General features: G+C 73.5%; 47 protein-coding genes and 1 pseudogene. 28 read left to right on the top strand and 20 right to left on the bottom strand.

Annotated elements, in window-relative coordinates; all coding sequences use genetic code 11:
• Window positions 1-109, top strand: a pseudogene (locus F8279_RS12780) (IS5/IS1182 family transposase); the annotation flags it as partial.
• On the opposite strand, the gene F8279_RS12785 reads toward F8279_RS12780, so the two are convergent.
• Entirely contained in the window at window positions 93-668 is a 576-nt protein-coding gene (locus F8279_RS12785; RefSeq protein WP_151500044.1) for a DNA-binding transcriptional regulator, read from the bottom strand. The pseudogene F8279_RS12780 and the gene F8279_RS12785 overlap by 17 nt on opposite strands.
• Window positions 669-910: 242 nt before the next feature.
• On the opposite strand from F8279_RS12785, the gene F8279_RS12790 reads away from it, so the two are divergent.
• The 4 genes from F8279_RS12790 (at window position 911) to F8279_RS12805 (ending at window position 2,606) form a co-directional block, all read left to right on the top strand.
• Entirely contained in the window at window positions 911-1,141 is a 231-nt protein-coding gene (locus F8279_RS12790; RefSeq protein ID WP_151500045.1) for a hypothetical protein, read from the top strand.
• Window positions 1,138-1,380: a DivIVA domain-containing protein gene (locus F8279_RS12795; RefSeq protein WP_151500046.1), complete on the top strand. Its 243-nt coding sequence runs from the start codon at window positions 1,138-1,140 to the stop codon at window positions 1,378-1,380. Before F8279_RS12790 ends, F8279_RS12795 begins: the two co-directional genes overlap by 4 nt.
• Entirely contained in the window at window positions 1,373-1,627 is a 255-nt protein-coding gene (locus F8279_RS12800) for a hypothetical protein (protein ID WP_151500047.1), read from the top strand. Before F8279_RS12795 ends, F8279_RS12800 begins: the two co-directional genes overlap by 8 nt.
• A gap of 151 nt (window positions 1,628-1,778) precedes the next feature.
• Window positions 1,779-2,606 carry an SAM-dependent methyltransferase gene (locus F8279_RS12805; RefSeq protein ID WP_151500048.1) on the top strand — a complete coding sequence of 276 codons (828 nt, stop codon included), beginning with the start codon at window positions 1,779-1,781 and terminating at the stop codon, window positions 2,604-2,606.
• A gap of 66 nt (window positions 2,607-2,672) precedes the next feature.
• Here the strand turns inward: F8279_RS12805 and F8279_RS12810 are convergent, their stop codons facing one another.
• The gene (locus F8279_RS12810; protein ID WP_151500049.1) at window positions 2,673-3,440 is read right to left on the bottom strand and encodes a hypothetical protein; all 768 of its coding nucleotides are present in this window, start codon (window positions 3,438-3,440) and stop codon (window positions 2,673-2,675) included.
• A 159-nt stretch (window positions 3,441-3,599) separates the two neighbouring features.
• On the opposite strand from F8279_RS12810, the gene F8279_RS12815 reads away from it, so the two are divergent.
• The 5 genes from F8279_RS12815 (at window position 3,600) to F8279_RS12835 (ending at window position 7,919) form a co-directional block, all read left to right on the top strand.
• On the top strand, window positions 3,600-4,892 hold the full coding sequence (locus F8279_RS12815) for an AAA family ATPase (RefSeq protein WP_151500050.1): 1,293 nt from the start codon (window positions 3,600-3,602) through the stop codon (window positions 4,890-4,892).
• A 75-nt stretch (window positions 4,893-4,967) separates the two neighbouring features.
• Window positions 4,968-5,222, top strand: coding sequence for a hypothetical protein (locus F8279_RS12820; RefSeq protein WP_091418938.1), 255 nt, complete (start codon window positions 4,968-4,970; stop codon window positions 5,220-5,222).
• Between the two features lie 68 nt (window positions 5,223-5,290).
• A complete protein-coding gene (locus F8279_RS12825; RefSeq protein WP_091418941.1) occupies window positions 5,291-5,596 on the top strand; it encodes a DUF6403 family protein in 306 nt (101 codons plus the stop codon).
• Window positions 5,593-6,942 carry a hypothetical protein gene (locus F8279_RS12830; RefSeq protein WP_151500051.1) on the top strand — a complete coding sequence of 450 codons (1,350 nt, stop codon included), beginning with the start codon at window positions 5,593-5,595 and terminating at the stop codon, window positions 6,940-6,942. Before F8279_RS12825 ends, F8279_RS12830 begins: the two co-directional genes overlap by 4 nt.
• Complete coding sequence (locus F8279_RS12835) at window positions 6,939-7,919, top strand: hypothetical protein (protein WP_091418944.1); 981 nt, start codon at window positions 6,939-6,941, stop codon at window positions 7,917-7,919. The genes F8279_RS12830 and F8279_RS12835 overlap by 4 nt, the downstream gene beginning before the upstream one ends.
• Before the next feature lie 27 nt (window positions 7,920-7,946).
• Here F8279_RS12835 and F8279_RS12840 read toward each other — a convergent pair whose 3' ends face one another.
• Together F8279_RS12840 and F8279_RS12845 are read right to left on the bottom strand one after the other, a co-directional pair.
• Window positions 7,947-8,513, bottom strand: coding sequence for a snapalysin family zinc-dependent metalloprotease (locus tag F8279_RS12840; RefSeq protein ID WP_091418947.1), 567 nt, complete (start codon window positions 8,511-8,513; stop codon window positions 7,947-7,949).
• Window positions 8,514-8,580: 67 nt separating this feature from the next.
• Window positions 8,581-9,351, bottom strand: a complete 771-nt coding sequence (locus F8279_RS12845; RefSeq protein WP_091418949.1) for an SDR family oxidoreductase — start codon at window positions 9,349-9,351, stop codon at window positions 8,581-8,583.
• Window positions 9,352-9,450: 99 nt separating this feature from the next.
• Here F8279_RS12845 and F8279_RS12850 point away from each other — a divergent pair, with 99 nt between their 5' ends.
• The 5 genes from F8279_RS12850 (at window position 9,451) to F8279_RS12870 (ending at window position 15,264) form a co-directional block, all read left to right on the top strand.
• The gene (locus tag F8279_RS12850) at window positions 9,451-10,299 is read left to right on the top strand and encodes a helix-turn-helix transcriptional regulator (RefSeq protein WP_151500052.1); all 849 of its coding nucleotides are present in this window, start codon (window positions 9,451-9,453) and stop codon (window positions 10,297-10,299) included.
• A gap of 133 nt (window positions 10,300-10,432) precedes the next feature.
• Window positions 10,433-11,146 carry a hypothetical protein gene (locus F8279_RS12855; protein ID WP_091418954.1) on the top strand — a complete coding sequence of 238 codons (714 nt, stop codon included), beginning with the start codon at window positions 10,433-10,435 and terminating at the stop codon, window positions 11,144-11,146.
• A gap of 13 nt (window positions 11,147-11,159) precedes the next feature.
• The gene (locus F8279_RS12860; protein WP_091418956.1) at window positions 11,160-11,420 is read left to right on the top strand and encodes a hypothetical protein; all 261 of its coding nucleotides are present in this window, start codon (window positions 11,160-11,162) and stop codon (window positions 11,418-11,420) included.
• A complete protein-coding gene (locus F8279_RS12865) occupies window positions 11,417-11,824 on the top strand; it encodes a hypothetical protein (protein ID WP_091418959.1) in 408 nt (135 codons plus the stop codon). The genes F8279_RS12860 and F8279_RS12865 overlap by 4 nt, the downstream gene beginning before the upstream one ends.
• Before the next feature lie 44 nt (window positions 11,825-11,868).
• On the top strand, window positions 11,869-15,264 hold the full coding sequence (locus F8279_RS12870; RefSeq protein ID WP_091418961.1) for an AAA family ATPase: 3,396 nt from the start codon (window positions 11,869-11,871) through the stop codon (window positions 15,262-15,264).
• 45 nt (window positions 15,265-15,309) lie between these two features.
• Here the strand turns inward: F8279_RS12870 and F8279_RS12875 are convergent, their stop codons facing one another.
• Both F8279_RS12875 and F8279_RS12880 read right to left on the bottom strand, forming a co-directional pair.
• A complete protein-coding gene (locus F8279_RS12875) occupies window positions 15,310-16,164 on the bottom strand; it encodes an ABC transporter permease (protein ID WP_091418963.1) in 855 nt (284 codons plus the stop codon).
• Window positions 16,161-17,174 (bottom strand): ATP-binding cassette domain-containing protein, encoded by a 1,014-nt coding sequence (locus F8279_RS12880; RefSeq protein ID WP_091418966.1) that lies wholly within the window; start codon window positions 17,172-17,174, stop codon window positions 16,161-16,163. Before F8279_RS12880 ends, F8279_RS12875 begins: the two co-directional genes overlap by 4 nt.
• A 347-nt stretch (window positions 17,175-17,521) precedes the next feature.
• Between F8279_RS12880 and F8279_RS12885 the strand changes: the two genes are divergently transcribed.
• Window positions 17,522-19,066: a collagen binding domain-containing protein gene (locus F8279_RS12885; protein WP_139135448.1), complete on the top strand. Its 1,545-nt coding sequence runs from the start codon at window positions 17,522-17,524 to the stop codon at window positions 19,064-19,066.
• Window positions 19,067-19,163: 97 nt separating this feature from the next.
• Here the strand turns inward: F8279_RS12885 and F8279_RS12890 are convergent, their stop codons facing one another.
• The 4 genes from F8279_RS12890 to F8279_RS12905 all read right to left on the bottom strand — a co-directional run bounded on the left by F8279_RS12890 (window position 19,164) and on the right by F8279_RS12905 (window position 23,422).
• Window positions 19,164-20,147 (bottom strand): aldo/keto reductase, encoded by a 984-nt coding sequence (locus tag F8279_RS12890; RefSeq protein ID WP_091418970.1) that lies wholly within the window; start codon window positions 20,145-20,147, stop codon window positions 19,164-19,166.
• A 109-nt stretch (window positions 20,148-20,256) separates the two neighbouring features.
• On the bottom strand, window positions 20,257-21,111 hold the full coding sequence (locus tag F8279_RS12895) for an aldo/keto reductase (RefSeq protein WP_091418974.1): 855 nt from the start codon (window positions 21,109-21,111) through the stop codon (window positions 20,257-20,259).
• Between the two features lie 117 nt (window positions 21,112-21,228).
• Window positions 21,229-22,404, bottom strand: a complete 1,176-nt coding sequence (locus F8279_RS12900; RefSeq protein WP_091418977.1) for an endonuclease — start codon at window positions 22,402-22,404, stop codon at window positions 21,229-21,231.
• Window positions 22,405-22,444: 40 nt separating this feature from the next.
• Complete coding sequence (locus F8279_RS12905) at window positions 22,445-23,422, bottom strand: LysR substrate-binding domain-containing protein (protein ID WP_091418980.1); 978 nt, start codon at window positions 23,420-23,422, stop codon at window positions 22,445-22,447.
• Between the two features lie 38 nt (window positions 23,423-23,460).
• Between F8279_RS12905 and F8279_RS12910 the strand changes: the two genes are divergently transcribed.
• A complete protein-coding gene (locus tag F8279_RS12910; protein WP_091418982.1) occupies window positions 23,461-24,342 on the top strand; it encodes a serine hydrolase in 882 nt (293 codons plus the stop codon).
• A gap of 141 nt (window positions 24,343-24,483) precedes the next feature.
• Window positions 24,484-25,485, top strand: coding sequence for an MBL fold metallo-hydrolase (locus F8279_RS12915; protein ID WP_091418984.1), 1,002 nt, complete (start codon window positions 24,484-24,486; stop codon window positions 25,483-25,485).
• 9 nt (window positions 25,486-25,494) lie between these two features.
• Here the strand turns inward: F8279_RS12915 and F8279_RS12920 are convergent, their stop codons facing one another.
• The 3 genes from F8279_RS12920 to F8279_RS12930 are packed head-to-tail and all read right to left on the bottom strand — an operon-like array spanning window position 25,495 to window position 28,788.
• A complete protein-coding gene (locus F8279_RS12920; protein ID WP_091420195.1) occupies window positions 25,495-26,250 on the bottom strand; it encodes an FkbM family methyltransferase in 756 nt (251 codons plus the stop codon).
• Between the two features lie 13 nt (window positions 26,251-26,263).
• Window positions 26,264-27,970 carry a sulfatase gene (locus F8279_RS12925; RefSeq protein WP_091418986.1) on the bottom strand — a complete coding sequence of 569 codons (1,707 nt, stop codon included), beginning with the start codon at window positions 27,968-27,970 and terminating at the stop codon, window positions 26,264-26,266.
• A complete protein-coding gene (locus F8279_RS12930) occupies window positions 27,967-28,788 on the bottom strand; it encodes a CDP-alcohol phosphatidyltransferase family protein (protein ID WP_225853253.1) in 822 nt (273 codons plus the stop codon). The genes F8279_RS12925 and F8279_RS12930 overlap by 4 nt, the downstream gene beginning before the upstream one ends.
• A gap of 158 nt (window positions 28,789-28,946) precedes the next feature.
• Here F8279_RS12930 and F8279_RS12935 point away from each other — a divergent pair, with 158 nt between their 5' ends.
• Window positions 28,947-29,459 (top strand): helix-turn-helix transcriptional regulator, encoded by a 513-nt coding sequence (locus tag F8279_RS12935; protein ID WP_225853254.1) that lies wholly within the window; start codon window positions 28,947-28,949, stop codon window positions 29,457-29,459.
• A gap of 32 nt (window positions 29,460-29,491) precedes the next feature.
• Entirely contained in the window at window positions 29,492-30,586 is a 1,095-nt protein-coding gene (locus F8279_RS12940) for a serine hydrolase (protein WP_091418991.1), read from the top strand.
• An 11-nt stretch (window positions 30,587-30,597) separates the two neighbouring features.
• Here the strand turns inward: F8279_RS12940 and F8279_RS12945 are convergent, their stop codons facing one another.
• The 4 genes from F8279_RS12945 to F8279_RS12960 form a co-directional block, all read right to left on the bottom strand.
• The gene (locus F8279_RS12945) at window positions 30,598-32,019 is read right to left on the bottom strand and encodes an amino acid permease (protein ID WP_091418994.1); all 1,422 of its coding nucleotides are present in this window, start codon (window positions 32,017-32,019) and stop codon (window positions 30,598-30,600) included.
• Between the two features lie 121 nt (window positions 32,020-32,140).
• Window positions 32,141-32,845 (bottom strand): hypothetical protein, encoded by a 705-nt coding sequence (locus F8279_RS12950; RefSeq protein WP_091418996.1) that lies wholly within the window; start codon window positions 32,843-32,845, stop codon window positions 32,141-32,143.
• Between the two features lie 2 nt (window positions 32,846-32,847).
• Window positions 32,848-33,633 carry an ABC transporter permease gene (locus F8279_RS12955; protein WP_091418999.1) on the bottom strand — a complete coding sequence of 262 codons (786 nt, stop codon included), beginning with the start codon at window positions 33,631-33,633 and terminating at the stop codon, window positions 32,848-32,850.
• On the bottom strand, window positions 33,630-34,529 hold the full coding sequence (locus F8279_RS12960; RefSeq protein WP_091419001.1) for an ABC transporter ATP-binding protein: 900 nt from the start codon (window positions 34,527-34,529) through the stop codon (window positions 33,630-33,632). Before F8279_RS12960 ends, F8279_RS12955 begins: the two co-directional genes overlap by 4 nt.
• A gap of 132 nt (window positions 34,530-34,661) precedes the next feature.
• Between F8279_RS12960 and F8279_RS12965 the strand changes: the two genes are divergently transcribed.
• The 4 genes from F8279_RS12965 (at window position 34,662) to F8279_RS12980 (ending at window position 38,693) form a co-directional block, all read left to right on the top strand.
• Window positions 34,662-35,897 (top strand): sensor histidine kinase, encoded by a 1,236-nt coding sequence (locus F8279_RS12965; RefSeq protein ID WP_091419004.1) that lies wholly within the window; start codon window positions 34,662-34,664, stop codon window positions 35,895-35,897.
• On the top strand, window positions 35,894-36,565 hold the full coding sequence (locus tag F8279_RS12970) for a response regulator transcription factor (protein WP_091419007.1): 672 nt from the start codon (window positions 35,894-35,896) through the stop codon (window positions 36,563-36,565). The genes F8279_RS12965 and F8279_RS12970 overlap by 4 nt, the downstream gene beginning before the upstream one ends.
• A 70-nt stretch (window positions 36,566-36,635) precedes the next feature.
• The gene (locus tag F8279_RS12975) at window positions 36,636-38,060 is read left to right on the top strand and encodes a DUF234 domain-containing protein (RefSeq protein WP_175438689.1); all 1,425 of its coding nucleotides are present in this window, start codon (window positions 36,636-36,638) and stop codon (window positions 38,058-38,060) included.
• A gap of 87 nt (window positions 38,061-38,147) precedes the next feature.
• On the top strand, window positions 38,148-38,693 hold the full coding sequence (locus tag F8279_RS12980; protein WP_091419009.1) for a hypothetical protein: 546 nt from the start codon (window positions 38,148-38,150) through the stop codon (window positions 38,691-38,693).
• Between the two features lie 183 nt (window positions 38,694-38,876).
• On the opposite strand, the gene F8279_RS12985 is transcribed toward F8279_RS12980, so the two are convergent.
• On the bottom strand, window positions 38,877-39,656 hold the full coding sequence (locus F8279_RS12985; protein ID WP_091419011.1) for a D-Ala-D-Ala carboxypeptidase family metallohydrolase: 780 nt from the start codon (window positions 39,654-39,656) through the stop codon (window positions 38,877-38,879).
• Between the two features lie 257 nt (window positions 39,657-39,913).
• On the opposite strand from F8279_RS12985, the gene F8279_RS12990 reads away from it, so the two are divergent.
• Entirely contained in the window at window positions 39,914-40,555 is a 642-nt protein-coding gene (locus F8279_RS12990) for a hypothetical protein (RefSeq protein WP_091419014.1), read from the top strand.
• 32 nt (window positions 40,556-40,587) lie between these two features.
• Window positions 40,588-41,052 carry a PPOX class F420-dependent oxidoreductase gene (locus F8279_RS12995; RefSeq protein ID WP_091419017.1) on the top strand — a complete coding sequence of 155 codons (465 nt, stop codon included), beginning with the start codon at window positions 40,588-40,590 and terminating at the stop codon, window positions 41,050-41,052.
• A gap of 16 nt (window positions 41,053-41,068) precedes the next feature.
• Here F8279_RS12995 and F8279_RS13000 read toward each other — a convergent pair whose 3' ends face one another.
• A complete protein-coding gene (locus F8279_RS13000; RefSeq protein ID WP_091419019.1) occupies window positions 41,069-41,710 on the bottom strand; it encodes an NAD(P)-dependent oxidoreductase in 642 nt (213 codons plus the stop codon).
• Between the two features lie 56 nt (window positions 41,711-41,766).
• The gene (locus F8279_RS13005) at window positions 41,767-42,999 is read right to left on the bottom strand and encodes a serine hydrolase (protein WP_091419022.1); all 1,233 of its coding nucleotides are present in this window, start codon (window positions 42,997-42,999) and stop codon (window positions 41,767-41,769) included.
• Window positions 43,000-43,054: 55 nt separating this feature from the next.
• Here F8279_RS13005 and F8279_RS13010 point away from each other — a divergent pair, with 55 nt between their 5' ends.
• Together F8279_RS13010 and F8279_RS13015 are read left to right on the top strand one after the other, a co-directional pair.
• Window positions 43,055-43,648, top strand: coding sequence for a pentapeptide repeat-containing protein (locus F8279_RS13010; protein WP_091419024.1), 594 nt, complete (start codon window positions 43,055-43,057; stop codon window positions 43,646-43,648).
• A 53-nt stretch (window positions 43,649-43,701) separates the two neighbouring features.
• Window positions 43,702-44,136: pyridoxamine 5'-phosphate oxidase family protein (locus F8279_RS13015; RefSeq protein ID WP_151500053.1), on the top strand; the 435-nt coding region annotated here is incomplete at its 3' end.

Consider the following 44,136-nt stretch of genomic DNA (forward strand, 5'->3'; position numbering starts at 1 on the left):
CTTCAACCGGCTCAAGCAGTGGCGTGACCTGGCAACGCGATACGCCAAACGCGCATCCCTCTACCGAGCCGGCCTCGTCCTGATCGCTGCCGTCATCTGGCTCCCATGATCGACAGGACACGCCCTAGGAGACGGTCTGCGGGCAGGTGGGCGGTGAGCTGCGACCGGCTCGGATAGACCGCGATCAGACCAGCGAGGTTGTCGGCCGTCGGACCGACCAACACGTCAAGCGCCAGGAGGACGTCTCCCGGCGGTGTTTCCGTCGTCTCCCAGTTGACGACGCGCTCAGCCGTTGGACTCCACCCGAGGACGGTGCCGAGCAGGCGAGCGAAGGCCTCTGGCGACAGTCCGGCAGCGTTCCGGCCGTCCGCCAGGCGTCGCCGCGCCGCCGCCGCGAGATCGGAGGCGACTTCTGGCGCCACGCGTCCCGCTTGGTCCCGTTGGGTCGAGGTAAAGCGGCTGCGAACGTCCTCCGCTGCCGTACCGAGCGCAGTGTCGAGGGCGGCCTGCATCTCCGGCCGGGGGCAAGCCGCGTCCATCGCGGCCTCCCATTTGGAGACGGTTCGCTCGGCGACGCCGAGGTGTGCGGAGAAGTCGCGAATGCTCATCCGCAGGGCCTGCCGCAACGCCCGCGTTTCCCGGCCCGTCCACTTCTGCACGGTCGTCATTCGCGCCGTCCTCGATCACGGATAGTTCAGACCTGAGGCAGCGTAGCCCGCATCGGTGCAGTGCAGTTACCGCTGCGGTGCAGTGCGTAGTCGTGTTGCGTGAGGGCGGGGCTGACGAGGCTTTACGCATGGCCCGGGGCGGGTGCTGGGCTCCGGCGGTACCGCGTCCCCCGATCGCGGCTCCCGCCGTCCCCGCCCGCTCCGGCGCCACTCCAGCAGATCCAACCCGGAGGCGCCTGCCGATGTCCGTCGTACTCGCCGACTTTCCCGTCCTCACCCCGGTCACCGACGAGGACGTGCTCGTCGCCGCGCTGGCCGTGCGCGTACACGTGCCCGAGCATTGGCCGCAGGGACCGCTGTGCCGCAGCGAGCGCGTCCCGTACCCCTGCCGGCTGGCCCGGTGGGGGAGGGCGACGCTCGCCGCGGCCGGGCTGCCCGACGAGGCCGTGGCGGCCGGGACGGCGGCGTCGTGATCTACGTGACCGGCGAGCGGGTGCAGGCGTACCAGGTGCGCAGCGCCTTCTTCGACACCCGCTGGCGTGGCCTGGACCCGGCGCAGGTGCACGACTATCTGTGCCGGGTCGCCGACGAGATGGATCGCCTGCACCGGGAGCTGACCACGGCGCGCACCGAGTCGGAGCGGGTCCGCCAGGCGCTGCGGCAGTGGCAGTCCCGCCACAGCGGCTGCCGGCGACGCGGCCACGATGACTGAGCCGTGCTGGATCATCCACCTGCCGACCGCGTTGACCAGCCGGGATGCCGCCGTCGAGCTGGCCGCCGCGCTCGCCCGGTCGCTCGGGCACGTGGATGCCGTCGACTTCGCTGAGACGACGCTCAGCGAGGAGGACGCGCAGCACCTGCGGTACCGGGTCTGGTGCGACTTGCGGTTGCCCGGCGGCGGGCGCTGTGGGCATCGGGATGGTCACGACGGGTCGTGCGGGGCGGCGGAGCTGCGGTGACGTCGACGCTGTTTCGGCGTGTCGATCGATGAACGTCCTGGTGACGGGCCGGTCCGCTGGGAGCGGTCCCAAACGGGGCGACCATCCACCCTGTACGGTCGCTACACTCCCCGAAAACGCCCGGAACCGCCCACGGAGTCTGGAGACGCCTGTGACCCGCGACAAGGCCGCACCGCCCGGAATCGACGTCACCATTCCCAGCGTGGCCCGGGTCTACGACTACTTCCTGGGCGGCAAGGACAACTTCGAGGTCGACCGGAAGGTCGCCGAGCACGCCCTGCGGATCACGCCGGACGGGCCGGCCGCCGGTCAGGCGAACCGGGCCTTCCTGCGCCGGGTGATCCGCCACCTCGTGACCGAGGAGGGCATCGACCAGTTCCTCGACATCGGGTCGGGCCTGCCCACCCAGGGCAACGTGCACGAGGTGGCCGTCGAGCACAACCCCGCGGCCCGGGTGGTGTACGTGGACAACGACCCGATCGTCCTGGCGCACGGGCGCGCGCTGCTCGCCGCGGAGGGCACCGCGACGGTGATCCAGGCCGACATCCGGGAACCGGAGGAGATCCTCAACGACCCGGACGTCCGCCGGTTCCTCGACTTCGACCGCCCGATCGGGCTGCTGCTGTTCGCGATCCTGCACCACATCGGCGACGACGAGGACCCGCGATCGGTGGCTGCGGCGCTGATCGACGCGCTGCCGTCCGGCAGCTACGTCGCGATCTCGCACTTCCGCGACCCGGGTGAGCGGGATCCGGAAGGCTCCCGCAAGGCCCGCGAGGTCGAGCGCGTGTTCAACGAGTCGCTCGGTACCGGCCGCTGGCGTACCGACGAGGAGATCCTCGCCTTCGCCGACGGGCTGACGGTGCTGGAGCCGGGCCTGGTGCCGCTGGCCGAGTGGCGTCCGGACCCGGACGCGCCCGCCCCGCAGCAGACCGACACCTACCACACGTTCGTCGGACTGCTCGCCCGCAAGCCGTAAGGCGCCCGCTCGCGGAGGCTGCGAGCCCTCCGGGTACGGAAGGCCCGGCCGGCGGGTGCGGACACGTCAGCCGGGCTCCTCTTCGCCCTCCTCGAACCGTGCCAACGCGGCGGACAGGTCCCGCAGGAACGCGTCGACCCGGACGGGGTCGTAACCGTGCGCGACGAGCGGCAACTCGACCAGGGCCCGCTCGACCTGTGCCTTCGCAGCGAGGCGCAGTAGGAAGTCCTCCGACCGTAGTGCTTCCCGGCCCTTCTGCACGAGGGCGTCGACGGCGGTCCGGTCGTATCCCCGTGCTTCGATCGATAGAGGGGCTGAGTCGAAACGCTGCCGGACGAGCTGGCGGTGGTCGGTGAAACGGCTGCCGCCGTACCGGGCGAGGGCGCCGGCGACCTGGTCCGTCTTCTCCCGGACGTCGTGCACTTCGAGCAGGACCATGCAGGGCCGGTCGTCCAACGGGCTGGAGTGGGTCAGCGGGAGGTCGAGGGTCGACCTGGCGGCGGGTACGAGCAGCAGCAACGGTGATGGCATCCTCTTGTCGGACAGAACCGGAGGTGGCTGGTACAGGACCAGGTGTTCGATCTCCGCCCAGGGCAGCAGCCGGTTCAGCTCGGCTGTCCGGACGGTCAAGCCTTCGAAGCTGATGTGGAACCGGAACGGCCGGACCGCCTCGACGATGCCCGCGACGCTGGCGAGCATGACGAGCCCGCCGACGATCAGCCCGCCGACCAGTCGAAGGGTGCTGCCGGCCAGCCCGGCCAGCACCGTGCAGAGACCGAACGGCAGCAGGACGAGGCCGATGACAAGACCGGCGCGACTGCGGTGAAGGTCCATGGTGTCACCCGCGTTTCCCCGTCTTCCTGACTGAGAGCGTGACAGCCGGGCGCAAGTTGATCGATGAGGTGGACGGCGGTCTCCCTGGCGGCGGTGCGCGGTCCTGGTCGGCGCGTGCTAAGAAAGGGCCCCGCCTCCACAACCAGGGAAGGGCCCGCCGTGCACGAAGCCGAGCAGGTGATCCAGCGTGTGCTGCGGGATCTGCGCCACGGCACGCACCGCGGCGTCGTCGTGGACTCGCCTCCCGGCGCCGGGAAGTCGACCCTCGTCGTCCGCGCCGCGATCGAGACCGCCGCCACCGGCGACCCGCTGATGATCGTGGCGCAGACCAACGAGCAGGTGGACGACCTCATCGACCGGCTCGGCCGCAGGGCGCCGGAGCTGCGCGTCGGGCGGCTCTCCGCGACCGACTACCGGCCCACCGAGCGGGTCACCGCCCACCCGGCGGTCCGCGTCGCCGCGAAGGTCGCCGACCTGGGCGGGCCGGCGGTCACCATCGGTACGGCGGCCAAGTGGGCCACTGTCACCGAGGGGAGCTGGCCGTGGGCGATCGTGGACGAGGCGTACCAGATGCGCGCTGATGCGCTGCTGCGCGTGGCGGGACGGTTCGAGCGGGCGCTGTTCGTCGGCGACCCCGGTCAGCTCGATCCGTTCAGCACCGTCGAGACGTTCCGCTGGACCGGCCTGACCTGGGATCCGATGCAGTCGGCGGTGGCCACGCTGCTGCGGCACAACCCGGAGCTGCCGGTCCACCGGCTGCCGGTGTCGTGGCGGCTGCCCGACTCGGCCGTCCCTGTCGTCTCCGCCGCGTTCTACCCGTTCACCGGGTTCCGCGCCGGGACCGGGCCGGCCGACCGGGCGCTGACGTTCACCGAGCCCGGCGCGGGTGACGCCTACGACGCCTCGGTCGAGGTGGCCGCCGTCACCGGCTGGGCGTTGCACGAGCTGCCGGCCCGGCACACCGTGCGTACCGATGGAGAAGCCGCCGCGGCCTGCGCGGAGCTGGCGCTGCGGGTGCTGCGGCGCGGCGCGGTCGCGGTCAGCGAGGCCGCGCCCGGCGGCGCGCCGGTCACCGCGGACCGGATCGCCGTCGGGGCCGCGCACCGCGACCAGGTCGCGGCCATCCGGTCCCGGCTGGGCGCGGCCGGGGCGGGCATCACAGTGGACACCGCCAACCGGCTCCAGGGCCGGGAGTACGACGTGACGATCGTGCTGCACCCGCTCTCCGGCCGGCGCGACGCCACCGCGTTCCACCTGGAGTCGGGCCGGCTGTGCGTGCTGGCGTCACGGCACCGGCACGCCTGCGTGGTGGTGGCGCGGGCCGGGATCGGTGAGCTGCTCGACGCGTATCCGTCGACCGAGCGGGTTCACCTGGACGTGCCGGTGAAGTTCCCGGACGGGTGGGAGGCCAACCAGACGGTGCTGACCCACCTCGATGCCCACCGGGCGTGACGAGGGGCCGTCGCGGCAGGATCGGCGGTCCGTTCGGATCTTCCGGCGCTCGCGGCCGGTGGGCACGATGGCCGGATGCATCCTCACGATCCCTATCAGCAGGATCCGTACCAGCACCAGCCGTACCAACAGCAGGCGTACCCGCAACAGCCGTACTATCCGCCGCCGGCGTTCGCGGAGCAGCCGCGCGAGGGCATGGGCAGGTGGGCGATCGTCCTGTGGGTTGCGGTGCCGGCGCTGCTGGTGATCCTGTGCTGTGCCGGATGCGTCGTCTCCGGGTTCGCGGGCGGGTTCATGGAGGGCTTCAACGAGGGCTATTCGTCGTCGTAGGCGGCGGGCCGGCGGCGCACCGCCGCCCTCGGCGCGCGGCGCTGGCGGCGGTGCGTTAGACATGGATCATGACCGCGAGCGTGCTGCAGTGGCTGGGCGGGGGTGTGGTGGCGGTGGTCGCCGGTTTCCTCGCCGCGTCGCTGCCCCGGCGCCGCGCCCGGGCCGAGGGCCGGCGAATCGCCTGGTCGTCGGCGCGGGCGGCGATCCACGACGCCACCGTCAGCCGGGACGCGTCCCCGGCGACGGTGCCGGAGGCCGAGCGGCTGCTGGCCCACGCCGAGCTGCTCGCCGCCGGACGCGGCGGCGCCGACGCGGCCCGCGCGGCGGCCGAGCACGCCCGTCGCGCCGACGAGCTGTGGCGGGCCGGCCGGTGACGAGGGTACGCCGGGAGCTGCTGCGCTGGTCGCTGCTGGCCGCCGCGGCGGCGGTGCTCGTGGTGTTCCTGGTGGCGCAGCGGCAGAGCGTGGAGGTCAGCTACGGGCGTTCCCCGTCGAGCGCCGCGCTGCCCGAGGGCTCGGCCGGGGAACTGAGCGACGCGAGTGTGCCCTCGGTCGAGGAGATGACGGCTCTCGTCGCCGCCGATCCGGTGGTCCGGCTGCCGGGCGCTGTCGCGCGTTGGGACGAGCAGCGGGTCCGGGCCGCCATCGGTGACCGGGGAACCCGCATCCTGGTCGCCCCGCCCGGTCTGGACGAGGCCGAACGCCGGCGGGTCAAGGACGTGGAGAACGCCGAGATCCGGATCGTCGGCACCGAGGTCAGCGGCGGGCTCTACGTGGCCTCGCCGGACGACCTGCCGGGCTGGCGGGCCCGGTTCGCCACCGGCGACGTGACCGGCTCGGTGCTCGCGCTGCTGGCCGCGCTGCACGACCAGCCGACCCCGCCGGACGGCGACGACCTGCGCTGGCGGGAGCCGACCGGCCCGGAGCTGGCCCCGGTGGTCGCGGCGCTGCGCGCCACCGGCCGGTACGTGGGCGCCGGCGCCACGCTGCGCGAGCTGCCGGCGAAGGCGGCGAGCGCCGCGTTCCCGGACGGCGCCTGGTTCGTCGTGCTGCCCGCCCAGCCGTACGGGGAGCCACTGCCCGCGTACGGGCCGGCGCTGCACCGGCTCGCCCCGGACCAGCCGCTCGTGTTGATGTACGGCGACTGGATCGAGTACCACGGTCCGGGCGGGGCGTCGTTCGCCGAGGTCGCGGGCGCGAGCTTCTACGCCCAGTTCGGCAGCCGACTCGGCCGTTACACCTATCCCCAGCAGAACGTGCTCGGCGCGTACCTGGCCCAGGTCACCGACGTGCGCTACGCGGGGCTGTTCGACCGTCCGCTGCCGTACCGGCCGTTCGACCCGCTGCGGGTGGCGCTGCCGGCGCTGCCCTGGATCTTCGCCGGATGCGTGGCGGGTTTCGTGGTGCTGTCCATCCGTACCGTGCGGGCCTCCGGCCGCCGTCCGGCCGACGTCGGTCCCGGTGGTACGCCGGCCCGGCTGGCCGGGCTCTCCGCGCTGGCGGTCGAGTTGTCGCTGCTCACCGACGTGCGCAGCGACCCGGCGCTGGTCCGGGGCGTGGGCCGGTTGCGGGCGGCCCGGGACGCGTTCGACGAAGGGCTGCCCGACCGGCACGTACGCGAACTGCTCGCCGATGCGGCGGCCGAGCTGGACGACGTGGCCCGGGACGTGCGGATGCCCGGCTACCGGCCGGACGTCTACCTGCGGGCGAGGCTGTCGTGAGCCGCGTCGCGACCCGTCCCGAGCGTTCGGCGGCCCGTCGAGGCGCGGCGGTGACCGGCCCGCGCCGGCTGCTCGGCCGTCTGGTCGGTACCGCGTTCGGCCGGGCGGTTCTCGCCTGCCTGGCGCTGGCCGGCTGGGCACTGTGGACCGGAGGCATCCTGGACGGCCCGGCCGCCCGGCAGGTACGTGGCTCCTCGGTCTACGCGGCGCCCGGAGTGGACCTGGACCGGGCCGCCGCCGAACGGGTCATCGGCAACCGGCGGCTGGTGGTGCTGATCATGGAGCCGGGCGCCGACCTGCGGGAGGCGTGCGACGACACCGAGCGCGCCACCCAGGGCACGCTGGTGCTGGCGATGAGCCGCGACGGCGAGGACTGGGACACGTACGGCTGCTCCCGCCTCGGCGGCGACGGCGCGCGTGACCTCGGGCGGGCCATGGTCGCCGAGACCACGATCAGCCGGGGCGCCGACGCGTTCGTGGACCGGCCGGTCGAGGCGCTGAAGGTGATCGTGCTGAACTACGACCGGTTGGTCCGGGCCGGTCTGGTGCCGGACGGTGCTCGTACCATCAGCCCGTCGCTGCCCCGGTATCTGCTGGCCGGCGGCGCGGTGGCCGGGGCCGTGGCCGGTGCCGCGGTGCTCTGGTTCGGTGGGCGGCGGGCCGGTCGGCTGGCCGACGCCCGGCGGGCCGGGAGGGACGCGCGCGCCGACGAACGGGCCGCGCTCGGCGCCGCCACCGCTGTCCTCGCCCAGCAGATCATCGACCTGGACGGGCGTGTCGGGCCGGTCGCCCCGGCGTACCGGCGGCTGGCCGCCGACTACGTCGGTCTGCTCGACGAGGTGTCCGAGAAGGACGGGGACGCCGAGGCGCTGCGCCGGCTCCGGGAGCGGGTCGAGGAGCTGAGCCGCCGCGCCGCGGACCTCGCCGACGACGCCGCGTCCGGCCGGCGCGGGACGCGCGGACGGGGCCGGCGGTGAGCCGCCGACCCCGTCGTCAGTGCGTCGTCAGCGCTGGGCGCCCACCGTCGAGGCGGCCGGCCAGCTGCCGGTGAAGACCTGGGCGGGCGTCGCGCTGCGGGCGGCGAAGCCGAACAGCGAGTCGACCCGGGCGGCCTCGGTGGAGCTGGGGTACGGGTTGGTGCAGCTCGTGCCGGCGCTGCCACCGGACATCAGGATGGCGCAGTTGCCGTTGTAGTTGTCCGGCAGGCCGAGGATGTGGCCGATCTCGTGCGTCATGATGCGCAGTGCCGAGTACTGCTGGGCCTGGTTGTAGTCGATCACCACGCGGCCGTTGCCGAGGCTGGTGCGCTGGGCGTACGAGCCCCCGCCGTAGGTGTAGGTGATCCGCAGGTTGGACCCGCACTGGGCCATGTTGATGTTGTTCGTGTAGTTGTTCCAGATCGCCGCCGCCTGCACCGCCGTGTTGGCGAACGGGCCGGCCTGGCTGATGTTGTAGCAGACGTTGCGGACGGCGGCGGAGGCCGGAGCCGGGTTGACGGCTACCGCACCGAGCGCTGCCAGCGTCGCGGCCGCGAGGGTGGCGAGGATCCGGGACAGCTTGGGGTGACGCATGGTTCACACTCCTTGGGATGGGGGGTGAGCGGAACGTCGCCAGCCTATAGATAGCTATCGATCGATATCAAGGGGTGGACGCGTGCGGATCGGACGCGTTCACCGCGGCGACCACCTGGTCGTAGTCGCCGCGCGCCTCCGCGTGGCGGAGGAACTTCACCCGCTCGACCTGGATCTCCGTCGCCTCCGGCAGCGCCTCCAGCAGCGCCACCACCTCGCTCATGAACTCGTCCAGCGGCATGGCGACCTCGTTGCTCTCGTGGCCGGGCAGGAGTTCGGTGCGCACCGCGGGCGGCACCAGTTCCAGCACCCGTACGCCGGTGCCGGCCAGGTTCAGCCGGATCGACTCGCTGAGCATGTGCACCGCGGCCTTGGAGGCGTTGTAGCTCGGCGTGACCCGCAGCGGCACGAACGCCAGGCCGGACGAGACGGTGACGATCGTGGCGTTCCCGCGCTGCCGCAGATGTTCGACGAAGGCGGCGATCAGCCGGATCGGGCCGAGCACGTTCGTGGTCACCACCTCCTCGGCCGAGGCGAGGAACGTGTCCGGCGAGCGCCAGTCCTCGATCCGCATCACGCCCGCCATCGTCACCAGGACGTTGAGATCCGGGTGCTTCGCCAGCACCTGGTCCGCGGCGGCGGCGATGCTCGCCGGGTCGGTGGTGTCGATCGTGACGGTGGCCAGGCCCGGGTTGGCGGCGGCGATCTCGTCGAGCAACTCGGTACGCCGGCCCCCGACGATCACCGTGTTGCCCCGGTCCCGCAGGGCGAGCGCCAGGGCCAGGCCGATCCCGCTGGTGGCGCCGGGAATGAAGATCGTGTTTCCGGAGATGTCCATGCGGCAAGCCTGCGGCGTCCGGCGTGGCGGGTGAAGAGACCGCTGATCGGGGGATCGCGGATCCCTGGTTCCCGGCGCAGCGCGGCGGATACTCGGATCATGGACCGCCAAGCCCTGGCCGAATTCCTGCGCCGCCGCCGCGAAGCGCTGCGCCCCGGCGACCTCGGACTGCCGGAGGGCGCCCGCCGCCGGGCGCCCGGCCTGCGACGGGAGGAGGTCGCGTCGCTCGCCACCATGTCCACCGACTACTACACGCGGCTGGAGCAGCGGCGCGGCCCGCAGCCGAGTCCGTACATGCTCGGCGAGCTGGCCCGGGCGCTGCGGCTCACCGCGCACGAGCGCGCCTACCTGTTCCGGGTCGCCGGGCACAGCCCGCCCGAGGCCGCCGCCACCACCGGCCATGTCGCGCCGGCACTGCTGCGGGTGCTGGACCGGCTGGCCGACACGCCGGCGCTCATCCTGTCCGACCTCGGCGAGACGCTGGTCCAGAACCGGTTGGCGGCCGCGCTGTTCGGGGACCGCTCCGGCCACACCGGGCTCGCCCGCAGCGAGGTGTACCGCTGGTTCACCGACCCGGCCGAGCGGGAGCACTATCCGGTGGAGGACCGTGACCGGCAGAGCCGGGCTCAGGTCGCCAACCTGCGGGCCGCGTACGGATCGATGGGGCCGCGGTCCCGCGCGGGCGAGCTGGTGCGAGCGCTGCGTGCGGCCAGCAGCGAGTTCGCCGAGTTGTGGGAGCGGCACGAGGTGGCGCAGCGCTTCGCCGACCACAAGACGCTGATCCACCCGGAACTCGGACCGATCGAGCTGGACTGCCAGGTGCTGTTCACCGAGGACCAGTCGCAGGCGCTGCTGGTGCTCACCGCCGCGCCGCGCAGCGAGGCCGAGGAGAAGCTGCGGCTGCTCGCCGTGCTCGGACACGAGCGGTTCCCGTCCGCCGCGACGTGAACCCGGCACAGGAACCGTCGTTCACGCCGCCGGGTATCCCCGGCTTTCCTGTCGGCCTCCCGTCACGCAGGGTGTTTTTCTGATCGCTTCCGGTCGATAGCGTCGGTCCACTGCCGTCGACGAAGGGCCGACGATGAACGACAACGGACACCCGCTCGACCGTCGGCGACTGCTCGCCGGCGCGGCGGCGGCCTCGGCGGTCACAGTGACCGGCCTGGCCGTCGCCTCCACCACCGGCGCCGCGGCGGCCGCACCGGGCCGCCCCGCGACGCCGCTCATCACCCGGGACCGCATCGCCACCGCCGCGCTGCGCGCACCCGACGGGTCCGCGCTCCCGGTCGCCGTCCAGGCCGACTTCCACGCCCGGCTCGCCGCCTGGCTGGCGTTCTGGTCGGCGAACTCGCCGGCGGCCTGGAGCGTGCCGGTGCAGGTGGTCGCCCGGATCGAGGCGGCCGGAGACGCGCTGGTGCTGCACGGGATCCGGCACCGCCGCGACGACGAGCTGCGCGCCGGTTTCGCCGCCGGCCGGCGGGACGCAACCCACCTGGCCACGCTGGCCAGCCTGCACCACCACTTCCCGAGCGTGCGGGTCCGCCCGGACGGCACGATCCGGATCGTCGACGGAACCGCCGGGTTCACCGGCGCGCCGGAACAGGTCGCCTTCGCGGTCGCCGCCTGCCGTGAACTGTGGGGCGAGGCGGCGACGACCGCCGACAGCTGGGCGGAGCACGCCGCCCGGGTGCTCGCCCGCGCCGGGCATCGCACCGACGCCGCCTCGCACGCCGGCTGGGCGGCCTTCACCCGCACCAGCCTGCGTCGCGGGCTGGGCACCGAATCGTACGAGTGACCGGAGGTAGCACATGGCCCGCAACGAGTTCCGCTTCGTGGTCGACGGCGTCGACCTGAGCCCCGAGCAGCAGACCCTGATCGCCGCGGAGATCCAGAAGGCCGGCCTGGCCGCGCTGCGTACCGCCGACGCCAGGCTGACCAACCCGCTGACCGTCGGCCACGGCAACATCAAGCTGCGTCCCGAGTGGTACGGGCTCTGGGTCATCGACGGCCCGTTCGCCCAGGACCTCGGGCAGAAGATCAACGACATCGGGTTCTGGATCCAGCGGTGACCGACGCCGCCCGGCCGGCCGGCACGCCGGAGCGGATGTGCCCGAGCACCCCGGCGTCGAACGCCACCGTGTTCCTCGGCATGATCACTCCGGCGGGCCGGGTGGCCTACGTGACCCCGGCCGTACCGGCCGAGGTGGCGCTCGCCGGGCTCGGTGACTCCGACGAGCCGATCGAGTCGCGGGCCCGGCTCGCCGGCCCGTGCGTCACCTCGTCCTGTGGCTTCTGGACCGGCTCGCACTGCGGGCTGGGCGCCCGGATGGCCGCCTCGTACGCCGAGACCGCCCCGCCGGCCGAGGAAACGCTGCCGAAGTGCGCGATCCGGCGTACCTGCCGGTGGTTCGCCGAACAGGGACCGGCGGCCTGCCCGGCGTGCGCGCACGTCGTCACCGACGCGCGGCTCTGAGGGCGCCCCTGTTTGTCGGACCCTTCGACTAGCGTCGTGAGGTCATGGAGCCGAGGTTCGGCGGACACATCATCGGGCGGGAGCACCCCGCTGCACTGCTGCGCGCCGAGGTGACCCGGCTGGTCGACAGCCACGGCGGTCTCGTGCTGGTCAGCGGCGAGCCGGGCATCGGCAAGACCACACTGGTCTCGGCCGCCGCCGACGAGGCCCGCCGCGGCGGGGCGCTGGTGCTCGGCGCCGCCTGCTGGGACTCCGACACCGCCCCCGACTACTGGCCCTGGGTGCAGGTGCTGCGCCGGCTGGCCCGGTCCGACGGCGACCCGCCCGGGGTACGGGAGGCAGCCGCCGCGGGCCTGGCCGCACTGCTGGGCGAGCGCGCGGCGGGCGATGCTCGTCGCGGCGGGCCGGCACCGGGAGGCGATGCGGCGACGGAGCCGGGCGACATGCGGGCCGCGGGCGACGTGAGCGAGCCAGGCGACGTGACCGAGCCGGGCGACGCCGGCCGGGCCGAGTTCGACAGACACGACGCGGTGACCGCCGCCCTGGTCGCCGTCGCCCAGCACCGGCCGGTCGCCGTGGTCTTCGACGACCTGCACTGGGCCGACCCGGCGTCGCTGCGGCTGCTCCAGTTCGTCACCCAGCACGCCTGGTTCGAACGGTTGCTGCTGATCGGCACCTACCGGGACGCCGAAGTCGAATCCGGCGAGCACCCGCTGCGGCCGTGGCTGCTGCCACTGACCGCCAAGGCCACCACCGTCACGCTCACCGGGCTGGGCCGGGCCGAGGTGGCCGCGCTGATCGCCCGTACCGCCGGCCGGGAGCCCGCTCCGAGCCTGGTCGACGAGGTACACCGGCGCACCGGCGGGAATCCGTTCTTCGTGGAGCAGACCGCCCGGCTCTGGCACACCCACGGCCTCACCGACACCGTCGCCCCCGGCGTACGGGAGGTGGTGCGCCGCCGGCTCGACCAACTGCCCGCCCCGGTGGTCGACGCGCTCACGGTGGCCGCGGTGCTCGGCCGCGAGTTCGACAGGGGGACGCTCGCCGCCTGCGTACCCGCTCCCGTCGCGCAGATCGACCGGCTGCTCGGCCGCGCCGCCGCGGCCCGGCTGGTGCTGCCCCGCAGTGACGGCCGGTTCGTCTTCGTGCACGACCTGGTCCGCGAGACGCTCTACGACGGGCTCGCCGAGGACGAGCGGCGGGCCCGGCACGCGGCCGTGGTCCGGGCCGTCGACCGGTCGGACGCGCTCGCCGGCCCGCTCAGCCCGGCCCACCTGGCCCGGCACGCCTGGCTGGCCGGCGCCGAGCTGGAGCCGGAACGCGCCGGTGACCTGCTGCTGGCCGCCGCTCGCGACGCCGGGGGCCGGATCGCGATGGACGAGTCGGTCCGGCACTACCGGCGCGCGCTCGAACTGACCGGCGAGCCCGGCCGCCGGGTCCGGGTGCTGCTGGAACTGGCCGGGCTGCTGTACCACGCCGGCCCGCCGGCCGAGGTCGAGCGGCTGCTGGCCGAGGCCGCCGCGCTGGCACGCGAGCTGCCCGATCCCGGCGTGCTGACCCGGGTGGCGCTCATCGCGCACCGGCAGCACTCCGCCACCCGCCGCCGGCTCGACGCCGCCGAGCTGGTCCGGGAGGCGTACCGGCGGTTGATCGCGGAACCGGAGCCGGAGCGGCCGGTACGCGCGCTCGTCACCGACCTGATCACCGCCACCGAGACGCTGGCCCGGCACGGCCGCGACGACGAGGCGCTCACCTTCAGCCTGTGGGCCCGACACGACACCACCTGGGGGCTCGGCACCGCGCGGGAACGGGCCGTGGTCACCGCCGAGATCCGGGAGGTGGCCCGTCGCAGCGGCGACCGGGAGACCGAGCTGTGGGCCACGGCGCTGCGCTGGGTCGCGTTGCTGGAGCTGGGCGACCCGGGCTACCGGCACGAGCTGACCGCGTTCGTGACCGGCGCGCAACGTGGCGACGTGGACCGGCAGCGGGTGGCGGCGCTCTCGGACAGCGGGATCATCGCCGCCTTCCAGGGCGACCTCGCCACCGCCGAGGCGTGCTTCGCCGAGGCGGAGAGCTACCGCGAGCCGGCGCACTCCGACCACGCGTTCATGACGCACCACATGCGCTGGTCGGTGCTGCTGCTGTACGGCCGCGTCACCGATGCCGAGGCGGTGCTCGACCGGGTGGGCGCCGGGCACCCGCAGGCCGAGCTGCTCCGCGCGCTCACCGCCGCCGAACGCGGCGACGCGGCCACGGTGCTGCGTCTCACCGCCGCGATCGAGGCCGCCGGCACCGCGTACCCCCGGTCGGTGTCGCCGCTGTGGCTGCGCCTGCGGGCGCAGGCGGCGGCCGTGGACGGCGACCCGGCCCGCTGCGCCGCGGTGCGGAGCGACCTGGCCCCGCACCGCGGGCAGTGGACGGCGGCGCTGTTCGGGTGCGACATCGGCGGCCCGGTCGACCTGTGGCTGGCCATGGTGGACGCGGCCGAGGGCCGGTGGGACGACGCGATCGACTGTTACACCGCGGCGCGGGCCGCCGCCGACCGGCTGGGCGCCCGACCCTGGTCGGTGCTGGCCCGGGCCGGACTGGTGGGCGCGCTCGCCGGGCGCGACGGGCCGGGCGACGCGGCCGAGGCGCGGCGGCTACGTGCCGAGACGGTGGCCGAGGCGCGGGCGCTGGGCATGGTCCAGGTGGTGGACCGGCTGGGCGCGGCGGATCCCGCCCCGGCCGCGGCGTCCGCGGTGGTCGCGCCGGTGGCGGCCCGGTTCGGCGCGGGCGCTCCGGCCCTGGCCGTCGCGTCGTCGGCGGGCCGCCGGACCGCGTCGGGTCTGTCCCGGGCGGGTGTGGTCCACGGGCGGTCGCCCGACCCCGGCGCGGGCGGTGCGGACGTGATCCGGCCCGAGTTCCGGCCGGACGGGCCGGTGTGGCGCCTCGGGTACGACGGCATCGTGGTGCACCTGCCCGACGCCAAAGGGCTGCACGACCTGCGGCTGCTGCTGAGCCGGCCCGGCGCGGACGTGCCGGCCGTCGAACTGCTCGACCCGGCGGCCGGTCCGGAACTCGTCGCCGCGCGCCGCCTCGGGGCCGATCCGGTGCTCGACGACGAGGCGAAGGCCCGCTACCGCCGGCACCTGCGGCGGCTCGACGACGAGATCGACCGCGCGGCGGCCCGCGACGACGAGCGGCGGCTGGCCGAGCTGGACGCCGAGCGCGCGGCGCTGCTCGACCAGTTGCGTGCCGCCGCCGGGCTGGCCGGGCGCAGCCGGCGTCTCGGCGACCAGGCGGAACGGGCGCGCAAGGCGGTGACCGGGCGGATCCGGGACACACTGCGCCGCATCGACGAGCGGCACCCGGCGCTCGCCGCCCACCTGCGCGAGTCGGTCACCACCGGCGGCGCCTGCCGGTACCGGCCGGCCGAGCCGGTGCCCTGGCGACTCTGACCGACGAGGTGGCGGAGCCGCGTGGACCCCGCCACCGTCGACACGTCAGCGGCGGTTGTAGCGGTACATCGTCAGCGTGCCGAACACGACCACGAAGAGGGCGCTCCAGAGCAGCATCCACATGGTGCTCGGGCCGTCCATCGAGCCGGCCATCGCCGCGCGGACCGAGGTGACGAGCTGGGTGATCGGGTTGACCTTGACGAACGCCTGCAGCCAACCGGGCATGGTGGAAGGGTCGACGAACACGTTGCTCAGGAAGGTCAACGGGAACAGCACCATCATGCTGGTCCCCATCACCGACTTCTCGCTGCGCAGCACCAGGCCGAAGAACGTCCACACCCAGGAGAACGCGAACGAGAAGATCACCAGCAGCCCGATCCCGGCCAGCACCCCGAGCAGCCCGCCGTCGGGACGGAAGCCGAGCACCACGCCGACGGTGAGGATGACCACGGCGGCCAGGACGTAGCGCAGCACGTCGCCGAAGATCATCCCGACCAGCGCCGCCGGCCGCCAGACCGGCAGCGTACGGATCCGGTCGAAGACGCCCTTCTCGATGTCGGTGTTCAACCCGACCCCGGTGTACATGGTGATCATCACGACGCTCGTGACCATGATGCCGGGCAGGAAGAACTGGAGGTACGCCCGCGGGCTGTCGGCGAGCGCGCCACCGAACAGGTACGTGAACATCAGCACCATGATGATCGGGAACGCGGTCACGTCGAACAGCTGCTCCGGCACGTGCTTGATCTTCAGCAGCGCGCGCCAGCCGAACGTCAGCGACGCCGACAACGCGCTGGGCCGGGCCGGCCGCTCGGCCGGGGCGAGCACCGTGGCCAGCGCCTCGGCGGACGGCATGTAGACGGACGGCGCCCGCCCGGTGGTGATCGCGGTGTCGCTCATCGCGCCGCCTCCAGTTCGTCGTCCCGCTCGTCCGCCGGGACGGCCGGGTGGTCGGTCAGGGCCAGGAAGACCTCGTCCAGGCTGGGCTGGCCGAGGGAGAAGTCGTCCACCACGATGCCGGCGGCGGCCAGCTCACCGAGCGCACGCGCCGCCTGCGTACCGGCCTCCAGGTCGGTGCCGTGCTCGCCGACGCGGGCGGTCAGCGCCGCCGGGTCCGCGGCGAGCTGCACCGGTACGCCGAGCGACGCCCGCAGCACCTGCTCGGCCTGCGGCCGCTGTCCCGGATCACGCAGCCGGATGTGGACGCTGCCCGCGCCGATCGACGCCTTCAGCTCGCCCGGGGTGCCCTCCGCGATCACCCGGCCGTGGTCGACCACCGCGATCCGGCCGGCGAGCTGGTCCGCCTCGTCCAGGTACTGCGTGGTCAGCAGCACCGTCGTGCCGTACGCCACCACCGCCCGCACGATCGCCCACACCTGGTTGCGGCTGCGCGGGTCCAGCCCGGTGGTCGGCTCGTCCAGGAACAGCAGATCCGGGGTGTTGAGGATGCTCGCGGCGATGTCGATGCGCCGGCGCATCCCGCCGGAGTACTTCTTCACCTGCCGTCCCGCCGCCTCGGTCAACCCGAACGCGGCGAGCAACTGCTCGGCCCGCTCCCGGGCGCCGGCCCGGCCCAGCCCGAGCAGCCGGCCCAGCAGGACCAGGTTCTCCGCCCCGGTCAGGTCCTCGTCCAGCGAGGCGTACTGGCCGGTCAGGCTCACCCGGGAGCGCACCGCGTCGGCGTCACGCACCACGTCGTGGCCGAAGACCCGGGCCGTGCCGCCGTCCGGGCGCAACAGCGTCGCGAGCACCCGTACGGCGGTGGTCTTCCCGGCGCCGTTCGGGCCCAGCACGCCGTAGACGGTGCCGGCGGGAACCTGCAGGTCCAGCCCGTCGAGTGCCCGGGTCGAACCGAAGGACCGGACCAGGCCCTCGGCCTCGACGGCCAGGCCGGTGTTCCGGTTGCTCATGAATAGCTACCTCTCGTCGTCGATGTCCTCGACAGGCGGCTTGCCGCCAGGCCGATCGCCTGTTTCAACGAGGCCGGGAAGCTGTGGTTGTACCGGCCTCACCCCGAAGGCGCCAGACGGCCCGCCAGATCGGTTCTGGCGGTGGGTGGATCCCCGGCCGACGGTGGCCGGTACGGGAGGAAGGCGGGTTATGACCGTTCCCGCAGCGGTCCGCCGGATGACCGGTCGCCGACAGCGCCCGATCGATCGTCTGCCATATGCTGCGCCGGCATCCGACGCACGGGGGCGTGTCCCGGTTGTGGCTACGCGGACGCCTCTCCCTGCATTGAAACCGAGAGGGGTCCACCGTGTCCATCGTCCGAAGAGTGCTCGGCGCACTCACCGTGGCGGCCCTGGCCGTCACCGTCTCACCCGGCGCGGCCGGCGCGGCCGAGGAGCCGGCAGGTGTCCTCCACCTGACCGTCATCGCGCCCGACGGCACCCCGAGCCAGGGCAGTGTCGACGTGGTGGCCGCGGACAGCGGCTACGACGTCCAACTGCTCCAGTTGGACGAGTCCGGGCAGCTGCGCGTGGAGGTGCCGGCCGGCGACTACAAGATCGCCATCAGTCCCGGGTACGTCGATCCCGACCTGCCCGACGACTCGCTGCGGCAGTGGGTGCCGGGCCGGACGGACTGGGCGGGGGCCGGAACGGTCCGGGTGTCCGCGGGGGGCACGACGGACGTCTCCGAGCGCCTGCTCACGCCCAGCCCGTTGACCCTGCGGGCGCGTGACGCGGTCACCGGCGCCCCGATCGACCGCGTCTGCGTGTACGTCGACACCCGCCGCAACCTGTGCGGCGACGGTGAGGTGACAGTGCCGCCGCTCGTCCCCGGTCCGCAGGAGGTACGGGTCTACACCGACGACTATTCCCACCTGCCCCGCGACACCACCGTGACCGTCCTGGCCGACGGCAGCGGCAGCGCGGTGGTCGACCTGACCCCGGCCGCGCACGTGGTGTCCCGGGTGGTCGACGCGGCGACCGGCGCGCCCGTCGCCGGGGCCTGTGTGACGCCGGCGCCCGCCGGCACCGGCGAGCTTCCGGACAACCCTGGACGGTACTGCTCCGACGCCTCCGGGAACGTCCGCGTCGGCCTGGTCGAGGCCGGCTCCTGGAACCTGTTCGCCCGCCCCGCCGGCGGATCGGGGTACGGCGCGCAGTGGGTCGGCGCGACCGGCGGCACCGGTGACGCGAAGCAGGCCCGGGTGGTCACCCTCCGCGCCGGGCAGACGGTCACCGTGCCCCCGATCCGGCTCGACCGCGCCGGTGTAGTCACCGGCACCGTGACCAGTGCGGCCACCGGCAGGCCGGCGACCTCCGGCACCGTGACGCTCGCGCTCGGGTCCGGCTTCTTCCCGGAGTGGGGAACGGACCTGGACGCGCAGGGCCGCTACCGGATCGACTGGCTCGGGCCGTACGCCTGGCCGCTGCTGTTCACCACCGCCGACAACGCCACCCAGTGGTCCGGCGGGTTCGCCCTGCGGGGCAAGGCCGTGCCGGTCACGGTGCGGGCCGGCGCCACCACCGTCTACAACCTCGCCGCGCGGCGAGGTGTCCTGGTCACCGGCCGGCTCGTCGACCCGGAGGGCCGCCCGGTGGCCGCGGAGCTGACGGTGCGCAACGCGCGTACCCGTGAGGTCATCGGCCGCACGTTGGATCGCGACGGCGAGTACGCACTGCGCGTGCTCGGCCCCCAGCCGGTCACCCTGGCCTGGCTGTGGACGCCGCCGTACGTCAGCTACGCCGGCTGGTACGACGGCGCGGCCCGCCCGGCCGACGCCACCCAGGTGACACTGCCGGGCACCGGAACGCTGCGGCTTGACGTCGAGGTCGACCGGTACCCGGCCGGCTGAGCGGCGAGCCGGCTGAGTGACACGAGCCGGTTGAGTGACACGAGCCGGTTGATCGGCACGGGCCGGGTGGCGTGGCGGCCACCCGGCCCGGTGCCGGTCAGCGTGCCGAATCCAGCCGGGTCCGCTGCTCGGCGGTCAGCTCCAGGTCGACAGCGGCCAGGCTCTCCTCCAACTGCGCCACCGAGGAGAAACCGACGAGCGGGATCGACGGCTGGTCCCCGCCCATCAGCCAGGCCAGCACCACCTGGTTCAGGGTGGCGCCGGTCTCGGCGGCCACCGCCCGCAGCGCCGCCAGCCGGGCCGGGGTGGCGGGCACCACGTACTCCTCGCCGAGCCGCTCCGGCCTGGCGTACGCGCCCTTCAGCAGCGGCGAGTACGCGACCAGCGTGAGCTGCGGCTCCGTACGCAGGTAACTGAGCAGGTCGGGGCCGACCCAGCCGACGTCGCCGTCCGGGTCCAGCTCGCTCGGCACGTCCAGACGCCGGGGCAGATAGCTGCGGTGGTACTGGAGCACCTCGTACCCGGGCAGGCCCGCCGCGGCAGCGAGCGCGCGGGCCCGCTCGACCCGCCAGGCGCGGTGGTTGCTGGCGCCCAGCAGCCCGACCGTGCCCTCGGCGACCAGCTCGGCGAAGCCCTCCACGGTCTCCCGCATCGGGATCGTCCGGTCCTCGATGTGGGCGTAGAGCAGGTCGATCCGCTCGACGCCGAGGCGCTCCCGGCTGCGTTCGGCGGACTCGCGGATCACCTTGGCCGACAGCCCTTCCGGGTTGTCGACATAGCTGGTGCCCGGCGCGAGCGGGCGGGCACCCAGCTTCGTGGCGATGACCACCTCGCCGCCGATGCCGCGGCTGCGCCGCCAGCGGCCGAGCAGCTCCTCGCTCTCGCCACCCTGGCCCCCGTTCTGCCAGAAGGCGTAGTTGTCCGAGGTGTCGATGAAGGTGCCGCCCGCCTCGACGTACCGGTCGAGGATGGCGAACGAGGTGGCCTCGTCGGTGGCGGTGCCGAACAGCATCGCGCCGAGACTGAGCACACTGACCTCGCGGCGGGTGGCCGGGTCCGTGCCGATGGTGCGGTAGCGCATGTATTCCTCCCCGTCGGAGCTTTGCCGGTCACCCTGCCCCTTCGAGTGCGCGCGAAGTCAACAAGCGGAGGGGCTCCGGTCTCCCGGGGCCCCTCCGACGTGTGACTGCTCAGTTCGGGATGTAGTCGAACTCGTCCGGGTTCGGGCCCGTCCGCCCGGCCTCGGCCCGGTCCAGCGCGGTGAGCCGCTCCATCGCGGCGTCGTCGAGCGTGAAGTCGAAGATCGCGAAGTTCTCCTCGATCCGCTTCGGGGTGGTCGACTTCGGGAAGACGATGTCGCCGCGCTGCACGTGCCAGCGCAGCACCACCTGGGCCGGGGTCCGGCCGACCTGCTCGGCCACGTCGACGACTGTCGGGTCGCCGAGCACCTTGCCCTGCGAGATCGGCGACCACGCCTCGGTGAGGATGCCGTGCGCCTTGTCGTACCCCCGCACCTCCTCGTTGCCGAGGTAGGGGTGCGCCTCGATTTGGTTGACCGCAGGCACCACGTCCGCCTCGGCGGCCAGCCGCTCCAGGTGCGCGACCTGGAAGTTGGACACGCCGATCGACCTCACCGTGCCCTCGCGCTGCAGGTCTTCGAGCACCTTCCAGGTGGAGACGAAGTCGCCGTCGTAGCGGGTGGGCAGCGGCCAGTGGATCAGGAACAGGTCGAGGTAGTCGGACTTCAGCTCCCGCAGCGACTGCTCGAACGCCTTACGGGCGTCGTCCGGGCGGTGGAAGCCGTTGTTCAGCTTGCTGGTGACGAAGACCTCGCCGCGGTCCAGCCCGGAGGCGCGCAGCGCCTGACCCACCTCGGCCTCGTTGCCGTACATCTGGGCGGTGTCGATGTGCCGGTAGCCGACCTCTAGCGCGGTGCCGACAGCCCGGGCGGTGTCCTTCGGCTCGATCTGGAAGACGCCGAAGCCGAGCTGCGGGATGGTGTTGCCGTCGTTGAGTGCGATGTCCGGAATGCCGTTCTGGGCCATGAGAGCCTCATCTCCGATCGTGCGGTGCCCGGGGGCGCGTCCGTGCCGACTGCCCCCGGTCGTGCCAACCGGATGTCTCTACCCGCTCGCCGCGCTTCCTCACATCGGGGACGAGCGTCAACCCCAGATCGACCGCGCCCACTCGGGGTGGTCGACGAACGGGTTCCGGTTGCCCTGCCAGCGTTCGTAGATGCGCTGGTTGCGGCGCTTCTCGAAGGTGTCCGGCGGATCCTGGTCGTTCCAGGCCAGCAGCTTCGACAGCCGCCCGAGCCGGGGCGTGGAGCCGTTCGACACCGAGTCGTTCGGTTCCAGGTCCGGCCAGCCGTCGCCGCCCTCGTACCGGATCGCCATGTAGAGGATCATGCGGGCCACGTCGCCCTTCACCGCGTCGCGCGGCTCGAACGAGTCGGCGTCGGTGTAGCAGCCGGGCGCCTCGGCCACCGCGCCGCCGCCCGAGTCGAAGTCCTTGTTGCCGCGCAACGAGTTGACCGACACGTCCTCCGGCCGCAGGTGGTGCACGTCGGTGCCGGGACCGGTGGCGGTGCCGAAGTCGCCGTGCGACTTGGCCCAGACGTGCTCCCGGTTCCAGTCGTTCGCGCCGCCGCCGTTGCTGGTCTTGCTCTGTGAGCGTCCGCTGTAGAGCAGGATCACGTTGGACGGGTTGGCCGGATCCTGGTCGGTGTCCTTGAGCGCGTGCCACACCTGGTCGTAGCTGAGCTTCGTCTGCACCTTGATGATGCCGTGCAGCGCGGTGCGCAGCGCCGGCCCGGTCCGGCCGGCCGCGGCCGCGTAGTACGCGTCCGGCACGGCGGTGCCGGTCGGGCCCGGGGTCGGCGTGGGGCTCGGCGTGGCGCCGCCGCCGAGGCTCATCGCGGTCGGGTTCTTCAGCCCGCCGTGGCTGAAGTACGCGGTGAGCGCGCCGGTCGCGGTCACCTGCCGCCCGCGCAGGGACGGGTTGGTGAGCAGCCCGAAGGTGCTCCGCCAGGCGGCCGTCACCTGCACGTACAGCATCCGGCCGGTGCCGGTCTCGCCGGCCTGGTCGGCGAGGGCGACAGCGGTGTCCGCGGTGAAGCCGGACGTGAGCACCGTGTTGGTGGCGGTGGGCTGACCGATGACGTAGCCGGTGACGGTGGCCGTCCGGCCGTCCTGGGCGGCGAGCGCCTGCGCCACGGTCAGGGGCGTCGCGGCCGACGCGGCACCGGTCACGCCGAGCGGGATCCCGACCGCGACGGCGAGCACGACCGCCGCGATCAACCGCCCGGGTCGCGAGCGGGTGACGCGCTTCATATTCATGATCAGCGATGCTAGTCGGGATGCGGCGAACTGCGGGAGGTCACCGGGCCAACTTTTCGTCCCGGCCGGCCTCGAACAGCACCGGCCAGGGCCGGGTCGCCGGGGCGAGAAGCGCCGGCCCGCCCTGTTCGTCGGGCGCGGCGAGCGTCTCGGTGGCGAGGTGGCCGAACATCGGCGCGGCCGGGTGCGCCGCCCGGATCGGCCAGGCCGCCGAGATCCGCCGGACCAGTGGCGCGCCGGCGATCGGTCGCCAGGCGACACGTGGTTCCCGGCGGGCCAGCGCGGCGGGCTCGACGGCCACCGCGCCGCCGGCCAGGAGCAGGCCGAACAGGAACTCCGGGTTGCGCGCGGGGCGGACCCGGGCCGGGGCGAAACCGTGCTGCCGGCACACGGTCAGCAGATGCTCGTGCCAGCCGGGCGCGGTGACCGCCGGCGCGGTGACCAGATCCATGCCGGCCAGATCGGCGAGCGCGATCTCCCGCGGCCGGGCCAGCGGAGACGCCCGGGGCAGCAGCACACCTACCGGCACGTCCACCGGCTCGCCGAAGCGCAGCCCGGCCCCGTCGACCGGATGGTGCAGCAGGCCGACGTCCAGCCGCCCGTCCGCAAGCATCCGGTGCTGCTCGGCGCTCGTCAGTTCGTGCAGGTCGAGGGCGAGCCCGGGCGCGCGGGCCGCGAGCGCGTCGAGCAGCGCACGCAACGTCACGGCCGGGGTCTCCGGGGGTACGCCGGCGCGCAGCACCCCGAGCGCGCCCCGCCGAACCCGCTCGGCGAGGTGACGCAGCCGGCGTTCACCGGCCAGCAGTTCGTCGGCCTCGCCGAGCAGCAACTGGCCGGCGGTGGTGAGGCCGACCTGGCGCTGCGACCTGTCGAACAGGGTGACGCCCAGCTCCCGTTCCAACCGCTGGATCGACTGGCTCAGCGGTGGCTGCGCCATGCCCAGCGTCTCGGCGGCCCGGCCGAAGTGCAGTTCCCGGGCGACCACCACGAAATGCCGCAGGTGCCGCAGCAGATCCATCCGGGCACCCTAGCGTCGCCGCTCGTTACCGTGTCGGCGTGGATGCGGGGGAGCGGGTCGCGGAGATCTTCGGGCGGGCCGGGTTGCGGGGTTGCCTGCACGTCGTGGACGTGGACGACCCGGCGGGCGGTGAAGTGGCGCTGCGCGCCGACGAGCAGATCGTCATCGCGTCCATCTTCAAGATCATGCTGGTGCTTGAGTTCGCCCGGCAGGCCGCCGCCGGGCAGCTCGACCCGACCGAACGGGTGGTGGTCGGTCCCGCCGACCGGCTCGGGGGCTGGGGTGTGGCCGGCTGCGCCGACGACGTCGAGATCTCCCTGCGTGACCTCGCTTATCTGGCCATGTCGGTGAGTGACAACACGGCGGCCGACCTTCTGCTGCGGCGGGTCGGCGCGGACGTGCTGCCGATGCTGGCCGCGGAGCTGGACCTGCCGCGCACCCGGATCGTCGGCGGCCCCCGGCAACTCGCCGAGACGATGCTCTCCGACGTGGGCGCGCGCACCGAGGCGGACTTCGCGCGGATCTTCCCCACCCTGTCGCCCGAACGGATCCGCGCGATGCGGGTCTTCGACCCCGAGCACACCAGCTCCAGCACCGCCCGCGAGCTGACCCGGCTGCTCCGTCTGGTGTGGCGGGACGAGGCCGGCCCGGCGCCCGCGTGCGCCATGGTCCGGGAGCTGATGGCACGGCAACTCTTCTGGACCCGGCTGGCCGCCGGCTTCCCACCCGGGGTTCGGGTCGCCGGGAAGACCGGCACCCTGCCGGGACTGCACCTCGAAGCCGGCGTCGCGGAGTACCCCGACGGTCGCAGGTATGCGATCGCGGTGGCCGTACGCACCGAACGGCTGGCCGCCCGCCGGATCGACGTGGACCTGGCGATGGGGGAGGCGGCCCGCACCGCCGTCGAGTCGTTGCGCTGATCCAGCTCGGCGCATCGGTGCTGAGCTGCGGTGATATCGGTTCGGATATCGGTCGTTGCGCTCGTCGATCTTGGACATCACCGTCAGCCGGGTGATGGGCTGGGCCTACCGATCACCGATCCCGAACGGGGAGGACGACACATGCCCGAGAACCGGCCGTCCGGCTACGCCCGCCGTCGACTTCTGCGCGACACCGCCGTCGGCGCCGCCGCCGTCACCACCGCCGGACTCGTCGCCGGCACCCCGGCGGGAGCCGCCGGGCGGGGCCCCGTCGCCGCGCCGAGCCGCGCCGCCGGCGGTACGCGACGCGGCGGCGCGGTGAGTTTCCGCTGGTGGGGCACCTCCGGCTGGCGCATCGACATCGGGGACCGGACGGTGCTCGTCGACCCGTACCTGAGCCGGTACGACACCGGTCTGTTCCGGAAGGCGTTCAACCCCGGCACCCGGCTGACCGTGGCGGCCGACGTGGTCGACCGGCTCGCCGACCGGGCCGAGAACATCCTGGTCACCCACACCCACTGGGACCACTTCAACGACGTGCCGCACATCGCCGCCCGGACCGGCGCCCGCGTCTTCGGCACGCTCACCGCCTACCACCTCGGGCTGGCGTACGAGTTGCCGGCCGGGCAACTGGCTCCGGTCAAGGGCGGAGAGGTGCTCGACTTCGACGGGTACACGGTGGAGGTGGTCGGCTCGCTGCACAGCCGGAATCCCACCTGGTCGATGGCCTTCCCGGGGGTACGGGTCAGCCGGCCGCCCCGTCCGGAGACGATCGCCGACCTGCCCGAGGGCGACACGCTGGCGTACCAGATCCGGATCGACGGCGGGCCGTCGGTGTTCTTCATGGGTGCCAGCGACTTCGACGAGCGCAAGCTGAGCGGGCTGGCCCCGGACGTCGCGATGGTCGCCTCCGCCGCCAGTACGTCGACCGCCGACTACGTGCCCCGGCTGATGGCCGCGCTGGGCCGTCCGAAGGTCGTGGTGCCGGTGCACTGGGACAACTTCGAGACGCCGCTCACCAACCCGCCGACGGTCGCCGACAGCGACCGGGAACGCCTCGACGCCCTCGTCGCCGAGGTGCGCCGGGTCTCGCCGCGCAGCCGCGTGCTGGTGCCCGAGTACCACACCGCGTACCGGTTCTGACGGCGTCGTTCAGGAGGCCGCCAGCCGGGCGTAGACGTCGCCGGAGCGACCGGCCGGGCGGTACGTCTCCAGCAGGCGCACCAGCTCGGCCGCGTCCAGCCACCGGTCGCTCGCGAACCGCATGGTCTCCACCGGCGAGTAGTTGTAGCGGTAGCCGCCTGCCGTCGCGCCCAGCCGTTCCACCAGCTTCAACGCGGCCAGCGCGGCGTCGTGCGCGGGCGGCAGGTACTCGAAGGACAGCCCGCGTACCGGACGGCTGAGCCCGGCGAGCACGTCGACCTCGAAGCCCTCGACGTCGACCTTGCAGAATGCCGGTACGCCGTGCCGCTCGATCAGGTCGTCCAGCGTCACGACCGGCACCTCGACCGACCGGTCCCACCGGACACCGGCGAAGCTCGGGTCGGCGGTGACCGACTCGATCCACGACGACGACATGGTGGACACCGTCGGCGTCGCGCTGGACAGCTCCAGCCGCGCGCTCCCGGACCGCGCACCGACAGCTGTCGGCTCGATCATCACGTCGGCGTCCCGCCCGAAGCCCAGGCGCAGCACCCGCAGGCAGTCGGGCTGCGGCTCCACAGCGACCACCCGCGCGCCCAGCCGCCGCCAGGTACGCACCCGGCCGCCCACGTGGGCGCCGATGTCGAAGCCGAGGTCGCCGGGGGAGAGGAACTGCCCGTAGAGCTGCCGGGCACGCCGGTGCTTGGCCGGCTGACCGTGGTAGACGGCCAGGGAGCGGGTGATCCCCCAGGCCCGAGCGAGCATCGTCACGACATCCCTAACTGTGAGTGGTGGACTTCGGTCCGAACGCGTTCAGGAACCGGTCGCGGAACGACTCCATCGGCCAGACCGGGGCCTGCGGGCCGGGGTTGAGGCCGTCCTGCCAGCCCCACCCGCCGATCCGGTCGAGCACGGCCGGGTCCTTCGCGACGACTGTGATCGGCACGTCCTTGCCGGCGCCCTCACCGGTGACCGCGCGGGCCGGCTGGTGGTCGCCGAGGAACACGAGCACCAGATTCTCGTCGCCGTACCGCTGGACGTAGGAGATGAGCGTGCGCAGCGAGTACACGACGGCCCGCCGGTACGCCTCCCGGGTGCCCTCCGCCGAGCGGTCGGCGCGCGCGGTCCCCTTGTACACCGAGCCGTCGCCGACGTCGTCCCAGTCGACCAGCGGCGGTACCGGCGTCCACGGCACGTGGCTGGACAGCAACGGGATCTCGGCCATCACCGGGGCGTGCCCGGGTCCGCGTTCGCGGCGCTGGAACGTCGACAGCGTGTACTGGTCCGGCGGTGAGGAGAAGCTGAACAGCGGCCCCCGGTAGCCGAGTTCCTTCATGCCGTACACCTGGTCCGGGGAGAAGAATTCGGCCTCCGGCCAGGCCCGGGTGAGCGCCGGCATGACCAGCGTGGTGCGCCAGCCGGCGCGCTTGAACGCGCCGTTGAGGGTCAGGTGGTCGCTGCGGACCAGGTTGGTGTAGCGCAACTGGTTGTCCGTCCGGATGCCGCTCATCAGCGTGGCGTGCGCGAGCCAGCTCCCGCCGCCGGTGGTGGACGAGGTGAGGAACGCGCTGCGGCTGCCGTATCCGGCCGCGCGCAACTGCCGGGTTCCCTCGTCCAGGACGGCGTCCACCTCCGGCGCGAGGTCCGGATCCTCCAGCGCGACCCGGCCGTAGCTCTCCACGAACGTGAACAGCACGTCCTTGCCGCGCAACGCGGTCAGCAACTGCTCGCCCGGCACGTTCTGGAACGGGTCGCCGGCGAGCTGGGTGTTGAGCGTCTCCTGGTCGTTGAGGCCCGCCCGTACCTGCCGCCCTCGGTCGTAGAGACCGGCCGCGACCGTGTCGGCGGCGACCGGGACGCCCGGCACGATCTGCGCGCCGAGCACGGCGCAGACCACCCAGGCGGCGGCGAACGCGGTGGTCGCGCGCGCGGTCACCACCCGGTGGCCGGCCACGACCCGGGTCAGCCGCCGCACCGACAGCGTCACCAGCAGCGGTACGGCGAGGACGGCGACCACCGCCAGCGCCACAGCGCCCACCTCGGCGGCGCGACCGTACGACTCGGACAGGAACTCCGCGCCCGCGCCGAGGAACGTCCAGTCGGCGATCAGGTCGAAGGGGCGGTCCAGGACCAGCGAGAACCCGAGGTCGGTGACCTTGAGGACGAGGACCAGGCCGAGCAGCGCGCCGAGAATCGTGGCCACCACCCGGCGCGGACGTGCCGGCAGGACCAGCAGCAGGGCGACGGCGATCAGCCCTTCCACCGGGATGCGCAGGAACGCGCCCGGGCCGAACTCGTTGACGTCGCTCGGCGCGACGAGTGCCACCAGCACGAGCGCGGCGGCGAGCGCGGTGACCGTGGCGGTGAGCACCCGCCGGAACCGCCGTCCGCCGGACGCCGCGATGCCGTCGGTGGTCGTGCCGTTGTTCGCGGTGCCGATCGGGGCGTCGTCGTCGCCGTCCGTCCGGCGGGACGCGTCGGTCACCGCTGCCGCCCGCCGACCTCGGCGGGCTGGCGCGCGATCCGCACGCCCGGTGTCCACTCGGGCCGGTGACCCGCCGGCGCGGGGGAGACCGGCGCGGCCGGGAGCGCCACCGGGCGCGGTGCCGGCCGTGCGCCGTGCCGCCACAACCAGCCGACGTCACGGCCGAACGACTCGACGAGCATCGCGAGCGCGCCGAGAAGCACCGCGACTGCGAGTGGCCGGGGCAGGACGCCCGCCGCCACCACCGCCAGCACGATGCCCTGCGTGGCGGCGACCACCTTGCGCCAGTAGCGCGGCGGCAGCGAGCCGCGCATCCACGGCAGCACCCAGCCGGCGGCGACGAAGACGTACCGCATCGCGCCGATCACCAGCACCCAGGCGCCCACCTGGTCGGCGACGTACCCGCAGAGGACCAGGACGAGGAAGGAGTCGACCTCCATGTCGAACCGGGCGCCCAGCGCACTCACCGTCCCGGTACGCCGGGCCACCTGCCCGTCGACCCAGTCGAGCGACAGCGCCACGGCGCTCAGCACGACCAGGACCGGCACCGCGATCGGCTCGCGGAACGAGTCGACAGTCAACGCGGCCACGCCGCCGGCGAGCGTCGCCCGGGTGAGCGTCACCCAGTCGGCCGGCCCGAGCCGGTCCGCACCCGAGCGGCGCAGCCCGTATCCGAGCGCCGCGACCATCACCACCCCGAAGAGCAGACCGGCCAGCCAGCCGTACGCGCTCAGGCCGACCGTGCCGGCCAGGGCCGCGAGTACGCCGACCTGGAGAATCGCCCCCGCGAATGGATCAGTTCGAAGTGCGGACACCATGCCTCCGAGGTAGACGTCACGAACCACACCTGTGTACGGAGAACATGCCCGAACGGTTCGTTCTGATACCGGAAACGCGCCAGCAGAAGTGGCGGCATCAGCAGCTCCGCGCGCTTGTTCGCTTGCACGTAAGTACGTACTTCCGTACTCTCGCTGCCGTGGCAAGCGTGGAGGAACGGCTCGCGGCCCTGGAGACGCAGGTGGCCCGGCTGGTCGGGGAGCGGGACGCCGGAGCCGGCGCGACGACCGGTGAGGTCGCGCCGGGCGATGCCCTCTGGGCACTCGGCGGCCTGAAGCAGCGAATTCCCGCCGGCGGCGCCGGCGCGGTGCTCTACACCGGCACCGTCCGCACCGGGGACCGGAACTACGACTGGCAGTACGGCGCCACAGTCGACGACCTGCTCGACGACGACTGGCCGGCACTGGCCGGCACGCTCACCGCGCTGGCGCATCCGGTGCGACTCCGGCTGCTGCGCGAGATCCTCGGCGGGCGGCACGGCACCGCCGAACTGGCCGGCCTCGACGGGATCGGCACCACCGGTCAGCTCCATCACCACCTGCGGCAACTCGCCGCCGCCGGCTGGCTGCGCAGTGGTGCCCGCGGGCGCTACGACATACCGCCCGAGCGGGTGGTACCGCTGCTGGCCATCCTCACCGCCGCCCGCCGTTGACCCGGCCGGCCACTTCGACGGAAGGCAGCCCCATGCGTACCCCGATCGTTCTCGCCGTCGCCGCCGGCCTCGCCGCCTCGGCCGTGGCGGCGGTCCGGAAGCCCCGGCCGCCGCGACTGGGCCCGCAGCAGACCGGCGACGCGGACCTGGCCGCGACCGTCCGCGCCGCCGTCGACGACCCCGAGGGACTGCGCGGCCTCGCGGTGGCGGTGGTCGAGGGCGACCGGGTCCGCGTCGCGGGCCTCGGCGACCGGGCCCGCGGCGAGCCGGCCGTCGAACCGGGCACGCCGTTCGAGATCGGCTCGATCGCCAAGCCGCTCACCGGGATGCTCCTGGCCCGGCAGGTGGCGGCCGGTGCGGTCGACCCCGACGACCGGCTGGCCGCCGTCCTGCCCGGCGTGACCGGTCCGGCCGGCGACGTCACGCTCGCCGAACTCGCCAGTCACCGGGCCGGGCTGCCCAGGCTGGCCCTCGACTCCACGGGTGCGACGATCCGCACGTGGTGGGCGGCGTCCACGGCCGGGAACGCGTACGCCGGCTACGACGTGGACCGGATCGTCGCCGTCGCCGCGAACACCGAGCCGGGCGGAGACCGCGGCGCCGTCTCCTACTCGAACTTCGGCGCGGCACTGCTCGGCCAGGCGCTGGCGGCCCGGGCCGGCGTCGGCTACCCGGAACTGCTGCGGCGGGAGGTGCTGGGTCCACTGGGCATGGCCGGCACCCTGGTCGCCACCGACGCCGGGCACCTGCCGGCCGGGAGGGCCGAGGGCGCCACCGCCGCCGGCCGGGCCGCCGATCCGTGGCTGGGCGCGGGCTACGCGCCGGCCGGTGTCGGGATCTGGTCCACGGCCGAGGACCTGGCCCGGCTCACCGCCGCGATGCTCGCCGGCACCGCCCCCGGCGCCGACGCGGCCACGCCCCGCTTCGACGCCGGGGAAGACCGCCGGATCGGGTACGGCTGGTTCACCAGCCGGCACGGCGACCGGGAGATCGTCTGGCACGACGGGGGAACCGCCGGCTTCCGGGCGGTCCTGGGCTTCGACCGGGCCGCCGGCCGGGGCGTGGTGGTGCTCGGCAACACCACACGCGACGTGGACCCGATCGGCCTGCGACTGCTCGACGTCTGAGGCGACGCGGGTCAGCGGGCCCGGTCGGTGGTGTCCTCGTCGCGCCGGGCCAGCGCCGAACGGCGGTAGCCGTACAGCGCGTAGACGACCGCGCCGAGCAGGAACCAGACGCCGAACCGCAGCCACGTCACCGGGTCGAGGAACGTGATCAGCCAGATCGAGAAGATCACGCCGAGTGCCGGCACCACGGGCATACCGGGGAGACGGAACGTACGCGGCGCGTCCGGGCGGCGGTAGCGCAGCACGATCACCGCGACGCACACCACCACGAACGCGAGCAGGATGCCGATGTTCGTCAGCTCGGCGGCCTGCCGGATCGGCAGGAACCCGGCGATCAGCGCCGAGCCGACGCCGACGATCCAGGTGACCCGGGTGGGCACCCGGCGGACCGGGTGCACCTTGGCGAACCAGCCGGGCAGCAGCCCGTCCCGGCTCATCGAGAACCACACCCGGGTCACGCCGAGCATGAACGTGAACATCACGGTGAGGATGCCGATGATCGCCCCGACCGCGATCACACTGGCCAGCCCGGAGAGCCCGACCGAGGCGAACGCGGAGGAGAAGCCGCTCTCCGGGTCGATGTCCCGGTAGTTCTGCATGCCGGTGAGCACCAGCGTGGCCAGCACGTAGAGCACCATCGAGACGACCAGCGACCAGATGATCGCCTTCGGCATGTGCCGCCGGGCGTCCCGCGACTCCTCCGCGGCGGTGCTCATCGCGTCGTACCCGAAGACCGCGAAGAAGACAGTGGCCGCGCCGGTGATCGCGCCACCGACGCCGAACGGGAAGAACGGCGAGTAGTTGGCGGTCTTCACGTGGAAGAAGCCGACCACGATCACCAGCAGCACGACGGCGACCTTGAGGCCCACCACGAACGTCTCGAACCGCGCGGCCGCCCTGATGCCCCGGGTCAGCAGGAACGCGATGAGCAGGCAGAGCACCACAGCGAACAGGTCCACCCGGTGCCCGTCGCCGGTGCCCGGCGCGCCGAGCATCCAGGCCGGCAGGTCCGCGCCCAACTCGTTGACCAGGAAGCCGAAGTAGCCGGAGATGCCGATCGCCACGACGGCGACGATCGCCGTGTACTCCAGCAGCAGGTCCCAGCCGATGAACCAGCCGACCGCCTCGCCCAGCACCGCGTACCCGTAGGTGTAGGCCGACCCGGCCTTGGGGATCATGCCGGCGAACTCCGCGTACGACAGCGCGGCGGCGGCGCTGGCCAGGCCGGCGATCAGGAACGACACCAGCACGGCCGGGCCGGCTGTCTCGTTCGCCACCGCCCCGGCCAGCGCGAAGATGCCCGCGCCGATGATGCCCCCGACCCCGATCGCGGTGAGCTGCCACAACCCCAGCTCGCGGGAGAGGCCCTCGTCGGTCTCGTCGGCGATCTGCTCGACCGGCTTGCGCCGGAAGATGCCCTGTCCCACCGCCATGCCGGTCCCTCCCCGTCGCTCGCGTCATACCGCCCGGGGCCACCGCGTCCGACGAGCCGCGACCCCGTGCCATGGACGAACGTAAATCCTATGCGCGAAGATCGCAGCGCGACGGCGGCGCTCACCCCGGCGGTGGGCCGGCGACCAGCCGCCAGTACTGCCGTTTGCCCTCGTCGCGGACCACGACACCGAGCCGGGCCAGCTCCCCGTGCAGCTCCCGGGTCTCGCTGTCGTGGCCGCCGTCGAGCGCCCGCTGCCGGGCCCGCAGCAGGGCGTCCGCGCCGGGCGGCAGGTCGGGCAGACCTTTCACCCACCGCCGGTACGCGTCCCGGTGCGGGTCCTGGCCGGTCCACGGCCAGCCCTGCCGGGTGAACGCCGCGCGCAACCGCTCGGCGTCCAGGTCGGACTTCTCCCGGGCCAGCTCGCCGCCGGCGGTGTCGAGCAGCACCAGCGCCTTGCCGTCGACGAACACCCCGGCCACGTCGGCGCGGGCCAGGTCCCGGCCGTGCCCGTCGCGGTGCAGCCGTACCGATCGGTGGCCGACCGTGACGGTCAGCCGCTCGCGGACCGCCACCACCGCCAGGAGCAGGCCGCCGAGCACGCCCACCCCGATACCGATCGGGTACGACAGCTCGTCCGGCCACCGGGCGAGCAGCTCGAACAGGCCCTGGAACGGAAACCACGCCAGCCCGGCGATCCAGCCGGACAGCGCGGTCAGCCCGGCGGCCAGCCCCGCGCCGAACAGTGGGAACCCGGCCCAGAACAGCACCAGCTCGCCGCGTCCGCCGTCGACCACGACGTCCTCGCCGGGTTGCCAGGCGGCCACGGTCAGGACACCTCCCGGCGCATGGTGCGGACCAGGCCGGCGGCCAGCGGCAGGAGCACCCAGACGGCCAGCGAGACGCCGAGCCGGCCCCACTGCCCGCCGGTCATCTCGGCGCCGAGCAGCGGCTCCATGGTGAGCGAGGTGTCCAGCCAGCGGGCCGGCTCACGCAGCGCGGAGATCATCGCGGACAGCAGGCTCCACACGGTGGGCAGCAGCAGGTAGGCGACGATCGCCAGCGGCGTGTTCAGCAACAGCAGACCGAAACCGGCGCCCATCAACACGTTCGCCACCTGGAACACGGCCGCGTGCGGCAGCAGTTGCCAGTCGAAGACCCAGGCACCCGCCCCGCCGGTGGCGCCGGCGGCCAGCGTGCCGACGGCGGCGACCGCCAGGCTGACGAGCACCGAGGCGAGCGCGGCGAGCACCACCGCGGCGAGTTTGGCGACGATCACCCGCTCCCGGCGGGGCACCAGCGCGAACGTGGTGAGCGCGCTGCGCTGCGACCACTCGCCGGTGATGGAGAGGATGCCGAGCACCGGCAGCAGCAGCCCGACCGGCAGCAGCGACGGCGTGAAGAACGCGGTGAACGTCTGGTCCGGCGCGTCGAGGACGAACAGCTGCACCACCACGATCACGGCCGCGATCAGGCCGATCGTGATCAGCAACCAGCGTCCGGCCCGGGTGTCGGCGAGCTTGCGCAGCTCCACAGCGGTCAGCCGGGCCAGCGTCGGCCCGGCGACGGCGGCACCGGGACGCGGCGGCGCGGGGGTGCGGGTGGCGGTGGTCATCGGACGGCCTCCTTGGTCGACGCGCCGGCGGTGAGGGTGAGGAAGAGCTGTTCCAGGCCGCCGCTACCGGCCGGGCGCAGCTCGGTGAGGACCAGCCCGGCGTCCGCCGCGGCCTGACCGACCTCGCCCGGCTCGGCCCGGACGACGAAGCCGCCGTCGGTGCCGGCGGTGGCCGGCAGCGCGGCCCGCTCCAGCGTCAGGCGCAGGGCGTGCGCGTCGCGCGCGCGGACGAGCGTGCCGGCACCTGCGAGCAGCTCGTCCTTGCCGCCCTGGGCGACCACCCGGCCGCCGCCGATCACCACCAGCCGGTCGGCCACCGCCTCCACCTCGCGCAGCAGGTGCGAGGAGAGCAGCACCGTGCCGCCCCGGTCGGCGAAGTCGCGCAGCAGGCCGCGCATCCAGAAGATCCCCTCCGGGTCGAGGCCGTTGGCCGGCTCGTCCAGGATCAGGACCCGGGGGTCGCCCAGCAGCGCCAGCGCCAGGCCGAGCCGCTGCCTCATGCCCAGGGAGTACGCGCCGACGCGGCGCCGGGCGGCGGTGTCGTTCAGCCCTACCTGGTCGAGTGCCGCCGCCACCCGTCCCCGGTCGACGCCCATGGTGCGGGCGGCGAGCGTGAGCGTCTCCCGCCCGGTCCGCCCGGCGTGCTGCGCCGAGGCGTCGAGCAGCACGCCGATCTCCCGCCCCGGATTCGGCAGCTGCCGGTACGGGCGGCCGCCCACCGTGGCGCCGCCCGAGGTGGGCGGCGTCATTCCGCAGATCATCCGCATCGTGGTGGACTTACCGGCGCCGTTCGGCCCGAGAAAACCGGTCACCGAGCCCGGTTCGCACCGGAACGTGACGTCCTCGACGGCGGTGTGCGGGCCGTACCGCTTGGTGAGCTGGTCGACTTCGATCATGCCGCCGAGCCTGCCGGGGCCACCCGGTCACGCGCTGCGGCCGGCGGTCGGCGCCGCCGTCGACCTCGGTTCACCCCAGGCGTCGACTTTGGTAGCTGGCAGCCGGTCCGGACGGCTTCCTAGCATGGACTCGTGACCAGCGCCGTCGTACCCGATCACCCCTGGCTCCTGCCGGGCTCCCTGGTGCCCGCCCGCGCCCCGCGGCGGACCCCACGGGACTGGTTCGTGGACAGCGTGCTGTTCGTGGCCTCGCTGCTCTGGGTGCTGATCACGCACGCCGACGTCACCAGCGTCACCCCGGAGTTCGGGCTCAATGCCGGTCCGGCCTGGCTGGAGGAGGTCGACCTGCTGATCGGCCTGCTGGTCAGCGGTGCGCTCTGGCTGCGCCGGCGCTGGCCGGTCGGGCTGGCGGTGGCCACCGCGCCGCTCGTGTTCTTCTCGGTCACCTCCGGCGTCGCGTTGCTCGTCATCACGTTCACCGTCCTGGTCCACCGGCCGCTGCCGCTGGGCCTGGCCCTGGTCGGCTGGAACCTGCTGAGCCTGCCGGTCTACCTCGCCGTCCGGCCCGACCCGACGATGCCGTTCTGGGCCGCCGTGGTCTGGACCGCGCTGCTCATCGGTGTGGTGGTGGCGTGGGCGCTGTTCGTCCGGGCCCGCCGCCAGCTCGTGCTGTCGCTGCGCGACCGCGCCGAACGGGCCGAGGCCGAACAGCAGCTCCGGCTCGACCAGGCCCGACAGCTCGAACGCGGCCGGATCGCCCGGGAGATGCACGACGTGCTCGCCCACCGGATCTCCCTGCTCAGCCTGCACGCGGGCGCGCTGGAGTTCCGGCCGGACGCGCCGCCCGAGGAGGTCGCCCGGGCGGCCGGGGTGATCCGGGCCAGCGCGCACGCCGCGTTGCAGGACCTGCGCGAGGTGATCGGCGTGCTACGGGCCGAGGTGGGCTCCGAGGCCACGCCCGAACGGCCGCAGCCGACGCTCGGCGACGTGCCCGCGCTCGTCGCCGAGAGCCGCGACGCCGGGGTACGGGTCGGCGTGGTGGACGAGGTGACCGAGCCGGAGGCGGTGCCCGCGGGCATCGGACGCAGCGCCTACCGGATCGTGCAGGAAGGGCTGACGAACGCCCGCAAGCACGCGCCCGGCGCGGTGGTGACGGTCCGGCTGGCCGGCGGTCCGGGGGACGGACTGGCGGTGGACATCCACAACCCGTGGCCGGTGGGTGCGCCCGCCACCGCGATTCCGGGCGCCGGCACCGGGCTGGTCGGGATCGCGGAGCGGGTCACGCTGGCCGGCGGCCGGCTCGAACACGGGCGGGACGCCGACGGCGGTTTCCGGCTGACCGCCTGGCTGCCCTGGGCGGCCCGGTGAGCGGGCCGGTGCGGGTGCTGATCGTCGACGACGACCCGCTGGTCCGGGGCGCGCTGTCGATGATCCTCGGCGGCGTGCCCGACCTGGCCGTGGTCGGCGAGGCCACCGACGGAGCCGAGGTGCCCGAGGCCGTCGCCGCGTACGCCCCGGACGTGGTGCTGATGGACATCCGCATGCCCCGGGTCGACGGGCTGTCCGCCACCGAGGCGCTGCGTGCCACCGCGGACGCGCCCGAGGTGCTGGTGCTCACCACCTTCGACGCCGACGAACAGGTGCTGCGGGCGCTGCGCGCCGGGGCGAGCGGCTTCCTGCTCAAGGACACCCCGCCGGCCGAGATCGTGGCCGCGGTGCGGCGGGTCGCGGCGGGGGAGGCGACGCTGTCCCCGGCGGTGACCCGCAAGCTCATCGCGCACGTCACCGGCACCGCGCCGGTGCCAGGCCCGGACCCGAAGCGGGAGCGGTCGGTACGGCTGCTCGACGGGCTCTCCGAGCGGGAGCGGGAGGTCGCGGTGCTGCTCGGCCGGGGCCGGACCAACGCGGAGATCTCCGCCGAGCTGTTCATGAGCGTGGCGACCGTGAAGGCGTACGTGTCGCGGCTGCTGACGAAGCTCGACCTGAACAACCGCGTGCAGGTGGCCCTGCTGGTCCAGGACGCCGGCCTGGTCTGACGCGCGGAAGCTCTCATCCGCGATACTCTCAGTGGTGAGAGTATCGTAGATGAGAGCATGAGGTTACGGCGTGGCCGGTTTCGTGGGCAGGACGCGGGAGCTGGCCCGGCTCGACGGCATGTTGGCGCGCGTCGAACGCGGCGGCCGGGCAGGTCGGCCCGGCCGGGCCCTGCTCATGCGAGGACGTCGCCGGGTGGGCAAGTCCCGCCTCGTGGAGGAGTTCGTCGAGCGCGCGGGCGTACCCCATCTCTTCTTCACCGCCTCGGCCCAACCCAGCCCCGCCGCCGACCTGCGGCTCTTCGTCGCGGCGGCCGCCGGCTCGACACTTCCCGGAGCGGGTCTGTTCGCCGGGCAGGCACCGGCCACCTGGGACGCGGCACTCACCCTCCTCGCCGCCGCGCTGCCCGCAGATCAGCCCAGCGTCGTCGTGCTCGACGAGATGCCCTACCTCATCGCCACCGATCCGGGTTTCGAGGGCACCCTCCAGAAGGTCTTCGACCGGGAGTTGTCCCGTCGCCCGGTCCTGCTGATCTGCGTCGGCTCGGACCTGGCGATGATGGAGGCGCTCAACGACTACGGCCGGCCGTTCCACCAGCGCGCGACCGAGATGGTCGTGCCGCCCCTGAGCCCCGGCGACGTGGGCGAGATGCTCGAGCTGCCGCCGGCGGATGCCATCGACGCGTACCTCGTCACCGGCGGCCTGCCGCTCGTCCTCGACGACTGGGCCCCCGGCGAGACCGTGCGCGACTACCTCGCCCAGGCCGTCCCGGACCCCACCTCCGCACTGCTCGTCAGCGGGGAACGGGCCCTCGCCGCCGAGTTTCCGCCGCAGTCCCAGCCGGGCGTGGTGCTGCGCGCCATCGGCTCCGGGGAGCGCACCGCCTCCTCCATCGCGCGGGCCGCCGGCGGAATCCCGCAGGCGTCGCTGCACCGTGCGCTCCGGCTGCTGACTGACAAGCGGGTCGTGGAGGCCACCCTCCCGCTGTCCACCCGTCCTTCGCGCGAGACCCGGTACGTGGTCGCCGATCCGTATCTCCGCTTCTGGCTCGCCTTCCTCGACCCCTACCTCGCCGAGATCGAGCGCGGTAGAGGGGATCTGACACTCGCCCGCATCCACTCGTCCTGGACCTCCTGGCGGGGACGTGCGGTCGAGCCGGTGATCCGGGAGTCGCTGCGCCGGCTGCCGCCGGGGCACCTGCCGTTCGAGACGGCGGTGGTGGGCGGGTACTGGACGCGTACCAACGATCCCGAGATCGACCTGGTCGGCGGTGACCGAAGCCCGGTGGCCAAGCGGATCACGTTCGTGGGCTCGGTCAAGTGGCTGGAGAACGGCGCGTTCGACGGTCACGACCTGGCCCGGCTGCTTCACCACCGCGCCCAGCTACCGGGCGCCGACGACCACACGCCGGTCGTCGCGGTGGTGCGCAGTGGCCGTGCGGTCGACGGTGTCACGGCGCTCGGGCCGGCCGAACTGCTCGCCGCGTGGCGGGATTGAACTGCTGCCGTTTCTCGGCCGTACCAGTGGTCGAGGATGTGGTGCGGCCGTTCCGCCGTACCGCTGCCGAGCTGCGGGAGGCCTGCCGTGCGAGTTGGTGAGCAGTCGACGGACCCCATCGACCAGATCCTGGGCGAGGTGCCGGTACCGGCGCCGTTGACCCCCGAGGACGTCCGCCTCGCGGTCCGGGCGGTGGTGGTGCACGCTGCCGAGGAGTGGCCCGCGGGGCCGAAGTGCCGCAACGACGGGTCGTCGTTCCCCTGCCGGTTGCATCGCTGGGGCCGGCGCGTGCTGGAGACACACGGTCTCAACGACCGTCAGATCGACGCGCTGATCCGGCACGGCAACCCGTTCGTGCACGTGCCGTTCCCGTTCGTGCTGACCGGGCCGTCCGGCGCCCGTCCGGCCGTCGGGCAGGTCGTCCGTCCCGGCGTACCCGGTCAGGCCGGACGCCCCGTGCCGGGACAGCCGGCACGGGCGGTGCCGGGCCAGACGGCCCGCCCCGCCGCCGCGGCCCAGGCGGCGCGCGGTCCGGTCCCGCGGGTCGCCGCGCCGCCGGTGCGGCCCGGTCTGCGGCCCGTCGCCGGCCGGCCGGCTCCCGCCGCCCGGCCCCGCTGGCCCCGGGCGAGCTGACTCCCGCCGCCCGGTTCCGGGCGGACCGCCCCCGGGCCCGCCCGGCCCGGGTGAGCTGACGCCCGGCGCCCGGTTCCGGTCGCGTCGACGCCCCGTCGCGGAGCGGCGTCGGTCGTGCCGGAGCATGCCGACGGCGGCCCGGCCGGGGAGCCCCCACCCCCGTGCCGGGCCGCCGTCACCGTGTCACTTGACGCCGCAGTCCGGCGCGGACCAGCCCTTCGTGTTCGGCGCCTTGTCCTTGTTGTTCTCCCGCCGCGAGTCCACGTGCGTGTGGTCGTCGTGGTCGGGGTAGCCGGGCCCGTAGATGCCGCTGAAGCCCTGGTCACGGGCGGATCGGGCGACGTCGCAGAGGCTGCGGTGCTTGGCGATCAGGTCGGCCGCGGTGCCGTAGAGGTGCTGGCTGTCCGCGGCGCCGCCGACCTGCCGGTTGCAGGCGATGCTGCGGAACCCGCTGGTCACGTAGAGCGGCTTGTCGCCGAGGCTGCGCCGCAGCGCCTCCAGCTTCCACATGGTGCGCAGCGCGTTCTCCCGGGTGGCCGACGAGGAGAGCGGACCCCCGGCCCACCCGCCCTTGCCGCAGCCGTTGTCCAGCTCGGCGTAGCTGAAGTGCTTGGGCGTGCAGTCGCTGTCCTTCTGCAGGTCGTAGATCTTGGCGAACGTCTGCGGTCCGGCCACGCCGTCGGCGCGCAGCCCGTACGCGGCCTGGAAGCGCTTGACAGCGGCGGCCGTCTCCGGGCCGTACACACCGTCGACCCGGACGATCCCGCCGTACCCGGCCCAGCCGGCCACCCGGATCTGGAGCTGCCGGACCTCGGCGCCGGAGCTTCCCTGGGACAGCGTCCGGTTCCAGGTGTAGCAGCCGTCGGCGTGCGCCGGCGGCGCGGCCACGACTGTCGCCACGGCGGCCCCGGGCAGGGCCAGCGCGAACGCGACCGCCGCCCGCTTCAGGGTGTTGACGCGCACAGAGTCCTCCCGATGTCAGAGCGGAACTGGGATTCGACGGGCACATCGACCGGTACGTCCCGTCTCTCTCACCGTGACAGGTGAGAGGATTCTTCGTGGTGATTAGCCGAAATTGTTCTCACATCGGGCGTTTGCTGGGCATCAGCTGTGAATACTGCCCGTTTGCGTACGTGCCGCCGGGTGTCGCCCGTCGGAGGTGAGCGGTAACGTCTGCTCCCGGACCCGGGCGACGACCTCGACGGGCGGGGAGGTGGGCGTTGGCGCGTGGCGGCGTGTTCTGCGTCGAGGGGCAGTGGCACCGCGACCTCAACGAACGAGGATCCGTCCTGCCCACGCTCGACCTGCTCGAACGGCTCGGCCGGATCCGCTACATCCACAAGGACGCGGCCACCCGCGACGAGCTGTTCTACTTCGTCGACCGGTGGCTGCTCAAGCAGTACGCGGATCACCGGGTGGGCTTCTTCGCCATGCACGGCGAGCCGAGCCGGCTCTGCCTCACCGACTGGGACTCGGTCGAGCTGTCGGACGTGGCCGAGCGGATGGCCGGCCGCTGCGAGGGCCGCCGCCTCTACTTCGGCAGCTGCTCGGTGCTGCGCGCCTCCGACGCCACGCTGCGCGAGTTCCTCGACGTCACCGGCGCGGCGCTGATCTGCGGCTTCACCCGCGAGGTGGACTGGGTCGAGTCGGCCGCCTTCGAGACCGTGCTGCTCGACGTGCTCGCCAACGGCCAGCGGCACAACGCCGCCGAGGTGCGGATGCGCTCGGCGCACTGGGCGCCGCTCGCCGCGTACCTCGGTTTCCGGGTGATCTACGCCAACGGCCGCGCCTGGCGGCCCTCGGCCCGCCCTCGCGTGCCGGAGCAGGTCACCGCGCAGCGGGCGGCCGGGCGTCCGCGCTGAGATCGACCGGCCCGCCTGGTAGAACCGAGGGCATGGCACGCAGCATCGCGAAGAACACCCGGGTCGACCGGGACGCCCTGATCGAGTTCCTCCGCCCCCGCCACCACGTCGTGCTGATGACCACCCGCTCCGACGGGCGCCCGCAGTCCTCCCCGGTGGCCTGCGGCGTGGACGCCGAGGGCCGCCTGGTGATCTCCACCTATCCCGAGCGCGCCAAGGTCGCCAACATCCGCCGCGACCCGCGCGTCTCCGCGTGCGTGCTCTCCGACGACTGGAACGGCCCGTGGGTGCAGGTCGACGGCATGGCCGAGGTGCTCGACCTGCCCGAGGCGCTGGAGCCGCTCGTCGAGTACTTCCGCAGCATCTCCGGCGAGCACCCGGACTGGGACGAGTACCGGTCGGCGATGGTCGCGCAGGGCAAGTCGCTGATCCGCGTCACGATCGAGTCCTGGGGCCCGATCGCCACCGGCGGCTTCCCGGCCCGGCTGGCCGAATGAATCAGTACGCGACGGATCAGTACGCGACGGTGAACCGGGTGTTGCCGAACCGGGGATCCTCGATCTCGTCGACGATCGCCACCGCCAGGTCCTCGTAGGTCAGCACCGAACGGCCCTGCGCGTCGGTCACCGGGTGGTCGGTGCCGGTGCGGTAGTGCCCGGTCCGCTCGCCCGGGTGGAACTCCAGCGGTGGCGGGGAGACGTACGTCCAGGTCACCCCGTCGGCGCTGGTCCGGTAGAACTCCAGCGCCTCGGCCTGGCCGTGCGCCGAGTCCCGGTACTCCTCCGGGAAGTCCGGCTCGTCCAGGTAACGGGTGCCCTTCGGGGTGAGCAGCGTCGAGCCACCGCCGACGTGGATCACCCGGGGCGGGTCCGGCAACTCACGCAGCGTGTCGACCAGAGTCCGCGCGGCGTCGCGCCACAGGTCCCGCTCGCCGCCGCCGATGGCCACCACCAGCACGTCCGCATCCTCGGCCAGTTCGCGTACGCTCCGCGCCGAGGTGGCATCGCCGGTCACAGTGCGTACGCCGGTGGGGAGGTAGCCGACCGCCTCCGGACGCCGCACCGCCGCTGTCACCCGGTGCCCCCGCTCGACCGCCTCGGCGGCGATCCGCGAGCCCGCCGTCCCACCGGCGCCGAACACGACGATGTCGCTCATGCCTCACAGGCTAGGCAGCCCACCGGCGGGCGGCGGGGAGTTCCGCCGAACCGGCTTCAGTCGACGAGCGCCGAGTAGACGAGCTGGCGCAGCTGGCCGCGCAGCGGGTACGTGCTCGACGGCATCAGCTGGGTGAACAGCAGCGCGGTGACCTCCTCCACCGGGTCCACCCAGAACGCGGTGCTGGCCAGGCCGCCCCAGTAGAACTCGCCGACGCTGCTGGGCACGCGCGACGGCACCGGGTCGAGCACCACGGCGAAGCCCAGCCCGAAGCCGATCCCGTCGAGGATCGTCTCGGCGAAGCCCTCCGGCGAGAACGAGGCCAGGTCCCGGTTGCCGGGCAGGTGGTTGCGGGTCATGAAGCGCACCGTGCGGGGACCGAGCAGGCGCACCCCGTCCAGCTCGCCACCGCGCAGCAGGAACTGGGTGAAGCGGTGGTAGTCGGCCGCCGTGGAGACCAGCCCGCCGCCGCCGGAGTGCCAGGTCGGCTCCGCCAGCGCGGCCCGGCCCACCCCGTCGGCGCGTACCGCCTGGCCGGTGGCCGGGTGCGGCGCGTAGAGGGCGGCCAGGCGCTTCGCGTCCGCCGCGTCCACCCACCAGCGGGTGTCGGTCATCCCCAGCGGGCCGAGGATCCGCTCGGCGAAGAACGCGTCCAGCGACTGCCCGGAGATCACCTCGACCAGGCGGCCCAGCACGTCGGTGGAGACGCCGTAGTTCCAGCTCGTGCCGGGCTGGAACAGCAGCGGCAGCCGGGCCAGCCCGGCCGAGGCCGCCGCCAGGTCCGCGCCCGGCGGCACGCCCAGGTCGAAGCCGGCCGCCCGGTACAGGCCGTCGACCACCGAGACCTGGGCGAAGCCGTACGTCAGGCCCGCCGTGTGGGTGAGCAGGTGCCAGATCCGGATCGGCTCGACCGCCGGCACGGTGTACGGCTTGAGCACCGAACCCCGGTCGTAGACGCGTACGTCGGCGAACTCCGGCAGCCAGCGGCTGACCGGGTCGTTCAGCTCGAACCGGCCCTCCTCCCAGAGCATCATCGCCGCGACCGAGGTGATCGGCTTGGTCATCGAGTAGATGCGCCACAGCGTGTCCGGCTCGACCGGCGTGCCGGCCTCCCGGTCGCGCAGCCCGTACGTCGAGGAGTGGGCGACCTCGCCCCGGCGGGTGACGACGATCTGCCAGCCGGCGAGCCGGCCGTCGTCGACGTACCGGGCGAAGTGCTCGTCGATCCGCGCCAGCCGGGCGGGATCGAAACCGACACGGCCGGGGTCGGTGCTCACGGTGACACTCACGACGCGAACCTACCCGCCGGTACCGCGGCCGGGAAGTGTCACTAGGGTCGGTGGCATGCCCGAGCCGGTCGAGGACGTCACCTACCGCCAGGAGGACTGGTACGCCGAGGAGCTGGCCGACCGGCACTTCGTGCGGTGCGAGTTCTTCCACGTCGACCTGACCGAGGCGGTCAGCCGCGGCGCGGTCTTCACCGACTGCGTGTTCGGCAACGTCGCGTTCAACGCCTCCCGGCACACCGACTCGGCGTTCACCAGGTGCTCATTCAGCAAGTGCAACCTGTTCGAGGCCGAGTTCACCGGCTGCAAGCTGGTCGGCAGCACGTTCGACCGCTGCGACCTGCGTCCGCTGCGGGTCGACCGGGGCGACTGGTCCTTCGTCACGCTCGCCGGGGCCGACCTGCGCGGGGCGCGGATCACCGACGTACGCATGCGGGAGGTCGACCTGACCGGCGCCGACCTGACCGGCGCGACGCTGACCGGCGTGGACCTCTCCGGCGCCCAGTTGCACGCCGCCAAGCTGATCCGGGCCGACCTGCGCGGCAGTGACCTCTCCGCGCTCGACCCGACCGCGGTGCAGCGCGCCGACGCGCGGATCGACGCCGAGCAGGCGGTGGTGCTGGCCCAGGCGCTCGGTTTCCAGGTGGGCTGAGCCGTCCGGAAAGACGCCGCGGGTTGTCAGGTTTTCCGGACAGACTCGGGCGCATGACATGGTGGTCCGATCTGGTGGCGGCCGAACCCGAGTTCGCGGCGCGGGTGCGCGCCCGTTTCGCGGTTCGCAAACACGGCACGATGGCGACGGTGCGGCGGGACGGCTCGCCGCGGATCAGCGGCACCGAGTTCGACTTCGGTGACGACGGGCAGCTGCGACTGGGCAGCATGGCCGGTGCGGTCAAAGCGCTCGACCTGCGCCGCGACCCCCGGGTGGCGCTGCACAGCCCGACCGAGGACGCCCCGCCGGACGACCCGTCCACCTGGGACGGGGATGCGAAGATCGCCGGCCGGGCGCACGAGGAGCCGCCCGCCGAGGACGGCTCGCACCGCTTCCGGATCGAGCTGACCGAGGTGGTGCTCACCCGAGTAGGCGACCCACCCGACCACCTCCTGATAGAGAGCTGGCACCCCGACCGAGGCCTACAG

Source organism: Micromonospora sp. AMSO1212t, from assembly GCF_008868145.1.
Classification (GTDB): Bacteria; Actinomycetota; Actinomycetes; order Mycobacteriales; family Micromonosporaceae; genus Micromonospora; species Micromonospora tulbaghiae.

Coding starts and splice junctions, on each gene's coding strand:
- F8279_RS12785 (WP_151500044.1), bottom strand. CDS start 668: ATGACGACCGTGCAGAAGTGGACGGGCCGGGAAACGCGGGCGTTGCGG.
- F8279_RS12790 (WP_151500045.1), top strand. CDS start 911: ATGTCCGTCGTACTCGCCGACTTTCCCGTCCTCACCCCGGTCACCGAC.
- F8279_RS12800 (WP_151500047.1), top strand. CDS start 1,373: ATGACTGAGCCGTGCTGGATCATCCACCTGCCGACCGCGTTGACCAGC.
- F8279_RS12810 (WP_151500049.1), bottom strand. CDS start 3,440: ATGGACCTTCACCGCAGTCGCGCCGGTCTTGTCATCGGCCTCGTCCTG.
- F8279_RS12820 (WP_091418938.1), top strand. CDS start 4,968: ATGCATCCTCACGATCCCTATCAGCAGGATCCGTACCAGCACCAGCCG.
- F8279_RS12825 (WP_091418941.1), top strand. CDS start 5,291: ATGACCGCGAGCGTGCTGCAGTGGCTGGGCGGGGGTGTGGTGGCGGTG.
- F8279_RS12840 (WP_091418947.1), bottom strand. CDS start 8,513: ATGCGTCACCCCAAGCTGTCCCGGATCCTCGCCACCCTCGCGGCCGCG.
- F8279_RS12845 (WP_091418949.1), bottom strand. CDS start 9,351: ATGGACATCTCCGGAAACACGATCTTCATTCCCGGCGCCACCAGCGGG.
- F8279_RS12850 (WP_151500052.1), top strand. CDS start 9,451: ATGGACCGCCAAGCCCTGGCCGAATTCCTGCGCCGCCGCCGCGAAGCG.
- F8279_RS12855 (WP_091418954.1), top strand. CDS start 10,433: ATGAACGACAACGGACACCCGCTCGACCGTCGGCGACTGCTCGCCGGC.
- F8279_RS12860 (WP_091418956.1), top strand. CDS start 11,160: ATGGCCCGCAACGAGTTCCGCTTCGTGGTCGACGGCGTCGACCTGAGC.
- F8279_RS12870 (WP_091418961.1), top strand. CDS start 11,869: ATGGAGCCGAGGTTCGGCGGACACATCATCGGGCGGGAGCACCCCGCT.
- F8279_RS12875 (WP_091418963.1), bottom strand. CDS start 16,164: ATGAGCGACACCGCGATCACCACCGGGCGGGCGCCGTCCGTCTACATG.
- F8279_RS12880 (WP_091418966.1), bottom strand. CDS start 17,174: ATGAGCAACCGGAACACCGGCCTGGCCGTCGAGGCCGAGGGCCTGGTC.
- F8279_RS12890 (WP_091418970.1), bottom strand. CDS start 20,147: ATGCGCTACCGCACCATCGGCACGGACCCGGCCACCCGCCGCGAGGTC.
- F8279_RS12895 (WP_091418974.1), bottom strand. CDS start 21,111: ATGGCCCAGAACGGCATTCCGGACATCGCACTCAACGACGGCAACACC.
- F8279_RS12900 (WP_091418977.1), bottom strand. CDS start 22,404: ATGAATATGAAGCGCGTCACCCGCTCGCGACCCGGGCGGTTGATCGCG.
- F8279_RS12905 (WP_091418980.1), bottom strand. CDS start 23,422: ATGGATCTGCTGCGGCACCTGCGGCATTTCGTGGTGGTCGCCCGGGAA.
- F8279_RS12915 (WP_091418984.1), top strand. CDS start 24,484: ATGCCCGAGAACCGGCCGTCCGGCTACGCCCGCCGTCGACTTCTGCGC.
- F8279_RS12920 (WP_091420195.1), bottom strand. CDS start 26,250: ATGCTCGCTCGGGCCTGGGGGATCACCCGCTCCCTGGCCGTCTACCAC.
- F8279_RS12930 (WP_225853253.1), bottom strand. CDS start 28,788: ATGGTGTCCGCACTTCGAACTGATCCATTCGCGGGGGCGATTCTCCAG.
- F8279_RS12940 (WP_091418991.1), top strand. CDS start 29,492: ATGCGTACCCCGATCGTTCTCGCCGTCGCCGCCGGCCTCGCCGCCTCG.
- F8279_RS12945 (WP_091418994.1), bottom strand. CDS start 32,019: ATGGCGGTGGGACAGGGCATCTTCCGGCGCAAGCCGGTCGAGCAGATC.
- F8279_RS12955 (WP_091418999.1), bottom strand. CDS start 33,633: ATGACCACCGCCACCCGCACCCCCGCGCCGCCGCGTCCCGGTGCCGCC.
- F8279_RS12960 (WP_091419001.1), bottom strand. CDS start 34,529: ATGATCGAAGTCGACCAGCTCACCAAGCGGTACGGCCCGCACACCGCC.
- F8279_RS12995 (WP_091419017.1), top strand. CDS start 40,588: ATGGCACGCAGCATCGCGAAGAACACCCGGGTCGACCGGGACGCCCTG.
- F8279_RS13000 (WP_091419019.1), bottom strand. CDS start 41,710: ATGAGCGACATCGTCGTGTTCGGCGCCGGTGGGACGGCGGGCTCGCGG.
- F8279_RS13010 (WP_091419024.1), top strand. CDS start 43,055: ATGCCCGAGCCGGTCGAGGACGTCACCTACCGCCAGGAGGACTGGTAC.